The following is a 57,671-nucleotide window of genomic DNA, read 5'->3' as shown; positions in this document are numbered from 1 at the left end:
TCGGCTATCTGGAGGCCGACCGCCGGTTCCATCTGACCCTGCTCGGACTGGCCGGGAACGAGCGCCTGGTGGAGACCGTCGGCGACCTGCGCAAGCGGTCCCGGCTGTACGGGCTGACCAGCCTGGACCGGGCCGGACTGCTGGTCTCCTCGGCGGAGGAGCACCTGGAACTGCTCGACCTGATGCTGGAGCGGGACACCCCGGGCGCGGAGGCGTGCATGCGCCGGCACCTGGGGCACGTCCGCTCGCTCTGGGCGCAGTGACCCCCCTTCCCGCGAGGGGAGGGCGAAGGGCCCGGGGACACCGCCGACGGCGTCCCCGGGCCCTTCTGCGCGCACCGGCGGCTCAGACCCCCAGGGCGCCCCGCAGGAAGGAGAGTTCCTGGACGGCGAGCTTCTCCAGGGTGCCGCCCGGGGTCATATGGGTCACCCCGGGCAGGGTCAGCAGCTGGTGCGGGCGGCCCGCGTCGGTCAGCGCCCGGGACAGCCGGAGGCTGTGCGAGGGGTGCACGTTGTCGTCGGCCAGCCCGTGGATCAGCATCAGCGGCCTGGACAGGCCGGGGGCGTCACCGATCAGCGACTCCTGCTCGTACACCTCGGGGTTCTCCTGCGGGAGGCCGAGGTACCGCTCGGTGTAGGCGGTGTCGTAGTGCCGGAAGTCGGTGGGCGGCGCACCCGCGACCGCGGCGTGGAACACGTCCGGGCGGCGCAGCACGGCCGCCGCGGCGAGATAGCCGCCGTAGGACCAGCCCTTGACGCCCACCCGCCCCAGGTCGAGGTCCGGGTGGCGGTCGGCGAGCGCCCGCAGTCCGGCCACCTGGTCCTCCAGGGTGACCCGGGAGAAGTCCCGGTACATGGCCTGGGTGAAGGCGGGGGAGACGTACGGGGTGCCGCGGTTGTCGATGGTGACCACCGCGAAGCCCTGGTCGGCCCACCACTGGCGGTGCTGCCAGCGGCGCGGCTCCAGGCACACGTCCTGGAAGCCGGGCCCGCCGTACACCTGGAGCAGCACCGGCAGCCGGCGGCCGGGCACATGGCCGCGGGGCAGCACCAGCGAGGTGGGCAGGGCGTGTTCGGTCACCCGGGCCAGCACCGGCTCCACCCGGTGGGGCAGCGGCTCGGACAGGTCCGCGAGGACGAACTCGGCGCCCGCGGCGGTCCGCAGGACCCGTCGGATCCCGTCCGGGCCCGCCGAGGTCAGCAGCAGGTGTCCGGCGGCCGCCTGCACCGAGTGCACCCCCGGCCCGTCGGCGAGCGGCGACAGCTTCCCGCTGTCCGGGTCCAGCAGCAGCACCTGCTGCTCGGCCGGGTCCCGCAGACCCGCCTCGACCAGCAGCTGTCCCTGGTGCTCCCCGGCGATCCGGCGGATCTGCACCTCCTCGCCGGTGAGCGGGACCCCGTCCAGGGCGACGGTCTGGGCGGTGCCGCCGGGGGTCTCGGCGGCGGTCAGCAGCCGGCCGTCCGCGAGCCGGGCCGGGGTGCCGGGGAGCACGTCCACCCACAGCGGATGGCTGGTCCGGGAGAGTTCGCGGGTGGCGCCGGTGGCCGGGTCGGCGGACAGCAGCAGCACGTTCCGCTGGAGCCGGTCCTGGACGGTCAGCAGGATCTCGCCGGGGCCCTCCCAGCCGGCGTCCGAGACGTAGGGGTGGGCGGCGGAGTCCCAGTCCAGCCGGACCCGGCGGTCCCCGGGGCCCAGCACCCAGAGCTGGACGTCGGCGTTGGGGCCGCCGGCCTCCGGGTAGGCGAAGTCCTCGGCCGGCCGGCCGGGGTGTTCGGGGTCGGCGAACCAGCGGCGCGGGAGCGCGGCTTCGTCGACCCGGGCGGCCAGCAGGGACTCCCCGTCCGGGGACCACCAGTGGCCGCGGGAGCGGCCCAGTTCCTCGGCCGCGGCGAACTCGGCGAGTCCCCAGCGGGCCCCGTCCTCCGGGCTGACCCGGCCGCCGGGCTCGACGTACAGGGCGTCTTCGCTGACATAGGCGGTGCGGCTGCCGTCCGCGTTGGCGCGCGGGTCCACGACCGGCCCTTCGGCCGGGATCTCCCGGGGGGCCGCGCCGCCGTCGCCGGGGACCTCGTACAGCCGGCCGTGCAGCGCGAAGACGGCGCGCAGACCGTCCCCGGACAGGGCGTACGAGCCGATCCCGGCGGCCACCAGCCGGGTCCGCTCGCGCAGCCGGCGCTCGGCCACCGGCAGTTCGCCGGGTTCGGGGGCGAGCGCCCGGGCGTCGGCGAGCAGGGTCTCGGTGCCGGTGGCGGTGTCGAGGACCCGGAGGCTGTCGAAGGGGTCGGCGGGGCCTGCGGAGCGGAGGAAGTACAGCAGCCGGCCGCCGTCGCCGAAGGCGAAGGCGCGCGGGGCGCCGTGCGAGAACCGGGCGGTGCGGGCCGAGAGATCGAGAAACGCGTCCATGACCGAAAGTGTGCCATGTGAAATACCACAGCTGAAGGGCCGGGGCACTGGGCCGTTCGGGTGGTGACCCGGCCGGACCGGGCTTAGCGTCGGAGGGTGGACCGGAACGCACTGCCCGCCACAGAACGGACCGACGGCAAGGCCCCAGAACGCGGCAACGGACTCGCGTTGTTCGTCATCGCCTCCTGCCAGCTGATGGTCGTCCTGGACATCACCATCGTCAACATCGCCCTACCGCACATCCAGAGCGACCTCGGCTTCTCCACCGAGAGCCTGTCCTGGGTGGTCAACGCCTACACCCTCACCTTCGGCGGCCTGCTGCTCCTCGGCGGCCGGGCCGGCGACATCCTGGGCCGCCGCCGGGTCTTCGTCTTCGGCGTCCTGCTCTTCGGACTGGCCTCACTGCTCGGCGGGTTCGCCCAGGACTCCGGCCAGCTGCTGGCCGCCCGCGCCCTCCAGGGGGTCGGCGGGGCCATCGCCTCGCCCACCGCGCTGGCCCTGATCACCACCACCTTCAAGGAGGGCCCCGACCGCAACCGGGCCTTCGGGGTGTTCGCCGCGGTCTCCGCGGGCGGCGGCGCGATCGGACTGCTGGCCGGCGGCATGCTCGTCGAATGGCTGGACTGGCGCTGGGTGCTGTTCGTCAACGTGCCCATCGCCCTGTGCATCGCGTTCCTGGCCCGCCGGGTGATCCGCGAGTCCGAACGGCATCCCGGACACTTCGACCTGGCGGGCGCGCTGACCTCCACCACCGGCCTGGTCGCCCTGGTCTACGGGTTCATCCGGGCCGCCCAGGACGGCTGGACCGACCCGCTGACCCTGTGCTCCTTCGCCGCCGCGGTCCTGCTGCTCACCGCGTTCGTGCTGATCGAGCAGCGGTCCCGGCAGCCCATCACCCCGCTCCACATGTTCGCCGACCGCAACCGGGCCGGCACCTACGGGATCATGCTCTTCCTGGCCTGCGCCATCTTCGGCATGTTCTTCTTCCTCACCCTGTTCGTCCAGAACGTCCTCGGGTTCACCCCGATCGTGGCCGGCCTGGCCTTCCTCCCGGTCAGCGCGGTCATCGCGGTCGGCGCCGGGGTCACCTCACAGCTGCTGCCCCGGTTCGGGCCCAAGCCGTTCATGGTGGGCGGCGCGCTCTCCGCCGCGGCCGGGCTGGCCTGGCTGACCCGGGTCGACGTCCACTCCACCTATCTGGGCAGCGTGCTGGGCCCGATGCTGCTGTTCAGCCTGGGCATGGGCATGCAGTTCGTGTCGCTGACCCTGATGGCGCTCTCCAACGTGTCCGACCGGGAGTCGGGCGCCGCCTCCGGACTGCTGAACACCATGCAGCAGGTGGGCGGTTCGCTCGGCCTGTCCATCCTGGTCACCGCCTACGGCACGGCCAGCCGCGACGAGGCGGCCCGGCAGCTCCCCGAGTTCCTGGCCACCGCGACCCCGTCGCAGAAGGCCGAACTGGCCCGCACCCACCAGCTGCCCGGACTCTGGGGCGACCAGGTGCTGACCTCCGGCGTGACCACGGCGTTCGTGGTGGCCGCGGTGTTCACCCTGGCCGCGTCCCTGATCGCGCTGTTCGTGATCAAGGTCAGGCCCTCCGACCTGGCCCGGCTCCAGGGCGGCCACGGGCCCCCACCCCCGTAGGCCCCGCGCCGCGCGGCACCCGGTCAGCGGGCGGGCCGGATCCGGCAGCGGGCCGGGCCGTCGGCCCGCAGCGTGATGCCGGCGCTGACCGGCACCTCCCGGTCCACCGGCTCGAAGGAGTACTCCCGCAGCACGACCACCAGGGCGATCACCGACTCCAGCATGGAGAAGTGCTGGCCGATGCAGGCGCGCGGTCCGCCGCCGAACGGGAACCAGGCGTAGCGGGGGCGGCCCGCCTCGGCCTCCGGGGTGAACCGGTCCGGGTCGAACCGCTCGGGGTCGGGCCAGTAGTCGGGGTGCCGGTGGGTGACCCAGGGGGCCAGGATCACATCGGCCCCGGCCGGGACGGTGTGCCCGTCCACCTCGGCGGCGGCCACCGCCCGGCGGCCCATCACCGGGGCCGCCGGATAGAGCCGCATGGCCTCCTTCAGCACCCGGGTGAGGTACGGCAGCCGGTCCAGGTCCGCGGCCTCGGGGGCGCGCTCGCCCACCACCTCGGCGATCTCCCGGCGGGCCCGGTCCTGGTGCTCGGGGTGGAGGGCGAGCAGGTGCAGGGCGAACGCCAGCGAGCTGGCGGTGGTCTCGTGTCCGGCGAGCAGGAAGACCAGCACCTGGTCGCGCAGTTCACCGGCGTCGAAGGAGGTGTCGCCGCCGCTCTCGGCGGCCGCCAGCTGGGCCAGCAGGTCGTGGCCGGCCTCGGCGCCGGCCGCCCGCCGCCGGGCGATGATCTCGTCGCAGGCCCCGTACAGCTCGGCCATCGCGGCGGCCGCCCGCCGGTTGCCGGGGGTGGGCCAGCCGCGCGGCAGCTTCGCGGGGGAGTAGCCGCGCCGCAGCACGTACTCGGTGATGACCGGAAAGCAGCGGCCCACGACCTCGGCGGCGCTGTCGCCGTCCGTGCCGAACAGGATCCGGGTGACGGTGCGCAGGGCCAGCGCGGTCATCTCCTCGGCCACGTCCACGACCCCGCCGGGGGCCGACGCCCAGCCGGCCAGGGAGTGCCGGGCCTCGTCCGCGACGGCGGCGGCGTAGGTGTCCACCCGGCGGCGGGTGAACAGCGGCTGCACCAGTCGGCGCTGCCGCAGGTAGTCCTCGTCCTGGCTGGTCAGCAGGCCGTTGCCGACGGTGTCCCGGATCTCCTGGTAGAAGGGGTTCTCCTTGCGGAAGTTGGCCGCCTGCGAGGCCAGCACCTGCTGGACTCCCTCCGCGGAGAACACGCAGTGCAGTTCGGCGCGCAGACCGGGCGGCCCGGCGCTGATCCGGACCAGGTCCCCGTGCCGGTGCCGGGCCCGGAGGTAGGTGCCCAGGGAGTCGCCCTTGAGGTCGAACAGGGACCCCAGCAGCGGCACTCCGGCCAGTTCGGGGATCCGGGCACCCCCGGTACCGACGCCTTCGGTCATCGTCACAGCCGCTCCTCGCCCCGCCCGGCCGGGTGCCGGACCCGCCCGGCCGTCCGCACGCTCCGGCGACCGCCCCGATTCTGCCGTCCCGGCGGGGCCGGGGGCGAGGCCCGGGCGCCGGGGAGATCGAATACCGGCCACCGGGCAGGCCGTACGGGGTGGGGGCCGGGGCGCCCGGCCGAGCAGCGGCCGGGCGGTCCGGTCAGCCGGCGGGGAGGGCGAGGGCCCGGTCCAGCAGGGCCGTGCGTTCGGCGAGCGCCCCGACGGCCAACGGCTCGGCCAGCGGAGCGAGTCCGGGGGCGGCGGCGGTGAGCGCGGCCCGGGCGGCGGCGCTGAAGTGCACGGTGCCGTCGGCGTCGATCCGCTCGATCCCGTCGCCGCGGGCGGCCCGCTCGTTGAGCGCCACCGCCTCGGCCCGGCCGAGTCCCGGCGGCAGGTCCAGGGCCACCGCGCCGGGGGAGACCCGCACCGGATACCCGCCGGGCAGCCCGTTCGGCGCGGGCACCGACCAGCGCAGCGGGGTGCCGCCGGGCAGCAGGGCCTCCAGGACCGGCAGGGCGGAGGCCACCGTCACCCGGTTGTGGGCTGCCCCGGCGGGCAGCGCGGGCGCCCGGTAGGCGAGGGCGTCGGCGGGCGCGCCGTCCTCGCCGAGGAACACCCGGCAGCGGTCGGCGGGATCATCCGGCCGGCGGGCCAGCATCACGTCGAGGATCTGGGCGTGCTGGGCGACCACCCGCACCAGCGGCGGTGCGGCGCCGGGGCGGTCCGCGCGCAGGGCCTCCCGGGCCCGCAGCAGCACCATGCCCGCGTTGCCGAGCCCCAGGACCGGGGCCAGCCCGAGGCGTTCCAGCACCGGGCCGGTGATATCGGGGAAGGACAGGTTGGCGACCGGCCCGCGCCACCCGCTGTCCCGGACCGCCCGCATCACCGCGAGCACCACCGGGAGTTGGTGGGGGAGCCGGAGCCCCAGCCCGGCGGCCAGCACCCCGCGGGCCGCCGGGTCCGTACGGCCGGCCAGCGCCCAGGGGCCCTGGAGCGCGGCGCACTGCACGACCAGGTCGGGGCGGACCCGGTCCAGCAGCTCGGCGACCCGGTCGGCGCGCAGCGCGTCCAGCCGGACCGGCTCCACCGACACCGGGCCGGCGGCGCCCGCCGTCCCGGCGCCGGCGGCGGTCTTCGCGGCGGCCGCGGCGGCGGCCTCGACCGGGGCGGTGGACCGCCCGGCGAGCACCAGCCGCCGCACCCGGCCGCCGGCCGCGAGGCCGGCGGCGAGCCGGGCTCCCGTGTCACCCGTCCCGATGATCAGCACAGTCTCCATCGGGCGACCGTACCGGCCGCGGGTCAGTGGCAGGTGGTGTTTCCGCGCCCGTTGGCCTTCCAGGAACAGGAGTCCTTCTTGGCCTTGTTGGGCGCGGTCAGGGTGACCGAGCCGCTCTTGTTGTTGAACCAGAAGTTGGCCTTGGCCCGGTAGACCGTGGAGGCGGTGTTCTTGCCGGAACCGTTGCGCAGCCGGACCGTCTTGTAGGCGCCCAGGGTGAACGACGGGAAGGTGTAGAGGTACCCGGAGGCGGTGCGGACGGTGTAGCCCTTGAGCTGGATCGCCGAGCGGGTGTTGTTGTGCAGGTCGACGTACTCGGCGTTCAGCTTCGCGTTCGTCTTCGGCAGGTCGGCGCCCGGACCGTCGAACTGCAGGGCGCCGAAGTGCAGCCCGCCCTGGTGGGCGGCGGCGTTGGCGGGGGCCGCGGTGAGCACGGCGCCGGCCATGGCCGCGACGGCGACGAACGAGGCGTACTTCTTGTTCATATGCTGGGTTCCCTCCCGGAACTGCCCGTGCGCGCGGGCCGGTTCGCCGGCGCGCTGGACCCCGGCGCGGAAAGACCCACGGGCCGGGGGCGAGCGCCATCCTGGCATATGGCGAGGCATCTCGGATGCTTGTCCTACATTCCGGAGATTCCCGTTTCCTGCGGCGGCCGATTCGCGCCGAACAGGATGCTTCTGGCCTCTTTGCGTGCCCCGAGAGTGCGGAACGAATACTTCCGGGCCGGACCTCCCGCCCCCTCCCCTAGCGTGATCGCATGAGCGAAGAGAGCCCGCCTTCGGTGTTGCCCTTCCGTGCCCTGGTGTCGCCCGAGGACTGGAAGAGGCTGATCGGCTATCCGTCCGTCACTTGTCGGGCGGGCCATCGTTTGCTTCGCCAGGGGGAGCCGAGGGATCGTCATGTGCTTGCGCTGGTCAGCGGGGTGGTCAAGGTGATCTACCGGCGTCGCGACGGCCGGCAGCGACTGCTCGCCTTCCGGGGCGCCGGGGAGATCGTGGGGGAGATGGCGCTGCAGTACGGCGGGACGCGATCCGCTGATGTCGAGACCATGACCATGTGTGAATACTCGGTCATACCGGAGGCTGAATTCCGATCTCTCCTCCGGGAGCCCGGGGTGGCGAGCTCGCTCTCCGCGATGACCGCCCACCGACTGTGGGAACAGACCCAGGCCCTTGACGGAGCCGTGCACGAACGCCTCGCCCTGGCCCTGCTCCGTCTGGTCGAGGTCTCGGGAGACAAGAAGGTCTTCTCCTTGACCCAGGAGGAGATGGGCCAGCACATCGACGCGGGCCGGAAGGCCGTGAGCGCCGCAGTCGACCGGCTCGGGCCGGGTCGGGTGGTGTGGAGCAGAGGCAGCGTCAAGGTGATCAGCGTGGAAGGCCTGCGGGAGAAGGTCCCGGGGAAGCCGGACAAGGAGTCGTCGGACACGGGGTGCCGCGTGTGACGGTGCCGACGCCACAGACCGTGTGACCCAGGTCACGGCCGTTGTGGGCCTGGGGAACGGAAGGCCCGCCCGCCCTTTGTGAGGCTCGGACCGCGAGAAACCGCAGACACGAGCATTCCCGCCCGGCCCCAGTGGCCGGGCGGCATTCGCAGAGGAGCGTCATGCGCGAGTCCGAGAACCAACTGCCTCAGCCGGTCTTCGGCACCTACTCCCTGAGTCGACCCCTCCCTCCCTATCGAGGCATCCTGGCCGTGGACGCCAAGGACTTCACCGGCCGGCCTGCGATCGAACACGAAGCCGTCAGTCGCGCCGTACCCGAACTCCTCAGGACCGCACTGGCCAGGGCGGAGCTGCGGGACCTTTGGGAGGACCGGCGGTTCCCCGCCTCGACCGGGGACGGGTACGTCTTCGGGTTCGACCCCGCACGCATCCCCTTCGTGATCCACCCCTTGCTGCTCACCCTCCAGGAGGTGCTCACCGACTTCAACGTCCTGTCACACGGAGCGGTGCCCATCCGGCTCAGGGTCAGCCTTCACGTCGGCCCGCTGCCGGACACCGGAGACGAGTTCGGCGGCAACGGAACAGCCCGCAACGACACCCACCGCCTGCTCGACTCCAACCCGGTGAAGGCCGTTCTCGCCTCGCACAGGGAGAACGTCACCCACGTGGCGGCGATTCTCTCCGAGCGGTGTTACCAGGACGCGGTGGCCGGCGGGTACACCGGACGCCACCCCGACCACTTCACCGAGGTGGCGGCGACCGTGGACGGCAAGTCCTTCGCTCAGCGGGCCTGGATCTACGTGCCCCAGCCGTCCGGGCCCCTGTACGAGGAGACCCCGGACGCCTACATCGCGGGTGGCCCCTCGGAGCCGGAGGCCCAGGCTCCCCTCGAAGACCACCGCCCGACGGGCCTGCGTACGGAGATGAATGCACCCAACAGCAACATCAACACAGGTACCGTCCACGGCGGGCAGAGCATGGGCAACTACCACGTCGCCGGTGATCAGGTCGGGGGCAACAAGGCCGGTCGTGTCCGGGGTTTCCAGGGGGACCAGGTCCGCGGCGACAAGCACCAGGGGCGTCAGTGACCTCCGGCGAGGAGCCGCGAAGGGAGATACCGGCGGCTCCTGCAGCGACCGCTGAGGTCCCGCCCGCGAGCGAGCCCGGTGCGGGAGACGAGCAGCCTTCGCCGGACAACGACCTTGGCTTCTCTGAGTTGATCGACGCGATCGGCGGAGCGACACCGTTGGCCGCCCCGTTCATCTACGCGCCCAACAGCAACCTCAATACCGCGTCTGTCCGCGGCGGGCAGCGTGTCCACAATGGCCCCGCGTCCGAGAAGCGCAAGGCTCGGGAAGGACGCGTCCGCGAGGGGCCGGTACCGGAGGCGGAGGTACAGGCGGCCGCGTTCGGGTTCGCGGCACCCTCTTGGGTCGATGACGCGTTGGTGAAACTGCGGACAGGGCCCCTCTTTCTGACCGGGCGGCCGGGTTCGGGCCGCCGGACCGCCGCACTCAACCTCTTACGGCTGAGCTGCGGCGAAGACGCCCCGCTGCGGGCCCTGGACAGCGTCACGGAGCTGGACCGATGGAGGCCGGCCGATGCCTCGGTGCGGGGTTACCTGGTGGACGGGCTGTTTCCGTCCCGTCCACTCGGCCCCGGAGTCCTCGGCCATGTACGTGCGCTGTTGGAGAAGGCCGGAGCACGCATGGTCATCGTGCTGCCCGATGACGAGGCGCTGATCCGCCGCCTCGAACAGGATCTCCATGTCAGCCCCGTCGAGTGCCTCCCCCCGGCGCCCGGCCTCGTGTTCCACAGCCGCTTCGAGGCGGCCGTGCCCGCGCCTGAGGAGCGGGCCCGGCTGCTCGCCGCCTTGCGGGGAGTCCATCAGCTGGAAGACCTGCTCGTGCCGGAACTCGTACCGGCGGAGGTGGTGGAACTCGTCACGGCCATCGTGGCGGCGGACGGGGATCCTGACGGACTGCTGGACCTGGGGTCCAGGCTGAGCTATCGCGCCGAGAAGGAAGTGCCCCAGCTCCTGGAGTCACTGCGGGAGGCCCCGGACGCCTTGGCCTTCCTCCTGGCCGCCTGCGTCTACGAGGGCCTGGACCACAGGCTTGTGCGGGAGGAGGCGGACCGGCTGCTGACCCTGTCCGGGGACCGGCTGATCGCCGTACTCCCCGGAACGGACCCGCAGGGGGCGCCGCAGCCAACCCGGCCCAACCCCGCCTTCGTCTTCCGTCGGTCGCTCTCGGACCTGCTGCACGCTGTCCGGGCGGTCCGTAAGGAGCGCGAGATCCGTACGGAGGGGGCCTATACGCATAGTGCGGAACCGGTGGTATTCGTCCGGCACCGTCAGTCGGAGGCCGTGCTCCGGTATGTGTGGCAGGAATACGGTCAACTGTCCGACCTGCTGGTCGAATGGCTGAAGGAGGTGCGGCGCTCGGGCGAACTCACCCGGTCGGTGGGTCAGGCCATGGGCAGGGCGGCGAGCTGGGGTGGCGGCCGTCGGGCCCTGCGGCACATTCAGGCCCTCGCCGAATCCGAACGGACGACCAGTCGTCTGATCGCGGCGAATGCCCTGGGGATCGCCGCCGAGGATCCGGTGCTGGCCGCCGAGGTGCGCTACCGCCTCCGGCGCTGGAGCCGGGGTGCTGACCTCTCGTTGAGGACCACCGTCGCCTATGCCTGCGGCGCCGAGTTCGGGCTTTCCCGCCCGGACCTCGCCCTGCACCTCGTCGCTGATCTGCTGTCCGGACTGCGGAGTGGGGCGGAGGAGGATCCGGACGGCGGCAGGAGCCGCCTCGACCTCGCCGTGAAGGTAGCCGTTGCGAGCCTTTTCCATGCGGGCAATGAGTCCGAGGTGTTCGCGAGGATTGTCGAATGGCTCGGAGACCATGACGGGGATGTCGACCGGCTGCTCCCCCTGTTCGGGCAACTGCTGCACTCGCCCCGTTGGTTCGTACGGAATATTGCTGAGGAATCCCCGGAGGGGCAGGCTGTTGTGGAGGTCATCCAACTCGCCTTGAACTCGGAGGATTCATTCGACGTCACCTGTGCGGCACTACTGAGCTGGGCGGAAATCGGAAGATGGGACGAGTTCACCTTCGGGGCCGTGGAGAAACTCTTCCGTAGATTGGCGGATGATATGAGAATCGGCGAGTTCCGGCTGTTTGTCGAAATGGAGGACAGGGGTTCCGGCGACTGGCCCGGAATGAGGTCGGCCCGGTCCTCGCTCGGCGAGTGGCGTGCCGACAGGCGAGGGGAAGCGGCGTGAGCGAGGAGGCCGCCGAGCGGCTGTACGTCAGGGTCGGCGGGGCGCCATGGCGGGAGATCCTCAGGCACCGGAGGTCCGCTGTCCGGGACTCGTCCTTGGTGCTCAGGGACGACGGAGGCGGATACTTCCTCCTGGGGCGCCGGGGGGACCCCGAGGACACGGGTGCCCACCTGCCCGTTCCCGACGCAGCCGCCGCTCCCGGGCTGCGGGGCGTATACACCGAGTTGTACCGGGTGGACGCGGCCGAGCACATGGAGACCCGTCCGGTAGGGCTGCCCACGGTGTACGGGACCGAATCGGTGGACCTCTGGGTGGCATGGTGGGTGCACGACCCGGTGCGAGTGGTTCGCACGAGGACCGTCCACGGCTGGCATGCCGTACGCACCCGTCTGACCTCCGACCTCCGTCACCTGGCCGAAGCCCAGACCGTCTCGGGCAGCGGTCTGGGGGCACCCGAGGTCATGCAGCACCTCGGTATGCCGCAGCGGCTGGAGGAAGCCGGCCTCAGCTACCGGGTCATCGACGTCCGGCCGCGCGAGTCCGGCGAGGAACTCCTGCTGGGACGCGAGAGGGCGGACGGCGTCCGCTACTCGTGGACGACCAGCAGGCGTGGTGAATACGAGTTCTGCCTCCAGGCGCTCCATGGCGGACCTGCCTCTCTGGCCGCGCTGTGGCTCCTCAGGCACCCGGACCAGGTCAGCCAGGTCCTCGACTGGGCGGTCGGGCACCAGAACCTGCTCAGTCCACCGCGAACCGACTGGCAGGAGGAACTGGCAACGCTCCTCGGCACCTTGTCGGAGCAGGAGCGGAAAGAGATCTCCTATCTTCTCCGCGACCGCATCTCCGCGCTTGGCCGGCCGGTCCCCGGAGGCGCCGGCTGACCCTGCGGGACGCTGATGGCACGGAAAACGAACGGGTGAGTGCGCTGCCGATGGGTGGCGCACTCACCCGTGTTTCGTGCGCCTGGCAATTTCTTCGAACTGTGAGGGGGGTCACCCGGTTTATGGGCCTGCGGAACAGAAGTCGATCCGGATGTGCGGGAATCTCGATGTGTCCAGGAGGTGAGCGCCTGGCAGAGAATCCCAGCGCTCCGATCAGTGAGGGTCGACATGAGGGCAGAAGAAGACCGGAGTCCGGACAATCTGGTTCCGATCCGTCCGGGCTTACGCGCGGAAAGTATCGGGGCTTCCGCGGAGGAGGCGCCGGAAACGACGGTCCTGAATGCCGAACGCGGAATCATCAACACCGGCACCGTGCACGGAGGACAGCACGTCACCACCGTCGGCTTCCTAAGGCGCCCGGAGCACGGAGACGACGGTGACCGCTGAGATCCGCGAGGCCGGCGGGTGGGATGTCCCCGACGGTCTGGTAGCGGCCCTGGCCGGGCGCGAGATGGTCGTGGTGGCGCCGCACGGGACTGTCAACACGGGCCTGGTGACCGGCGGACAGCGGCAGACCACGTACGGCCAGGTCAAGGAGAACGCCTCCGGAGGGACCCAGCGGCAGGGGCCGGTCCGGGCCGGCCACCTGCGGGCGGTCCGGGAGTGCTTCGCCCCGCCCATAGGTTTCGAGGAAGCCCGTTCCGCGATCAGCTCCGGCATCGTGCTCCTCGCCGGCGAGCCCGGCACAGGACGGGAGTCGCATGCTCTGAACCTGCTGGCGTACGGCATCGAGACGCCCTTGCTCGTCCAGGTGGACGGCTCCACTGACCTCTCCCGGTGGTCCCCGAAGGTCCCGGGCGCCCACGGGTACCTCGTGACCGACCCCAGCGATCCGTACGCCCTCCGATCATGGGACCTGTCCCGGCTCGAAGAGCTCCTCAGGGAGGCGGAGGCACGCCTGGTCATCGTCCTGCCGGACGCACCCGGACTCGTCACCGCCCTCCATGAACAACTCCGCGTACCGGTGCTGCGCCACAGCCCTCCCCACCCGCAGGCGGTGTTCGCGGCCCATGTCAGAGGCCGCTGCCCGGACGAGCGGGAATCCGCGAGCTGGCTGCGGATCCTGGGATCGGGGCGCCTGGACGACCTGCTGCCCGCAGGCCTTCCGCCTCGCCGCACCGTCATGGTGGCGCAAGCCCTTCTGGAGTCAGGGCCCGCCGAGACCTCGGGTACGGGACTGCCGGACCGGCTGGCCCGGTCCGAGGCCGCGGACCTCCTCGCCCGGACCGACACGGATGCCGCACTCCTCCCGGACCTCCTCGCCATCAGTGTCTACGGAGGTCTGGAGCGCCGTGTCGTGGCGGAACGCGCGGACGATCTGCTGCGACTGATGGAGCGGGAGCGGAAGACGTCCCCCGATCGGCATGCCGACCGGTCGGCGGACGGGCCGGGTGAGAGGTGCGGGGCGCGGACGCTGAGGGTTCTCGGGGCGCACCAGGCCCGGTCGGCCGGGCACGAGGCCGTGGACACGGTGCGGTTCTTCTGGCCCGCGGTGGCGGAAGGCGTGTGGGAGGTGCTGGGCCGTGACCGCTCCGACCTCCTGCCCCTGCTCCATTCCTGGCTGGCCCGTCCCGGGCGGGACCCGGCCGAGATCGGGAGGGCGGGGCGCGCGGTCGCGTCCATAGCCGTCGCCACCGGGGGGCGCTCCTTGGAACTCCTCCAAGGCCTGGCGCTGGATCCCTCGTCCGCGGCCCCCGAGGTAGCCGGTTGGGGCCTGGCCGCCGCCGCCTGTCATCCCTCTTCGGCCCGAACGGCCGGGAACCTTCTGGAGCGATGGAGCACTGCACCCGAGGCGGCTCTGTGCGCGGCGGTGGCGCATGCGTGCCGGATCGATCCCGGCCGGCTCCCCGGCGAGCAGGTCATGCACCTGCTCGGACGGCTCGCAGAGGCCCTGACCGTCGAGGACGCCCTGCCCCTTGCGGACATCGTCGTGACGGCACTGCTGCGGAGGTTCGAGGCCGGGGACACGGAGGCGCGAATGTTCCTCCTGGCCCGGATGGAGGAATGGACAAGGCCCGATGGCCTTCCCGGTCTCCTCGTGGCATACGCCTTTCCGGCGCTGATCGGCGCCGACCCCCGCTGGTGGAGCGACCGTCTGACCGACGACGCGGAGACAGCGGTCATCGCGGCCCGGCTGGCCGGCCAGGCCCTGAACGAACCCGACACCTTCGCCGCCATGGCCGACTCCCTGCTCGCGTGGTTCGCCGAGGCGAATCGCGCAGAGCACCCGGATCGGGCTCTGCGGACACTTCTCGACCACCTCGTGACGGCTCGCGAGCCGGGATTCCTGCGCTGGCTCCTCGCTCTGGAACGTGCCCCGCACACCACCCCTGGCAAGGAGGCCGCCGCACGGGCGCTCGCAGCCTGGCGGAGCAATGAGATCCACGCGGTGACATCCGACGGACAGGAGTACCCGTGAACCGTCCCTATCAGCCCGGCATCTTCACCGTGGTCGAACGGCACTGCCTCGACAGTGACCCCGCCCCTCCGCTGCGCCTGTGCGACGGCGGGACGGACGAGGGTGAGCCGCTCAGCCTGACGCGAGCCCGCCAAATCCTGTACGACCGGACTGTGGAGCCGGCGGTGCGGAACTCCCTCTGGCACCAGATCGTCCAACGTGTCCGGGGCCCGCAGGGCGTCGAGAGACCGGCCGGGCCCAGTCGTTCCGACTGGCTGATGGCCGCCGTCTGGCTCGCGCTGCCCGGTATGCGCCGTACGGCGTTCAACATTCCCACGCGATTCCGCGCGGAACGCGGGGACGTGGAGGCCGAGCTCGTCACCGGGTACCTGGAAGCCCTGGACGCCGTATCGGACCGGAGCCCCGACCCCGGCGGAGAGGTCCTGCGCACGGCCTGTACCCGGGCCTGGAACCTCTGGCGCGGGGCCCGCCTCGAAACCGCCGTGGAGGACATGGAACGGACCGGAAACGCGTACGACGGAACCGGCCCCCTCTGGCAGGCCGACTACGATCCACCGCCCAACAGGCTGGGCCTCGCGGCGACCGTACGCATCACGGTTCCGGCCGACCGGGTGGAAGGAATGCGGATCGGCGCCCTCGCCGCCACCTGGGGGCTGGCCGGGACCGTGACGAGCACCGCCCATTCGGGCCGCGGGCGGCAGGTGGCCAGCCTCTCCCTGCGGCGCGCGGGGAGGGAAGGGTGACCCACCGGCCCATGACCCCGCTGACCTTCCGGGAGATCTTCAACCTGCCGGTCAGCGTCGACCTGCGAACGGCGGCGCGGGGATTCCAGATGGGCATGAGCAAGGCCTACCGACTGGTCGCCGAGGACTCCTTTCCCTGTCCGACGGTCCGGGTCGGCCGATGCCACCGGGTGCTCACCGTGGACCTGATGCATGCCCTGGGCATCGAAGAACGCCCTGTCTTCGAGGACGAGATCGCCGACGGCGTGGCGCTGACCCTCTTCGACTGAACTGTTCCCGGCCCGCCGGACCCCACTGCTCGGTGGCCGGCGGGCCCGTCCGAAACCATCCCTATCGAAGGAGCCGCAATGACCACCTGTCTCGCCATCAGCCTCCCGGACGACAGCCGACGGTCACCCGTCCTGTACGAGGACATCGTGGAACCCGCCTGTGCCCATCTGGGTTTCACGCTCCTCCGTGCCGACCGGCTCACGGGTGCGGGGCTGCCCATGGAGCACCTGCTGCGCACGCTGGCCGAAGTGGACGTCGTCGTGGCGGATCTCGGCGGGTTCGATGCCGAGGTCTCCTTCGGACTCGGCATGCGCCACGCGCTCGGCCGGCACACCGTCCATGTGGGCTGTGGCGTCACTCCCTTCGCGGGAGGCCTGACGATCCCCGCGGTGCCGTCGAAGTCCGACCCCACCGGAATCTCGGTCGTCCGGCAGGAGCTCACCCGCGTACTGGAGGCCGTCGCCGAAGCCGGTACTGCGCCGCCTCTGGTCGAGACCCGGGCACCGCGGGCGTTATGCGCCGGTGAGGATGGAATCAGTACCGCCGAGCAGGGCGAGGACACCCCGGGACTGCTCGAACTGGTACTGCAGGCCGAGGCCCAGATGGACGCCATCAACGATGACATGGCCGATGTGGAATCGGCGCTGGCCGACTTGGGGGAGATGATGCTCCTGCTGGCTGAGGACACCGCGGGTTCCGTCGGTCATCCCGGGGCGTCGGCGACGCAGAAGCTCGCGGCTCTCCACCGTCTGGGCAAGGCGATCGATGGCCCGACCCGTGATCTGGAAGCGGCCGCCGGCCGGTTCGCGGAGAGGATGGACACGGCCGCGGACGCGTTCCGGGCCTTCCTGGAGTGGGCGGGAGGTCTCCCACGCTCGGAGTGGCCGGAGGGGGTGGAGAACCTGCTGGAGCAGGTGGCGACCGCCTCCTGGGACGCACGGGCCGTAGAGGCCTCCTTTCAGGAGGGCGTGCTCCTGATCGACATGTTCGGGGCCGCCAGCCGTCCGCTGCGGAAGCCCACCCGGCGCGTCACCACGTCCATGCGGACCATCCTGCGGAGCTTCACCGCGCTGGAGGGACTCCAGGGCATCGCGGTGGAGCTGCGCGAGTCGCACACCTCCTGACCACGGGTATCGACGCCCCCGCACAGCCGGCGCGGGGGCGTCGCCGCATGTGCTCCGCTGTCACTCACCTGTCGCAGGCGATGCCGTCGCCGTCGCGGTCGAGTGCACTGCGATAGCCGGGCTGTCCCTCGCTGATCGGGGCGGCGCCAGCGGCCTTGGCGGCGGCGCAGTTCTTGTAGTAGGCGCTGCCACCTCCGCCGGTCCCTCCACCGATCGAGGACGAGCCGCCGGAGGACGAGGAGGAGTTGCCAGAGTCGTCATCTTCGCGGGTCGGCTGCGGGGCCGGGCCCGGGTGCAGCTCTGTGTACGGGTCCGCCGGGCACGGAGTGCCGGGTGCCGCAAGCGACAGGTGCGCGGTGATGGTCTTCGGGTGCTGGAGTTCCCTGCCCTCTGCCGGTTCCTGGAAGCACACGGTCCAACTGTCCGGGTCTCCGGCAAGGGTGACGTCGGTGTACGCGCTCTGCGGCTCGATCTGCTGGAGTGCCAGCGGACTCAAGGTCGCCCGCGCCTGGGCGAAGTCGTGCCCGGTCACCTTCGGCATCTTCGGGTGGGGGATCGGGTCGCCGTCCTTGGCGGGGCAGGGCCATTCGTTCCGGGTCACAGCGAAGTCGAGGGTCGGCTTCTTGCCGGCCGACGTGTCCGTGAGGGCCTGGAAACACACCCTCCAGTTGCCGTCCGCCCACTGGCCCGCATCGCCGGGGCCGGCGTCGTGCGAGATCGAGTTGAAGCCCGCGGCCGTGGCCGCTGCCTGGGCCCTTTTGAGGTTCTGGCCCACCAGGTTCGGCGGACCGGATGGTGCTGGGGTGGACGAAGCGGACGGTGTCGCCGATGCCGCGACGGGCGCCTTCGGCTTGGCGTCGGCTTCCGTCTTCTTCGGCGGGGCGTCGGCCAGGAAAGGAGAGATCATCCATGCGCCGGCCGCGATGCTGACGACGACCTTCGGTGCTGTCTTCCAGCGGCTGGTCCAGACGAGCGCGATACCGATGGGCGGCAGGACGACGAGGAGCGGGATGATCAGGCCCGGATGCTCCCACCAGCGTCGCACGGGCGGTTGCGGGGAGTTGTACGTATGCGGGGGCGGATACACGGGCTTCCCAGGGGAGGAGTCGAGACTGTGACGGCAGTCTGGTGCACGCTTCGGATGGAAGCGGCCCGAACTGGCGAAAAAGACGAATCCCCACTGGAGCGGGCAGGCTGGTCGAGGCCCGCATCCGGGGTCGCCGAGAGCGACCCCGGATGAACATATGCGTCCTAGATGTCCCGGAAGATCTCGATCTGGGCGCCCACCGAGTTGAGGCGTTCGGCGAGTTCCTCGTAGCCGCGGTTGATCACGTAGACGTTGCGGAGGACCGAGGTGCCCTCGGCCGCCATCATCGCCAGGAGGACGACCACCGCCGGGCGCAGCGCCGGGGGGCACATCATCTCTGCGGCGCGCCAGCGGGTGGGGCCCTCCACCAGGACGCGGTGCGGGTCCAGGAGCTGGAGGCGGCCGCCGAGGCGGTTGAGGTCGGTGAGGTAGATCGCGCGGTTGTCGTAGACCCAGTCGTGGATCAGGGTCTGGCCCTGCGCGGTCGCCGCGATGGCGGCGAAGAAGGGGACGTTGTCGATGTTCAGCCCGGGGAACGGCATCGGGTGGATCTTGTCGATCGGGGCTTCGAGCTTGGAGGGGCGGACCGTCAGGTCGACCAGCCGGGTGCGGCCGTTGTCGGCGGTGTACTCCGCCGTGCGGTCGTGGTCCAGGCCCATCTCCTCCAGGACGGCGAGCTCGATCTCCATGAACTCGATCGGGACCCGGCGGATGGTCAGCTCCGACTCGGTGACCACGGCGGCGGCCAGCAGGCTCATCGCCTCGACCGGGTCCTCGGAGGGGGAGTAGTCCACGTCCACGTCGATGGTGGGGACCCCGTGGACGGTGAGGGTGGTGCTGCCGATGCCCTCGACCTTGACGCCCAGGGCCTCCAGGAAGAAGCACAGGTCCTGGACCATGTAGTTGGACGAGGCGTTGCGGATGACCGTGACCCCGTCGTGGCGGGCGGCGGCCAGCAGGGCGTTCTCGGTGACGGTGTCCCCGCGCTCGGTCAGCACGATGGGGCGGTCGGGTGAGATCCCGGCGGCGACCTGGGCGTGGTAGATGCCCTCGGTGGCGGTGATGTCCAGCCCGAACCGGCGCAGCGCGATCATGTGCGGTTCGATGGTGCGGGTGCCGAGGTCGCAGCCGCCCGCGTAGGGCAGCCGGAAGCGGTCCATCCGGTGCAGCAGCGGGCCGAGGAACATGATGATGCTCCGGGTCCGGCGGGCGGCGTCGGCGTCCATGGCGTCCATGTCGAGCCGGGCCGGCGGGACGATCTCCAGGTCGACCCCGTCGTTGATCCAGCGGGTGCGGACACCGATGGAGTTCAGGACTTCGAGGAGGCGGTAGACCTCCTCGATGCGGGCGACCCGGCGCAGGACAGTGCGGCCCTTGTTCAGCAGGGTTGCGCAAAGCAGGGCAACACAGGCGTTCTTGCTCGTTTTGACGTCGATGGAACCGGACAGCCGGCGGCCGCCGACCACCCTCAGATGCATGGGGCCGGCGTAACCCAGGGAGACGATCTCGCTGTCGAGCGCTTCACCGATTCGGGCGATCATCTCAAGGCTGATGTTCTGGTTGCCGCGCTCGATCCGGTTCACGGCGCTCTGGCTGGTGCCGAGCGCATCCGCGAGCTGAGTCTGTGTCCAGCCCCGGTGCTGTCGGGCGTCACGGATGAGCTTGCCGATGCGTACGAGGTAGTCGTCTGCCATGGGTGCACGGTATCTCAGATATGAGATGGGGCTCGCGCGGGGTGTGGCAGACGGGTGTTACCCACCGTCAACTCGACGGTCCGCCTCCGCCCCGCCCCGCTCCGCGCGGCCCCCTCCCCTCGCCGTCAGTGGCCGCAGGCGTGGTGCCGGTTCACCGCCAGGCCGTGGACCGAGGCCGCCGAGGCCGGTCGCGGTCCGGCCGCCGCGCGGGAGAGCCGGGCGGCCGCGGCCCGGCCGGTCGCCGAGTGCGCGTCGTGCACGGCCCGCCCGGCCACCAGGGTCAGCTCCACCCCGGTGCCGCTGATGTCCGCCACCGGGCAGCGCGTCACATCCCGGTCCAGCAGCACCAGGTCGGCGGCCTTGCCGCGTTCCACGGTCCCGGTCAGCCGGTCCTGCCGCAGCTGCCAGGCCGTGCCCAGGGTGTGCATCCGCAGCACCGAGCTCCGGCCGAGCCCCTCCAGGTGGGGGTGGAGCGCGCCCGCGCCGTGCGCGCCCTGCCGGTCGATCGCGGTCCGCAGCTGGTTCCACACCTGGAGGGCGTCCACCGGCCAGTCGGAGCCGCCGGCCAGCCGGGCGCCGGCCCGCTCCAGGCTCCGCGCCGGGTACATCCAGCGGTGCCGCCGGGGCCCGATGTAGGGGAGCAGCGCCTCCATCGTCCAGGTGTCCTCGGCCGCCCACTGCAGCTGCATGCAGGCCGCGACCCCCAACTGGGCGAACCGCCGCAGGTCGGCGGGGTCCACGAGTTGCAGGTGGGCGATCGCGTTGCGCGGATCGCGCTGCCCGGTGGCCCGGCGGGCGTACGCGTAGCCGTCCAGGGCGGTGCGGACGGCCCGGTCGCCCAGCCCGTGCGCGTGCATCTGCCAGCCGGCCCGGTTGAAGGCGGCCGTCAGCCGGCCGTACTCGGCGGCCGAGGTGTAGAGCTCCCCGCGGTTCGCGGTCGGCTTCCCGGTGTCGCCGTCCAGGTAGGGCTCCAGCAGCGCGGCGGTCTGCGCCGGGTACTCGATGACCCCGTCCAGGAACACCTTGACCATCCCGAACCGGAGCCCCCGCACCCCCTCGAACTCCCGGCGCAGCCCCCGGGCGTACGCCAGCGAGCCCGCCGGGTCCCTGGTCTGCTCCACCTCCAGCCGGAGCGCGGGCACGATCCGCTGCGGCAGCTTCCCGGCCGCCGACAGCGCCCGGTACAGCTCCAGCTCGTGCCGGCCGACCAGCGCGTCCATCATCGTGGTGACCCCGGAGGCGGCGGCCTGCTCCAGCACCTTGGCGCAGGCGGCGACCAGCGCCTCCCGGGTGGGCGCCGGCACGTGGCGCTTCACCAGGTCCTGGGCGTCGTCCTTGAGCACCCCGGTCGGCCGTCCGTCCGCACCCTTGACGATCTTCCCGCCGGGCGGGTCGGGGGTGGCGGCCGTGATGCCCGCGATGTCCAGGGCCCGCCGGTTGGCCCACAGGTTGTGGCCGTCGCCGCCGACCAGGATCACCGGGCGGCGGGTGGGCAGGGCGTCCAGCATCGAGTGGTGCGGGACCGTGCCGGTGGGCAGCAGGCCGACCGGGTTCCAGTCCTCCACCACCAGCCAGCCGTCCGGTTCGGCGCCCGGGCCGCCGGTGTCCGCGAGGAACCCGCGCAGGATCGCGTCCAGTTCCGGCAGGGTGGTCTCGGCGCCCTCCAGGGAGGGGCGCAGCGAGCGGTCGCCGGCGCCCAGCGGGTGCACGTGCCCGTCGTGGATGCCGCTCATCACGGTGTTGCCGCGGGCGTTGACCACCTCGGTGTCCCGGCCGATCAGCCGGCGCAGCGCCGAGCCGCCGCCGGTGGCGAGGATCTTCCCGTCCCGGCCGACGGCCACCGCCTCGACGGGCGCCCGGCCGGCGGTCCCGGTGAAGACGCGGGCGTTGTGGATCACCAGCGAGGCCGAACCCCGCCCGGCGGGGCGGGCCGTACCGGCCGCGCCGGGCGCCGCCTGGGCCGTGCCGGCCGCCGCGGAGCCCAGCAGACCGGCCGCGCCCACGGCCGTGGCGGCGGTGAGAAGGCCCCGCCGGGACAGCGAAGAAGATGTCATGACCACACTCCAAACGTCGGCTGTGGCCAGGACGATCGGTGGTTAACCCGTTAACCGGAACCCGCCCCGGACGACGGAATCCGCAGCCGTTCCGCCGGGTCCGTACGATGACCGCGTGCCCGGACCCGGACCCACCCTCGCCGATGTCGCGCGCGCCGCCGAGGTGTCGACCGCGACGGTCTCGCACGCGCTCAACGGCACCGGCCGGATCGCCGAGGCCACCCGCCGCCGGGTCCGCGAGACCGCCACCGCCCTCGGCTACGGGGTGCCGCGCGGCCCGCGCACCCGCACCCTGGGGCTGGCCGTCACCACCTTCGCCGGCGACGCCTGGAACTACGCGGCCGTGTCCTACTTCTCCCGCTGGCTGACCGCCGCCACCTCCGCCGCGCACGCCCGGGGGTACGCCCTGACCACACTGCCCGCCGACCGCGGCGCCCAGGAGCTCTGGCACGACCTGGCGGTGGACGGCATGCTGCTGCTGGACAGCCCGCGGGGGGACCCGGTGCTGCGGGCGCTGCGCGCCCGGGGCATCCCGGTGGTCTTCGACGGCCGTCCGGACCGGCCGCGTCCGGGGGACGTCTGGGTGGACAACGACCACGGGGCCGCCACCCGCGAGGTGCTGGACCATCTGGCCGCCGCCGGCGCCGACCGGATCGCGCTGCACGGCGGGTTCGGCGCCGAGCACTACACCCGGGCGGTGACGGCGGCGTACGAGCGGTGGTGCGCGGAGCGCGGCCGGAGCCCGCTGCCGGTGCCGTTCCTGCCGGAGGACGGTCCGGGACACGCCTTCGACCGGCTGCTGGGCGGCGGCGGGGCGGACGCCGTCTACTCCCTCTACGACCCGGGCGGCCGGCAGGCCCTCGCGGCCGCCGCCCGGCACGGACTGGCCGTGCCCGGGGACCTGCTGCTGGTGTGCGCGAGCGAGGACCCCTGGTACGCGACGGCCGAGGTGCCGGTGAGCACGGTGACCCTGGAGCCGGAGCGGATCGCGCGGGTGGCGGTGGCGGCGCTGGCCGACCGGATCGAGGGGCTGGGCCCGATGCCGGCGGGGCAGCTGACGGTCCCGTCCGGGCTGCTGGTCCGGGCCTCCTCGCGGGGCGCCGGCCGGGCCGGGCGGTAACCGCTCCGGGCGGGCCGGGCGGTGGGCGGTCCGGGCGGTGGACCGGCCCTCCGGTGGGCAGGAGGGTTCCGTGCGGGTGGCCCAGGACACTCGGGGCCGTGCATGACCATCGCGCGGCCATGCACTAGAGTTATCTCGACATCGAGATATCTGCCGAAGGCGTACCGCAGCCGCCCCCGCTGGTAAGGGTTACCTAACTTAGCCCTACCTTAGCGGATTGGCCAGAGGGCGTGGCGGCAGGATGCGGTAGAACGCGCGAATTCATGCATGAAGGAGACTGTCGTGTCGGCGAACAGCTTCGACGCCCGTAGCACGCTGCAGGTGGGCGACGAGTCCTACGAGATCTTCCGGCTGGACAAGGTGGAGGGCTCCGCACGGCTGCCCTACAGCCTCAAGGTCCTGCTGGAGAACCTGCTCCGTACCGAGGACGGCGCGAACATCACCGCCGACCACATCCGCTCGCTGGGGAACTGGGACTCCCAGGCCCAGCCCAGCGAGGAGATCCAGTTCACGCCCGCCCGCGTGATCATGCAGGACTTCACCGGTGTGCCCTGCGTGGTCGACCTCGCCACCATGCGCGAGGCCGTGAAGGCCCTCGGCGGCGACCCGGCGAAGGTCAACCCGCTGTCGCCGGCCGAGATGGTCATCGACCACTCGGTCATCGCCGACAAGTTCGGCACGAAGGACGCCTTCGCGCAGAACGTCGAGCTGGAGTACGGCCGCAACAAGGAGCGCTACCAGTTCCTGCGCTGGGGCCAGACCGCCTTCGACGACTTCAAGGTCGTCCCCCCGGGCACCGGCATCGTGCACCAGGTCAACATCGAGCACCTGGCCCGCACGGTCATGGTCCGCAACGGCCAGGCGTACCCCGACACCCTCGTCGGCACCGACTCGCACACCACCATGGTCAACGGCCTCGGTGTGCTGGGCTGGGGCGTCGGCGGCATCGAGGCCGAGGCCGCGATGCTCGGCCAGCCGGTCTCCATGCTGATCCCGCGGGTGGTCGGCTTCAAGCTGACCGGTGAGCTGCCGGCCGGCACCACCGCCACCGACCTGGTGCTGACCATCACCGAGATGCTCCGCAAGCACGGTGTGGTCGGCAAGTTCGTGGAGTTCTACGGTGAGGGCGTCGCCGCCACCTCCCTCGCGAACCGCGCCACCATCGGCAACATGTCGCCCGAGTTCGGCTCCACCGCCGCGGTCTTCCCGATCGACGGCGAGACCCTGAAGTACCTGCGCCTGACCGGCCGCGACGCCCAGCAGGTCGCGCTGGTCGAGGCGTACGCCAAGGAGCAGGGCCTCTGGCTGGACCCGGCCGCCGAGCCGGACTTCTCCGAGAAGCTGGAGCTGGACCTCTCCACGGTCGTCCCCTCCATCGCCGGCCCCAAGCGCCCGCAGGACCGCATCGTCCTGGCCCGGGCCGCCCAGCAGTTCGCCTCGGACGTCCGCAACTACGTCAGCGACGACGAGGAGGCCGGCAAGGAGTCCTTCCCGGCGTCCGACTCCCCGGCCTCCTCCAACGGCGCCCCCAGCAAGCCCACCCGGGTGACCCTGGCCGACGGCACCTCCTTCGAGATCGACCACGGCGCCGTCACCGTCGCCGCGATCACCTCCTGCACCAACACCTCGAACCCCTACGTCATGGTCGCCGCGGCGCTCGTGGCGAAGAAGGCGGCCGAGAAGGGCCTGACCCGCAAGCCGTGGGTCAAGACCACCCTGGCCCCGGGCTCGAAGGTCGTCACCGACTACTTCGACAAGGCCGGCCTGACCCCGTACCTGGACAAGCTGGGCTTCAACCTGGTCGGCTACGGCTGCACCACCTGCATCGGCAACTCCGGTCCGCTGGACGAGGAGATCTCGAAGGCGATCAACGAGGCCGATCTCGCGGTGACCTCGGTGCTCTCCGGCAACCGCAACTTCGAGGGCCGGATCAACCCCGACGTCAAGATGAACTACCTGGCCTCCCCGCCGCTGGTCGTCGCGTACGCCATCGCGGGCTCCATGAAGGTGGACATCACCAAGGACGCCCTGGGCACCGACACGGACGGCAAGCCGGTCTTCCTGGCCGACATCTGGCCCTCCGAGGCCGAGGTCAACGACGTGGTGGCCAACGCCATCGGCGAGGACATGTTCAGCAAGTCCTACCAGGACGTCTTCGCGGGCGACGCCCAGTGGCAGGCGCTGGAGATCCCCACCGGCAACACCTTCGAGTGGGACCCGCAGTCCACCTACGTGCGCAAGCCCCCCTACTTCGAGGGCATGACGATGGAGACCACCCCGGTCTCCGACATCGCCGGCGCCCGGGTGCTGGCGAAGCTGGGCGACTCGGTCACCACCGACCACATCTCCCCGGCCGGTGCGATCAAGGCCGACACCCCGGCCGGCAAGTACCTCACCGAGCACGGCGTCGAGCGCCGCGACTTCAACTCCTACGGCTCCCGCCGCGGCAACCACGAGGTGATGATCCGCGGCACCTTCGCCAACATCCGCCTGCGCAACCAGATCGCGGAGGGCACCGAGGGCGGCTTCACCCGCGACTTCACCGTCGAGGGCGCGCCGGTCGCGTTCATCTACGACGCCTCGCAGAACTACCAGGCCGCCGGCATCCCGCTGGTCATCCTGGCGGGCAAGGAGTACGGCTCGGGCTCGTCCCGCGACTGGGCCGCCAAGGGCACCGCGCTGCTCGGCGTCAAGGCCGTCATCGCCGAGTCCTACGAGCGCATCCACCGCTCGAACCTGATCGGCATGGGCGTCCTCCCGCTCCAGTACCCGGAAGGCGCCACGGCGGCCTCCCTGGGGCTGACGGGCCAGGAGACCTTCGCCTTCACCGGGGTGGAGGAGCTGAACGCCGGCACCACCCCGCGCACCGTCAAGGTGACCACCGACACCGGTGTGGAGTTCGACGCGGTCGTCCGCATCGACACCCCCGGCGAGGCGGACTACTACCGCAACGGCGGCATCATGCAGTACGTGCTCCGGAACCTGATCCGCGGCTGACGAACCGCCGCTGATCGGCCGGTCATCGGCACCAAAGGGCCGTATCCCCGTTAAGGGGGTACGGCCCTTCCGCTTCGTGCGGTGGCGGTGCCAGATGACGGACAGGTCTCAACTCGGAAAAGCCGGGGCACTTCCTTGCGCACGATCTTGCTCAGCCGAGCGGAAGTGGACTATACCTGTGCCCGTCCGGACCACCGCGGTACGAGCGGCCCCGGACCGGAGGACGGCGGGGACCTGCGGCGATGCCCGCAAACATGTCCGCGTGCAGGGCAACTGCCCGCGCATTCCCGCGTCTTTCACACTTCTGACGAAGGCGAGGACATGAGCATGGGATCCACTGGTGAAGGTCTCGGCCGCCGCGATCTGATCAAGCGCTCCGCAGCGCTCGGACTGATCACGGTGCCGACGATGAGCTTCCTGTCCGCCTGTGCCTCCGGAGGCGAGGAAACCTCCACGAAGGGCCCGGACAAGGCGCCGGTGACCAAGGAGAACCCGTTCGGCGTCGCCAAGGGCGGCAAGCTGGACGTGGTGGTGTTCAAGGGCGGGTTCGGCGACGACTACGCCAAGGCCTGGGAAGCGGCCTTCGACAAGAAGTGGGGCACCACCAGCTCCCACCTGGGCACCCAGGAGATCACCGCTAAGCTCCAGCCCCGCTTCAACGGCGGCAACCCGCCGGACGTGGTCGACGACGCCGGCGCCCAGCAGATCAAGCTGGACGTGCTCTTCAAGGGCGGCCAGCTCGCCGACCTGACCGTGGTCCTGGACGCGCCCTCGCTGGACGACCCGACCAAGAAGGTCCGGGACACCCTGATCGCCGGCACCATCGAACAGGGCACCCAGGGCGGCAAGTTCGTGGCCCTGAACTACGTGTACACGGTCTTCGGCCTCTGGTACTCCGGCAAGCTCTTCAAGGAGAAGGGCTGGGCCGAGCCCAAGACCTGGGACGAGTTCCTGGACATCTGCACCAAGGCCAAGGCGGCCGGCATGGGCGGCCTCGCCCACCAGGGCAAGTTCCCGTACTACATCAACGTGGTCATCATGGACCTGATCGCCAAGAAGGGCGGCCTGGAGGCCGTCAAGGCGATCGACAACCTGGAGCCGAACGCCTTCGAGGGCAACGCCGACGCCCTCGCCGCGGTCGAGGCGGTCTACGAGGTCGTCGAGAAGGGCCTGCTGCTGCCGGGCACCAACGGCCTCACCCACACGGAGTCCCAGACGGCCTGGAACCAGTACAAGGCCGCCTTCATCCCCTCCGGCTCCTGGCTGGAGAACGAGCAGCTCAAGCAGACCCCGGAGGACTTCGACATGAAGTTCCTGCCGGTCCCGGTGCTGGCCGGCAGCAAGCTCCCCTTCGAGGCCATCCGGGCCGGCGCGGGCGAGCCCTTCATCGTCCCGGAGAAGGCCGCCAACAAGGCCGGCGGCCTGGAGTTCATCCGTTCGATGCTGTCCCGCGAATGGTCCACGATCTTCGCCCAGCAGGCCAACTCCCTCACCGTGGTCAAGGACGGGGTGGATCCGGCCGTCAAGCTCCGCCCGGGCACCCAGTCCGCGGTCGTCGCGCTCAAGGCGGCCGGCGAGAACACGTTCAGCTACCTGTACCCCGACTGGTACAGCGCGATGGACAACGAGATCCAGGCCGCGTCCAATGAGCTGATGGCGAAGCGAATCCAGCCCAAGGAATGGATCAAGCGGGCCCAGGCTGCGGTAAACAAGGCGGCCAAGGACCCGAACGCCAAGAACAACCGACGCAGCTGATCACGCCGGTACCGCAGGGACGGACACCATGAGCCAAGTAGCCCAGGGCAAGGGGCGGGCCGGCTTCATCACCGGCTTCCTCATCGCACCCATCGCGCTGTATCTGACCTTCGTCATCTGGCCGTACATCCAGACGTTCGGCTACTCCTTCACCAACTGGAGCGGGCAGTCCCCGGTCTTCGACTTCGTGGGCCTGGACAACTACCAGGAACTGCTGAAGGACGAGGTCTTCCGGGGGGCGCTCTGGAACAACCTGCTGCTCCTGGTGTTCGTCCCGACCGTCACCATCCTGCTGGCCCTCTTCTTCGCCTTCATGGTGAACGCGGGCGGGCGCAGCGGGGCGGGCGGCGTCCGGGGGGTCCGCGGATCGGCCTTCTACAAGATCATCTACTTCTTCCCGCAGGTCCTCTCCCTCGCCATCCTCGCCGTGCTCTTCGGCGCGGTGTACCGCAGTGACGAGGGCGGCCTGCTGAACGGCTTCCTCACCAAGATCGGGCTGGTCGACCCGGCCGCCCCCGTCGAATGGCTCAACGAGCCGAACCTGGTGCTCTGGTGCCTGCTGGCCGTGGTGGTCTGGCACGGCGTCGGCTTCTACCTGGTGCTGTTCTCGGCGGCCATGCAGTCGGTCCCCAAGGACATCTACGAGGCGGCCCTGCTGGACGGGGCCGGCCGCGGCCAGACCTTCTTCCGGGTCACCCTGCCGCTGCTCTGGGACTCGGTCCAGACCTCGGCCGTCTACCTGGGCATCGCGGCCATGGACATGTTCGTCCTGGTGTCCACGATGACCTCCGGCCAGTTCGGCGGCGGGCCCGACCACAACAGCGAGGTCATGGCGACCGTGCTGATGCGCAACTTCCTGTACTTCGGCAAGAGCGGTTACGCCTGCGCCATGGGGGTGGTCATGCTCGTCCTGACCATGATCCTCTCCATCATCACGCTGCGCGCCACCCGCCGCGAGCGCATCGAGTTCTGAGCGGGAGAGACACGATGACCACAGTCACCAAGGCGCCCGGCCCCGACGAGGCCTCCGCCGAGAAGAGCGGCTCCGCCGGCCGTCCCGGCAAGGAGCCCGGCCACCGCTCCGAGGGCGGCGTACTCAACGTCTTCTCCCACGGCTTCCTCGCCGTCTGGGCGATACTGATCGTCCTGCCGCTGTTCTGGCTGGCCCTCGGCTCCTTCAAGACCGACTCCCAGATCGGCGGATCGGCCCTCAGCTGGCCCTCCAACTGGCACTTCGACGCCTTCTCCCGGGCCTGGGACAAGGGCATCGGGGACTACTTCGCCAACACCGTGATCGTGATGGCCTTCTCGGTCCCGCTGACCATGCTGCTCGGCTCGATGGCCGCGTACGTGCTGGCCCGCTACCCGTTCCGGGGCAACCGGGTCATCTACTACTTCTTCGTCAGCGGCGCCATGTTCCCGGTGTTCCTGGCGCTGGTCCCGCTGTTCTTCATGGTGAAGCGGCTGGACATGCTGAACAGCTACCACGGCCTGATCCTGGTGTACGTCGCCTACTCCATGCCGTTCACCGTCTTCTTCATGCACTCCTTCTTCCGCACCCTGCCCACCGCGGTGCACGAGGCGGCGGTGATCGACGGGGCCTCCGACACCCGGATCTTCTTCCAGGTGATGCTGCCGATGGCGAAGCCCGGCCTGATCAGCGTGGGGATATTCAATGTCCTCGGGCAGTGGAACCAGTACATCCTGCCCTCGGTGCTGATGCAGCCGCAGACCGGATCGGACCCCGAGCGCTACATGCTCACCCAGGGCCTGATCCAGCTCCAGTACCAGATGGGGTACGAGACGGACCTGCCGGTGCTGTTCGCCGGCGTGACCATCGCGATGATCCCGATGCTGGTGGTCTACCTGTCCTTCCAGCGCCAGATCCAGGCCGGACTGACCTCCGCCACCCTGAAGTAGCCGGGCGGCGGGGCAGGACTCAGGCGGCGGGGTCCGGCACCACCGCCCAGCCGACCGCCGAGACGGCGGGGTCGAGGGAGAGGCTGCCGACGGCCTCCTCCAGCGCCTTGGCCCCCTCGCCCTCGGCGGTCAGCAGTGCCGACACCGTCACCCTTCCCGGGGCCGGCCCGTCCTGGCTGCGGATCTCCCGCAGCCGGTGACCGGGCCGGCCCAGCGCGTCCACCAGCCGGTGCCGCACATGGGCCTCCTCCGCCTCCAGGCACACCGCCTCGAAGTGGTAGTCCACGGGCACCTCGGCACCGCCCCGCGGCTCCCGGTCCAGCCGCCGGCCCAGCGGCCGCAGCAGCAGGTTGGCGCCCACCACCCCGGCCGTGCCGAACGCCGCCAGCACGAACAGGCCCACCCCGGCCAGACAGCCCACGGCCGCCGAGCACCACAGGGTCGCGGCCGTGTTCAGGCCCCGTACGCTCAGCCCGTCCCGCATGATCACCCCGGCGCCCAGGAACCCGATGCCGGAGACGATCTGGGCGGCGACCCGGGACCCGTCGTAGGGCACGGCGGCCGCCTCGCCCAGGAACCCGTACTGGGAGAGCAGCACGAACAGCGCCGCGCCCCCGGCCACCAGCGCGTTGGTCCGCAGCCCCGCCAGCCGGGCCCGCCACTGGCGCTCCAGCCCGATCACCGAGCCGAAGGCCAGCGCCGCGGCCAGGTGCCCGGCCATCGCCCACTCGTCCACCCTCACAGCCAGGTCCCGAACCGCCGGACGTACCAGGTCTTCACCAGCTGGGTCAGCGCGCAGTAGGACAGCAGCACCCCGACCAGCCAGGGGAAGTAGCCGGCGGGCAGCGCCGTGAGGCCCAGCGGGGCGGCCAGCGGGGAGAACGGCAGCCACAGGCCGGTCAGCACCGCGAGCACCGTCATCACCATCACCGGCCAGGAGGCCCGGGACTGCAGGAACGGGATCCGCCGGGTGCGGATCATGTGGACCACCAGGGTCTGCGAGAGCAGGCCCTCGACGAACCAGCCGGACTGGAACAGCGCCTGGTGCGCCTCGCTGTTCGCCCCGAACACGTTCCACATGATCAGGAACATGGCGATGTCGAACACCGAGCTGATCGGTCCGATGGTCACCATGAACCGGCCGATGCCCCGGGCGTCCCAGTTCCGCGGCTTGCGCAGGTAGTCCTCGTCCATCCGGTCCCAGGGGGTGGCCAGCTGGGCGATGTCGTAGACCAGGTTCTGCGTCAGCAGCATGATGGCCAGCATCGGCTGGAAGGGGATGAAGGCGCTCGCCACCAGCACCGAGAAGACGTTGCCGAAGTTCGAGGAGGCCGTCATCTTGATGTACTTGATGGTGTTGCCGAAGGTGGTCCGGCCCTGCACCACGCCCTGCTCCAGGACCGTGAGGTCCTTCTCCAGCAGGATGATGTCGGCGGACTCCTTCGCGATGTCCACGGCGGTGTCCACCGAGATGCCCACGTCGGCCCCGCGCAGCGCCGCCGCGTCGTTGATGCCGTCGCCGAGGAAGCCGACGGTGTGCCCGTCGGCCCGCAGGGCCTCCACGATCCGGGCCTTCTGCACCGGGTTGACCTTGGCGAACACCGAGGTGCGGGCGGCCAGTTCGCGCAGCTCCCGCTCGTCGAGCGGTTCGGTCTCGGCGCCGGTGGCCACCCGGCCGACCTCGATGCCGACCTCGGCGCAGACCCGGGCGGCCACCAGCTCGTTGTCCCCGGTGACCACCTTGACCGCGATGCCCTTGTCGGCCAGGCCGCGCAGTGCGTCGGCGGCCGAGACCTTCGGCGGGTCGAGGAAGGCCAGGAAGCCGACCAGGGTCAGGTCCCGCTCGTCCTCGACTCCGTAGGCCTCGCGGGGGCCGTCGACGGTCCGGGTGGCGACCGCCAGCACCCGCAGGCCCTCGCGGTTGTTCTCCTCGGCGGTCAGCGCGGCCGCGATCCGGGCGGACTCGGTGAGCTCCACGGTCCGGCCCCCGTCGACCACCCGGGTGCACAGGTCCAGGACCTCCTCGACGGCCCCCTTGGTGATCAGCACGTGCTCCCCGGTGCCGTCCCCGGCGAGCAGGTCGTTGCGGTTGAGGACCACGGACATCCGCCGGCGGGCGAAGTCGAAGGGGATCTCGTCGACCATCGAGAACCGAGCGTCGACGACAACCTCCTCGGCCTCGTCCACGCGGTCGATGACGGCCTGGTCCATCAGGTTCCGCAGCCCGGTCTGGAAGTGCGCGTTGAGGTAGCCGTACTCCAGCGCCTCGCCGTCCGGCCGGCCGCGGGCGTCCAGATAGCGGTCCAGCACGATCCGGTCCTCGGTGAGGGTGCCGGTCTTGTCGGTGCAGAGCACGTCCATGGCGCCCAGGTTCTGGATCGCGTTCAGCCGCTTGACGACCACCTTGTGCCGCGCCATGGCGACGGCGCCGCGGGCCAGGTTGGCGGAGACCACCATCGGCAGCATCTCCGGGGTCAGGCCGACCGCGACCGCGATGCCGAAGAGGAAGGCCTCGTCCCAGTCGCCCTTGGTGATCCCGTTGACCAGGAACACCACCGGGACCATCACCAGCATGAACCGGATCAGCAGGAAGCTGACCTTGCGCACCCCGGTGTCGAAGTTGGTCAGGGGGCGCTCGCCGACCAGGGAGCCGGCCATCGAGCCGAAGTAGGTGTCGGCGCCGGTGGCGACCACCACTCCGGTGGCGGTCCCGGAGGTCACCGAGGTGCCGGTCAGGGCCAGGTTGCCGGCCTCGACCGGGTCGGTGCTCGCGGGCGGGCCCGGGTCCTCGGACGGGACGCCGTGCCCGGGGTGGACGCCGTGCCCGGACAGGGCGGCGAGCCCGGGACCGGTGCCGTGCCCGGGCCGGATGTCGTCCTTGGCCACCGGGAGGGACTCGCCGGACAGCGAGGCCTGCCCGACCATCAGGTCCTTGGCGGCGATCAGCCGCAGGTCGGCCGGGATCAGGTCGCCGGCCGCCAGCTTCACCAGGTCACCGGGGACCACCTGCTCCATCGGGATCTCGAAGGTGGTGGCCGCGGCGGAGGCGGTGGCCCGCCGCTGGACCGCGCAGGTGGTGCTGACGAGGTCCTTCAGGGCGTCGGCGGCCCGGCCCGACCGGTACTCCTGCCAGAACCGGAGCAGTCCGCTGATCCCCACCATCGCGGAGAGGATGACCACCCCGGGGTCCCGGGGGTCCTGCCAGTACATGACGGCGGCCAGGAAGACCAGCACCCCGATGAAGGGGTTGGCGTAGGCCTTGGCGAGCTGGACGGTCCAGTGCGGGGCGCGCTCCCGGGCGACCGTGTTGGGGCCGTGCCGTTCCAGCCGGAGCGCGGCCTCGGCGTGGGTGAGGCCGTGCGGGGTGGAGTCCACGGACCGCAGGACCCCGGCGGCGGGCCGGGCGCTGACGGCGACGAGCCGTTCGCCGGCCCGCCGGGTGCGGGCCCGGAGCTCGGCGGCCTTGAGTTCGCGGCGGGTCCGGCCCGGCGGTGCGAGCGTGGCGGGAGTGCGCGGGGTGAGCATGGTCATGACGAAACCTCCCGTCGCGGGGACCGGCGGACGGCACGGGGCGGTCCGGGGGCCGGGCGACGTGATCATGGGTGGGACGCAGCCGTGCCGGGCCCGGGACGGGCGCCGGGGTGCCTGGGGGCACGGCGGGGCGCGTCAGGGCATGCGGAACGGCATGCGGGAAGTGAAGGGGAGGGGCCGGCCCGGATCAGGCGGCGGGCACGCGGCGGAGACTTCGATCGGGACTCATCCCGAACACCTCCTCGCCTCGTGCGGTCATCTGGGGCGCCCGGTCCGGCCGGAAGGCCGCAGAACACCGGCGCCTCACCGACCGTAACACGGCGGGAGCGTGCCCTTCTCTCGTACTTTTGGCCCTGCCTGCCCCACGGTGGCCGTTTCGTGCTGTCGCGACCTCTTGACCTTTGGACGGCCGAAGGCTCGACTTAGGGTTCACAAGTTGGAGAGATGGCAGGAGTGGATCAGACGTGGAGACTCCGGGTTCGCAGTCGTCCTTGCACCGCGCGAATCTCGAACGGGTCGTGCGGGCCGTCCGGCTCGCCGGTTCGCTGACCCAGGCGGAGATCGCCCGTACCACCGGACTGTCGGCGGCGACGGTCTCCAACATCGTCCGGGAGCTGAAGGACGCCGGGACCGTGGAGGTCACCCCGACCTCGGCCGGCGGCCGGCGGGCGCGCAGCGTCTCGCTCAGCGGGGACGCGGGGATCGTGATCGGCGTGGACTTCGGCCACACCCATCTAAGGGTGGCGGTGGGCAACCTGGCCCACCAGGTGCTGGCCGAGGAGTCCGAGCCGCTGGACGTGGACGCCTCCTGGGTGGACGGGTTCGACCGGGCCGAGCACCTGGTCGGGCGGCTGATCGAGAGCGTGGGCACGGTCCGCGAGAAGGTGATCGGGGTGGGGCTGGGCGTGCCCGGCCCGATCGACGTGGAGTCCGGCACCCTCGGTTCCACCGCGATCCTGCCGGGCTGGGCCGGGATCAACCCCCGGGACGAGCTCTCGCGCCGGCTGGGGGTGCCGGTGTACGTGGACAACGACGCCAACCTCGGGGCCCTGGGCGAGCTGGTCTGGGGGAGCGGCCGGGGGGTGAAGGACCTGGCCTACATCAAGGTGGCCAGCGGTGTCGGCGCCGGACTGGTGATCAACGGCCAGATCTACCGCGGGCCGGGCGGCACGGCCGGGGAGATCGGGCACATCACCCTGGACGAGTCGGGTCCGGTCTGCCGCTGCGGGAACCGCGGCTGTCTGGAGACCTTCGCGGCGGCCCGCTACGTGCTGCCGCTGCTGCAGGGCAGCCACGGGCCCGAACTCACCATGGAGCGGGTGGTGGAGCTGGCCCGGGCGGGTGACCCGGGCTGCCGCCGGGTGATCACCGATGTGGGCCGGCACGTGGGCAGCGGGGTGGCCAGCCTGTGCAACCTGCTGAACCCCAGCCGGGTGGTGCTCGGCGGCTCGCTGGCGGACGCCGGTGAACTCGTGCTGGCTCCCATCCGTGAATCCGTGGGGAGGTACGCGATCCCCAGCGCGGCCCGGCAGTTGTCGGTGCTGACCGGTTCGCTCGGCGGGCGGGCGGAGGTGCTGGGGGCGCTGGCCCTGGTGCTGAGTGAAATGGGCGATTCGACGCTTTTGCTGGGTCAGGGCGGCGCCCTGTCGGCCCCTCAGGTCTTGTCTTCAGTTAGATAACGGATGGCACCGTTGTCATCTCGTTAAGGATTCACTCCTTGACGGCAAACTCGCGGCCGGGGTTGACTCACATCCACCTCGGCCGCAGTGTTGCGGCCTCGTCAGGGAGGTTCAAGTAATGAACACGCGTATGCGCAGAGCCGCCGTTGCCGCCGCCGCCACCGCGATGGCCGTCTCGCTCGCCGCCTGTGGGAGCGCCAAGGAGTCCGGCGAGAAGACGAAGGACTCCGCCGCCCCGGTGGTGGGGAACGCGGTCAAGGTCGGTCTGCTCCTGCCGGAGAACCAGACCGCGCGCTACGAGAAGTTCGACAAGCCGCTGATCGAGAAGACCGTCAAGGAGCTCACCGGCGGCAAGGGCGAGGTGGTCTACGCCAACGCCAAGCAGGACGCGACCACGCAGAACTCGCAGGTCGACACGATGATCACCAACAAGGTGAACGTGCTGATCCTCGACGCGGTGGACTCCAAGGCCATCGCCGGCGCGGTCAAGCGGGCCAAGGACGCCGGCATCCCGGTCGTCGCCTACGACCGCCTGGCCGAGGGCCCGATCGACGCCTACACCTCCTTCGACAACGAAGAGGTCGGCAAGGTCCAGGGCAAGGCCCTGCTGGAGGCCCTGGGCGACAAGGCCAAGTCCGGCCAGATCGTCATGATGAACGGCTCGGTCACCGACCCGAACGCCGCGCTGTTCAAGAAGGGCGCGCACTCCCAGCTCGACGGCAACGTGACCGTCGGCAAGGAGTACGACACCAAGGAGTGGAAGCCCGAGAACGCCAACACCAACATGGCGGCGGCCATCTCGGCCCTCGGCAAGGACAAGATCGTCGGCGTCTACTCCGCCAACGACGGCATGGCCGGCGGCATCATCACCGCCCTCAAGGCGGCCGGCGTCTCCCCGCTGCCCCCGGTGACCGGCCAGGACGCCGAACTCGCCGGTGTCCAGCGGATCGTCGCGGGCGAGCAGTTCATGAGCGTCTACAAGCCGTACGCCCCGGAGGCCGAGGCCGCCGCGAAGCTCGCCGTCGCCCTCGCCAAGAACGAGGAGATCGAGACGATCGCCAAGGGCAAGGTCGACAGCCCCACCACCAAGGGCGTCCCGTCCGTGCTGATCCCCGTGGTCTCGCTGACCAAGGCCAACATCGCCGACACCGTGGTGCGCGACAACGTCTACACGGTGGCCGAGATCTGCACCGACAAGTACAAGGCCGCCTGCGACGCCGCAGGGCTCAAGTAGCCGCACCCCCGGCCGGTACGCACCGGCCGGACCGCCCTCCCCGCCGCGGGAGGGCCCGTATACCTGCCCGGCGCCCCGCCACTCACCACCCCGCCACGGCGGGGCGCCGGGCAGAAACGTAAATGCAAGGCATCCCCGCCGGTCAGGCGGCGAAGGAGATGATTCACGTGTCCGCTGCGCCCGTGCTGGCGTTGCGAGGGGTCTCGAAGCGGTTCGGCGCCGTCCAGGCCCTCACCGACGTAGACCTCGAAGTCCACTCCGGCGAGGTGGTCGCCCTGGTCGGCGACAACGGCGCCGGCAAGTCGACGCTCGTCAAGACGATCGCCGGAGTCCACCCCATCGACGAAGGCACCATCGAATGGGAAGGCCGCCCGGTCTCCATCAGCAAGCCCCACGACGCCCAGAGCCTGGGCATCGCGACGGTCTACCAGGACCTCGCCCTCTGCGACAACATCGACGTGGTCGGCAACCTCTTCCTGGGCCGTGAGCTCAAGCGCCGCGGAGTCCTCGACGAGGTCGAGATGGAGCGCCGCGCCCGCGAGCTCCTGACCACCCTCTCGATCCGCATCCCGAGCGTCCGGATCCCCATCGCCTCGCTCTCCGGCGGTCAGCGCCAGACCGTGGCCATCGCCCGCTCCATGCTGGGCGAGCCCCAGCTCGTCATCCTCGACGAGCCCACCGCGGCCCTCGGCGTCGAGCAGACCGCCCAGGTCCTCGACCTGGTCGAGCGGCTGCGGGAGCGCGGCCACGCGGTGATCCTCATCAGCCACAACATGGCCGATGTGAAGGCCGTCGCCGACAAGGTGGCGGTCCTGCGGCTGGGCCGCAACAACGGTGTCTTCAGCGTCGCCGACACCTCGCAGGAAGAGATCATCTCCGCCATCACGGGCGCCACGGACAACGCCGTGACCCGCCGGGCGGCCCGCACCGGGGAGATTCGCAAGAATGGGCACTGACAACACGGCCAAGCACAAGGCCGCCCCGGTGGTGAACCCCGGCGCGGCCGGCGACGCCATCCCGGCCGTCGACCCCCGCCTGCTGGTCCGCGAGGAGGGCCTGGCCGGCTACCTCGGCGAGTTCAAGCGGAAGATGCGGGCCGGCGACCTGGGCTCGCTCCCGGTGGTCATCGGCCTGGTGGTCATCTGCGCCATCTTCCAGAGCCTGAACTCGAACTTCCTCTCCGCCGAGAACATCAACAACATCGCGGTCACGATGGTCGCCACCGGCATGATGGCCGTCGGCATCATCTTCGTCCTGCTGCTCGGCGAGATCGACCTCTCGGTCGGCTCGGTCAGCGGGGTCTCCGGGGCGATCGTCGCGGTCCTCTCGGTCACCCACGGGGTCAACGAGTGGCTCGCCCTGCTCGCCGCCGTCGCCGGCGGTGCCCTGATCGGCGCGATCCACGGCTTCTTCTTCGCCAAGATCGGCGCCCCGGCCTTCGCGGTCACCCTTTCGGGCCTGCTGTTCTGGTCCGGTTTCATGCTCCAGCTGCTCGGCAGCAACGGCACGATCAACCTCGACTCCGACGGCCTGGTCGGCAAGCTCACCACGTACTACTTCTCGGACGTGGCCGTGGGCTACGGCCTGGCCCTGCTCGCCGTCGGCGGCTACTTCCTGGGCTCCTTCCTGGACGCCCGCCGGCGCGCCGCCGCCGGGGTCCCGGCCCGCCCGCTCGCCGAGATCCTGCTGCGCACCGGGCTGCTCGCGGCCGTGGCCTTCACCGCCGCCGCCGTGTTCAACCAGTACAAGGGCCTGCCGCTGGCGGTGCTGCTCTTCCTGCTGGTCCTGGTCGGCACCGACTTCGGGCTCCGCCGCACCGGCTTCGGCCGCAAGGTGTTCGCCCTCGGCGGCAGCGTGGAGGCCTCCCGCCGGGCCGGCATCAACGTGGACCTGATCCGCATCACGGTCTTCGCCATCGCCGGGACCTTCGCGGCCATCGGCGGCCTGTTCTGGGCCTCCAAGATCGCCGCGGCCAACCAGAGCGCCGGCGCCGGCGACCTGCTGATGAACGTGATCGCGGCGGCCGTCATCGGCGGCACCAGCCTCTTCGGCGGCCGCGGCCGCACCTGGAACGCCCTCCTCGGCGTCATGGTCATCACCGCGATCCAGTACGGCCTGGCCCTGGAGGGCATCGCCACCCCCATCCAGTACATGATCACCGGTGCGGTGCTGCTGGCCACCGTGGTGATCGACTCGGTCACCCGGAAGACCCAGAAGACCGCGGGCCGCGCCTGACGGCCCACCCCCGGCGGGACCCCGTGCCCGGCGCCACCCCGGTGGCGCCGGGCACACCTGTGCGCCCGTACACCCGAACGTGGGGTGTGAGCTCGTGTGGATGTGCACACATATGACAAGAGTGTTGCCTGCTCGGCACCGCCCGATGACGCACCGCGCGAGCGGAACATTAGACTCGACAGACCAGCAAGCAACTGCAAGGAGGCACGGGTGCTGCTGACCCGCATCAAGGGACCGCGAGATCTGGACCGGCTCAGCCCGGAGCAGCTGAACCAGCTGGCCGCAGAGATCAGGTCCTTCCTCGTCGACGCGGTCTCCAAGACCGGCGGGCACCTGGGCCCCAACCTGGGCGTCGTCGAACTGACGATCGCCCTGCACCGGGTCTTCGAATCACCGAAGGACAAGGTGCTCTTCGACACCGGGCACCAGGCCTACGTGCACAAGCTGCTCACCGGCCGCCAGGACTTCACCGGCCTGCGCACCAAGGGCGGCCTCTCCGGCTACCCCTCCCGCGCCGAGTCCGAGCACGACGTGATCGAGAACTCGCACGCCTCCACCGTGCTCGGCTGGGCCGACGGCATCGCCAAGGCCAACCAGGTCCTCGGCCGCGCCGACCACCACGTGGCCGCGGTGATCGGCGACGGCGCCCTGACCGGCGGCATGGCCTGGGAGGCGCTGAACAACATCGCCGCCGCCAAGGACCGCCCCCTGGTCATCGTGGTCAACGACAACGAGCGCTCCTACGGCCCCACCATCGGCGGCCTCGCCGACCACCTGGCCACCCTGCGCACCACCGACGGCTACGAGCGCTTCCTGGCCCGCGGCAAGGACCTCCTGGAGCGCACCCCCGTCGTGGGCAAGCCGCTCTACGAGACCCTGCACGGCGCCAAGAAGGGCCTGAAGGACTTCATCGCCCCGCAGGGCATGTTCGAGGACCTGGGCCTGAAGTACATCGGCCCGATCGACGGACACGACCTGGAGGCCCTGGAGTCCGCCCTGCAGCGGGCCAAGCGCTTCAGCGGACCGGTCATCGTGCACTGCCTCACCCAGAAGGGCCGCGGCTACACCCCGGCCCTGGAGCACGAGGCGGACCGCTTCCACGCCGTCGGGGTGATCCACCCGGACACCGGCCTGCCGGTCAAGACCGCCGCCGCCAGCTGGACCTCCGTCTTCGCCGACGAGATGGTCAAGCTCGGCCACGACCGCCCGGACGTGGTCGGCATCACCGCCGCCATGCTCCACCCGGTCGGCCTCAACAAGTTCGCCGAGGTCTTCCCGGACCGGATCTACGACGTGGGCATCGCCGAACAGCACGGCGCCACCTCCGCGGCCGGCCTGGCCACCGGCGGGGTCCACCCGGTCTTCGCCGTCTACGCCACCTTCCTCAACCGCGCCTTCGACCAGGTCCTGATGGACGTCGCCCTGCACAAGTGCGGGGTCACCTTCGTCCTGGACCGGGCCGGGGTCACCGGCGACGACGGCGCCTCCCACAACGGCATGTGGGACATGTCCATCCTCCAGGTCGTCCCCGGCCTGCGGCTGGCCGCACCGCGCGACGCCGAACAGCTGCGCGCCCAGCTGCGCGAGGCCGTGGAGGTCGAGGACGCGCCCACCGTGGTCCGGTTCTCCAAGGGCGTGGTCGGCCCGGCCGTCCCGGCGGTCGGCCGGATCGGCGGCATGGACCTGCTCCGGGCCCCCGGCCCCGAGGTCCAGCGGCCCGACGTGCTGATCGTCTCGGTCGGCGCGATGGCCCCGATGTGCCTGGAGGTCGCCGACCTCCTCGACAAGCAGGGCATCTCCTCGACCGTGGTCGACCCGCGCTGGGTCAAGCCGGTGGACGAGAGCCTGCCGCCGCTGGCCGAGCGCCACCGGGTGGTCGTCACCGTCGAGGACAACGGCCGGACCGGCGGGGTCGGCTCCGCCGTCGCCCAGGCCCTGCGGGACGCCGGCGTGGACATGCCGCTGCGGGACTTCGGCATCCCGCAGCGCTTCCTCGACCACGCCCTCCGCAAGGAGATCCTGGCCGAGATCGGTCTGACCGCCCCGGACATCGCCCGGCAGGTCACCGGCCTGGTCGCCAAGCTGGACGGCCGCTACGACACCGAGCGCGCCGCCACCGTCGACTAGCCGGCCCGGCCCGGCCGGTTCCGGCACGGCACGGCGCGCGGAAGCAGGGTGGCCCGGCTCCTCCTCGGAGGGGCCGGGCCACCCTGCGTTTCCGTACGTCCGGGCGCTCAGTGGACCACGGTGAAGCTCCGCCACGGCGGGGCGTCCGGAGCCGTCACGTCCGACATGGTGGTGGCCACGTAGGTGCCGTCCTTCGGGGTCACCTTCCGGCAGTCCTCCGTCTGGTACAGCACGATGTCCACCAGGGTGTTGTTCTCCGCGTGGGCGGCCCCGTGCGGCAGGTTGATCCGGTGGCAGCCCTTCACCGAGGTGTTGGTGTAGGTCACCTCCACCGGCGAGTCGTGGGCGCGGAAGCTGAGGGTGCCCACGGTGCTGCGGCCCAGTCCCGAGCAGGCGGTGGCCGTCAGGAGCAGCAGGGCCGACCCGGTGACGATGCCGAGCTTCCGGATCCGGATATGGGACATGGCGAGGTCCTCGTCTGTGCGGTGGTGATGGCGGTGGCGGTGGCGGGTGTGCGGCGGCGGCAGCCTTGCCCGCAGCCTCGCCCGCCGGCGGCCCCCCGGCATCCCCAGCGCGGCCGTGCGGATGACGTCCGGGGGCCGCCGGAGCCTCCTGTTGCACGTCCCCGGGCCAGAGGATCATCCTTGAGGTGATTCGCACGGCCCGTCCGTGCCTCGCCACCTTCCGGAGGTGCGCTGGTGAGCAGGAACATGAACAGCCCCTTCCGCACGAAATCGGTGGAGCAGTCCATCCGTGACACGGAGGAGCCGGAGCACCAGCTCAAGAAGTCGCTGTCGGCCTGGGACCTCACGGTCTTCGGCGTCGGCGTGATCATCGGTACCGGCATCTTCGTGCTCACCGGAAAGGTGGCCAAGGAGACCGCCGGCCCGGCGACCGCGCTGGCCTTCGTCGCCGCCGGCGTGGTGTGCGCGCTGGCCGCCCTCTGCTACGCCGAGTTCGCCTCCACCGTCCCGGTGGCCGGATCGGCGTACACCTTCAGCTACGCCTCCATCGGCGAGCTCCCCGCCTGGATCATCGGCTGGGACCTGGTGCTGGAGTTCGCGCTGGGCACGGCGGTGGTCGCGGTCGGCTGGTCCGGCTACGTCCGCTCGCTGATGGAGAACGCCGGCATCGACCTGCCCGCCGCGCTCCAGGGACCGGACGTGCCCGGCGGCACCTTCGACCTGCTGGCCTTCCTCCTGGTGCTGGTCCTCACGGCGATCCTGGTGGTCGGCGTGAAGCTGTCCGCGCGGATCACCGCGGTGGTGGTGGCCATCAAGGTCACCGTCGTCCTGATCGTGATCGTCGCCGGACTCTTCTTCATCAAGGGCAGCAACTACGAGCCCTTCATCCCGCCCGCGGTGAAGCAGGAGGGCGGCGGCGGCTGGGACGCCCCGCTGGTCCAGCTGCTGTTCGGGTACGAGCCGACCAACTTCGGCATCATGGGCATCTTCACCGCCGCCTCCGTGGTCTTCTTCGCCTTCATCGGCTTCGACGTGGTCGCCACCGCCGCCGAGGAGACCAAGCTGCCGCAGCGCGACATGCCCCGGGGCATCCTGGGCTCCCTGCTGATCTGCACGGTGCTGTACGTGGCGGTGTCCCTGGTGGTCACCGGCATGCAGCACTACTCGGACCTGTCGGTCAGCGCCCCACTGGCGGACGCCTTCGAGGACGCGGGCCATCCGGTCTACGGAGGCATCATCAGCTTCGGCGCGGCCGTCGGCCTCACGACGGTCTGCATGATCCTGCTGCTGGGCCAGACCCGGGTGTTCTTCGCGATGAGCCGCGACGGCCTGCTGCCGCGCTTCTTCTCGGTGACCCACCCGAAGTACAAGACCCCCTACCGGCCCACCATCCTGCTCGGCGTGGTCATCGCGATCGTCGCCGGGTTCACCAGCATCAACGAGCTGGCCACCCTGGTGAACATCGGCACCCTGTTCGCCTTCGTGGTGGTCGCCATGGGCGTCATCATCCTCCGCCGCACCCGCCCCGACCTGCACCGGGCCTTCCGCACCCCCTGGGTGCCGGTGGTGCCGATCCTCTCGATCGCCGCCTCGCTCTGGCTGATGCTCAACCTGCCCTCCGAGACCTGGTTCCGCTTCGCGGTCTGGATGCTCATCGGCATCGGCGTCTACTACCTCTACGGCCGCCGCCACAGCCGCCTCGGCCTGGGCCTGGAAGGCCCCCGCGGCGAACCGTCCGCCCCCACCCCCCGAGACCACTGACGGGCCCGGACCGGCCCGATCGGCCCCGTACGCAACACGGCCGCGCTCCCGGGATCGGGGCGCGGCCGTGGTGCGCGTGGTGGCCGGAGGGGCCGGGAGGGGTCAGCTGCCGCCCTTGGCGGGGGACTTCTTCGCCGAGGCGGGGATCTTCCGGTCGTTGCGCAGGGCTTCCCACAGCTGGGTGGACTGGGGCTCCGCCGCGATCACCCGGTTCGGGTCGATCTTGTCGTAGGCCACCGGCAGCATGATGGTCTCCATCGTGGAGGGGTCCACGCCGTTCATGCTCTTGGCGAAGTCCTGGAGCTTCATCAGGGAGCCGAGGCCGGAGTCGGTGGTGAGCGACTTGGTGCCGGCGTCGGCGAGCTTGTACAGGCGGGCCGGGTTGCCGAGGGCGTCCTGCTTCTTGATCTCCGTGAGCATGGAGGTCATGAAGATCTGCTGGAGGCCGATGCGGCCGAGGTCGCTGCCGTCGCCGTAGCCGTAGCGGGTCCGGACGAACTTGAGGGACTCGGTGCCGTCCAGCCGGTGGGTGCCGGCGTCGAGCTTGAGCCCGCTCTTCTTGCCGTTGATCGGCTGGTCGATGGTGACGGTGACCCCGCCCAGGGCGTCGACCAGGCCCTTGAAGCCGGCGAAGTCCACCTCGACGAAGTGGTCCACCCGGACCCCGGACATCTGCTCCACCGTCTTGACCACGCAGGCCGGCCCGGCCAGCGTGTAGACGCTGTTCATCATGGCCCGCTTCTGCCCGGGGATGGTGCCGCCGTCCTCGCCCTTGCAGTCGGGCCGGGTGATCAGGGTGTCGCGGGGGATGCTGATCGCGGTGGCCTTCTTGGCGCCCTCGGGTATGTGCATCAGCATCGTGGTGTCGGAGCGGGCGCCGGCGACCTTGCTGCCGCCGTCCAGCTCGGAGTTCTCGCCGGCCCGTGAGTCGGAGCCGATGACCAGGATGTTCTGCGCGCCCGCCACCAGCTTCTGCGGCCGGTTGTCACCGATGGCCTGGTCCAGGTCCACGCTCTGGATGTTGCCGTTGAGGTGGCTGTACATCCACCAGGCGCCGCCGCCCAGGGCGACCAGGAGCACGGCGAACGTGATCAGCAGCACCCGGCGGATGCGCTGGCCACGGGTGCGGACGCGGCGGCGGCTGCTGCTGCTCCGGCGCCGCGCGGCGCGGCCGCCGGGCGGTGTCGTCGTACCTGAACTGTCTGCAGTCATTACCGGGGACCGGCCCTTCCGCACTGATGAGAGAAGTCACGCGGCCTATAACATAAACGCACTCTTGAGCGAGTTGTTGGCCGGGGTATGCTCACTCCGTTCGAATGATGGATGTGGGAAGGCTGCTTTCGGTTCATGGCTACGCGATCCGCGCGCAGGTCTCCCAAGCAGACGGCCCGCGCCCACAGTTACGAGGACGAGGAGTTCGGCGCCCCGGCGGCCCTGGGCCCCGTCTCGGGAGGCTGGCTGCTCACCGGCAAGGACGGCCGGCTCACGGCCTACGCCAAGGGGCACGGCGGTCTGCTGCGCTGGACCGAGGCGGTCCCCGGCGGTCCCGAGTGGATCGGCCCCGACTTCTTCCCCACCCCCGACCTCGCGGACCTCGCGGTGGGTCAGGGACGGGACGGCTACGCCCATTTCGTCGGCCGCCGCACGGTCAAGGCGGACGGCAAGGAGACCGTCACCTACCACCACGCGGTGCAGTACCAGACGGCCCGCCCCCTGGGTTCCTGGGCCTCGCTCGGAACGGTCTACCGCAATCCGGACATGTCCCACCGGGGCGGCCCGCCGAACCTGGGCGTGGACGCCCAGGGCAGCCTGCACGTCTTCGTCCGCAACGCGGGCCGGGGGGTGCACGTCCGCCGGCAGGGCAAGAACGGCAAATGGGGCGGCTGGGACGACATCAACGGCAGCAAGACCCTGGGCGGGTTCGCGGCGGCCGGCGGTTCCGAGGGCCGGCTGACCCTGATGGCCCCGGGCGAGAACGCCGTGACCATCTGGGCGCAGCCCAAGCCCGGCGAGGGCATCAAGAAGACCGAGGAGGTGCCCTACCTCGCCCAGGACGGCTCCGGCTGCGTGGTCGAGACCGCCCCGGACCGGTTCACCTACTTCTGGCACGCCCTCGACGGCACCGGGGTCTTCGCCTACCGCCCCGGCGTCGGGGTGATGGGGCTGGGCGGCTCTCCCGCGCACGGCGCGGTGGCCGGCACCCGGGCCTTCGTGGACGGCTACGACTGCACGATCCTGGCCTACCGGGGTCTGAACGGCCGCACCGCGCTGGCCGCCTACCCCACCGAGAACGAGGCGGCCGGCCTCTGGTGGACCGAGACCGGCGAGGAGTGCATAGGCACCCCGGCCCTCTCGGTGGACGCGCAGGGCCGCATCGTCATCGCCTCGATCAGCGCGGCGGGGGAGCTGCTGGTGACCCGGCAGAAGGACAACATGGGCCTGGCGCTGGGCCGCTGGATGCGTTTCTGACCTCGTACGGCCGGGCCCGAGGGCCGCGGTCCGGCCCCCGCGAAGCCTAGAAGGGCTCGTGGGTGCCGTACGGGCTGTGCTGGCCGGGGATCCCGGGCAGGCCCCGCTGTCCGTACGGCGGGGACGGCGGCTGCACCCCGGACCGCGACTGGGGCGGGATGCGGGACAGACCGTGCCGGTCCACCGCCAGGGTGGAGATCTTCCGGAGGAAGTCCACCGAGCGGGCGGCCGTGCCCTCGGTGATCCACGCGTCGTCGATCTCGCAGAGCTCGACCCGGACCGGGGAGTTCCGCAGCACGATCGGCAGCGTGTAGGCGATGGTGGAGGCGAAGGTCAGGACGGTGTGCCCGATGGGCTCCACCCGGGCCATGACCTCCATGGGGAGTTCGGGGTGGAGGATCTCCATCCCGGTGGCGGAGGATATCTCCCGGAGCTTCTCCGGGCTCTCCCGGCGGTGGGCCAGATAGCGCCAGGCGCCGCGGGAGCGGGCGATGTAGGTGATCGCCTCCAGATAGCGCCGCTGGTCGATGATGCCGGTCTCCACCAGCGAGGTGCCGGCCAGATCGGCTCCGCCGCGCACCTGCACCGGGCCGAAGGTGTCCCGGATCCACCGGTACTCGTTGGGGATGACCACCGCGCCGGGCGGCGGGGTCACCGGCATGCAGGTGAAGAAGGCGAACCGCTCCAGGGTGTCCCGGGCCAGCCAGCGGCCCACCGAACTGCCCTTGCCCTCGTTCTTCCTGCTGTTCTCGCCCTGGTGCCAGCGGCTCAGGTTCTGGCCCTGGGTGAGCAGGGCCACCAGTTCGGTGGTGGCGGTGCCGTCGTCGACCACCACGACCTCGCGGGCCTTGGAGAACGGCAGCAGGGCCTGCACCGTACGGGAGAACAGGTCGCCGATGACCAGGCGTTCGGCGTCGGACACCGAACGGCCGAGCCGGAGCAGGGTGCGGGCCCGGCTCAGCGAGCCGGACCGCACCTCGTAGCGCCGCCAGACCAGCCGGGCCTGGGACGCGAACTTGCACAGCCGCCGGACCTGTTCACGCGAGTGACGGTCGGTGGGCTGCAGGATGGCGATGCTGAGAGTGGACGCCTCGCCCGGGTGGACATGCGCCCACTCCAGAACGTTCAGCAGTTGAGCAGGGCTCTCCACCAGGGCGAGGGTCTCAGTCATCGACGTTTCGTCACTTACCCGCGACGACGCCCTGCACGCGGCGGAGCTTCTTCATCGGGCCGAGCTCGGACTCGTAGACCTTCTTGACGCCGTCGCCCTTGGCCTCCTCGATCACGCGGATGTCGCGGACGAGGCGCTGCAGGCCGCCCGGCTCCACGGACGCGGCCTGGTCCGAGCCCCACATGGCGCGGTCCAGGGTGATGTGGCGCTCGACCACGGTGGCGCCCATGGCGACCGCGGCGACCGTGGTCTGCAGGCCGATCTCGTGGCCCGAGTAACCGATCGGGATGTTCGGGTACGCGGCCTCCAGCGCGTGGATCACGCGGAGGTTGAGCTCCTCGGTCACCGCCGGGTAGGTGGAGGTGGCGTGCAGCAGGATGGTGTTCTCGCTGCCCAGGACCTCGACCGCGTGGCGGATCTGCTCCGGGGTGGACATGCCGGTGGAGAGGATGATCGGCTTGCCGGTCGCGCGCAGCGCGATCAGCAGCTCGTCGTCCGTCAGGGAGGCCGAGGCCACCTTGTGGCACGGGACGTCGAACTTCTCCAGGAAGGTGACGGCCTCGGTGTCCCACGGGGAGGCGAACCAGGCGATGCCGCGCTTCTTGGCGTGCTCGTCGATGGCGCGGTACTCGTCCTCGCCGAACTCCACCTTGTGGCGGTAGTCGATGTAGGTCATGCGACCCCAGGGGGTGTCGCGCTCGATGTCCCACTGGTCGCGCGGAGTGCAGATCTCCGGGGTGCGCTTCTGGAACTTCACTGCGTCGCAGCCTGCCTCGGCGGCGGCATCTATCAGGGCGATGGCGTTGGCCAGGTCGCCGTTGTGGTTGATGCCGATCTCACCGATGACGTAGGTGGGCAGCCCCGGGCCCACCTGCTTGTTGCCGACCTGGCGGATGCGGTTGCTGGTCACCACTGTTCAGAGTTCCTTTCCAAGGATCCATTCGGCGATTTCTCGCACGGCGCCGTGCCCTCCATGGGCAGACGTGACAGAACGAGCCCGTTCACGGACCCCGCGGTGGGCGTCGCCCACCGCCACGGGCCATCCGACGAGCTCGAAGCAGGGGAGGTCGTTCACGTCGTTTCCGACGTAGAGGATGCGGTCGGGATCGATCCCGGCACCGCTGAACCACTTGGCGAGCTCGACGTCCTTGGTCTCCACACCGTGGACGACCTCGACCTTGAGCTTGCGCGCCCGGGCGGCCACCACCGGGTTGGTCTCGCTGGACAGGATGAACACCGGGATGCCGGCCTTGCGGAGCCGGGCGATGCCCATGCCGTCGCCGCGGTGGGCGGCCACCATCTCGCGGCCGGTCTCGTCGATCCAGACGCGGTCGTCGGTCTGGGTGCCGTCGAAGTCGAGGACCACGGCGTCGATGTCCGCGCGGCCGGGCAGCGCTGCCCGGTCCAGCAGCGGGGCGAGCGCGCGGGCCCGGTCGAGGTCGCCGGGCTCGTCGATCTCGATGGCCCGCTCGGGGGCGGTCGGGACCAGCTGGGTGCGGCCGAAGAAGCGGTGCCCGTGCTCGCGGAAGCCGTCGGCGCGCATCGCGTAGACGGTGCCGGTCTCCAGGTACTCGGGGTGCCGGTCCTGGCGGCGCTGGCGGACGGCCTTGTCGTGGTTGACGCCGCCGGCACCGTGCCCGGCGGGCGCGCCGTCCGGGTCGGTGCGCCAGACGAAACCGTGGAAGGGCACGGCGGTGAAGGCGGAGTCGGCCCCGTCGCGGGTGATGGCGAGGACCGTCTCGTCCACCTCCTCGGTGGTGATGAAGGGGCTGGTGCACTGGACGAAGACGAGGACGCCGACCGGCTCCCCGTGCTTCTCCTCCAGCGCGTCCAGCGCGTGCAGCAGCGCGGACTCGCTGGAGGACTGGTCGGCGGCCAGTTCGGCCGGACGGTCCACCACCTCGGCGCCGGCGGCGCGGGCCGCCTCGGCGATGACCGGGTCGTCCGTGCTGACCACGGTCCGGGTGACGTGCTCGGCGGCCAGGCAGGCGCGCACGGCACGGGCGATCAGCGGGATCCCGCCGATCGGCGTGACGTTCTTGCCCGGTATGCCCTTGGATCCGCCGCGCGCGGGGATGACAGCGGTGACGGCGGACGAGGCCTGCCGGACGGCCGAGTTCACAAAGGTCTCCCAGGAAGGTGGAACGGAGGTGGAGCGGACGGACTCGGGCACGACTACACGCCGCCCCACTGCTGGATCTTCGGGGCCACCCGCTGGACGCCGAACTGATAGGCGCCCTTCATGACCCGCCGTGAAGTACGGCGCATCGCACTGCTGGAGCGGGGTCCCGGGAGATGGCCCGGAGAACCGTCGAGATTCAGCCCGCGGCGGCCGAGCAGCGTGCCCACGTATTCGGGCGCGCTGTCGGCGGTGTAGTAGGGGGTGATGGGCGGCAGTGCCTGACCGCGCAACTCCGCGACCCGGGCCCGGAGTTCCCCGAACGGGTCCTTGGCCCGGATGCCCTGGTCATGGGTCCAGGATTCATGGGCCATAGGGGCGGCACCGTCGTCCAGTGCGGTCCAGTCGGTGACGCAGCCGGAACCGACGAAATAGTGGTTCCCGTGGATCTCGCGGACACCGAGATCGGCCAGGATCGCCGTCGGCATTCCGCGGTGCATGGATTCCAGGGCGGCCGTGGAACTCACCGTCACCAGAAGGTCGGTGCGGTCCAGGGTGTCCGACATGTTTCCGTACACGAAATGCAGGTTGGGCGGCAGAGTCTCTTCCATCTCTTCCGCGAGGACCTGGTAGTGGTGCGTTTCCACATGGGTGGTCGCTTCGCCCGGTTTGCTGCGGAGTTTGATGAGGACGTCGCGCCCCGGACGCATTCGGGCGTGTTCGATCGCGCGGCGCAGCATATAGGTGCGGCCTTTTCGATCTTCCGGTACCGAGGGCTGCACCGCGAAACACAGGGTGTAGGGGTGCCGGGCATTGGTCCGGTTCAGGTCGTACGGCCGGTGGTCCAGGAACGGCAGCGCGGTCTGCACGATGCTCGAACCGGGAATGCCCAGCGGAATGTACGTCTCACGGAATCGCCGTGCGTCATAAGGGCTGTTGGCCAGCACGATATCGGCGCCGCCGCGCAGCAGCAGTCCGTCGGTGACCTTCTCGTAGACGACCCCGACATAACCGGTCATCAGGACGGGGCGGTTCCATTGCCCCTGGAACCGGTACGAAAGCGCGTGCAAAGCGGCATGGGTCGCTCCGCCCACGGTGCCCAGGATGATCACGTCGGCGGAGTCCAGCTCCGGCGCCGAGGCGAACTCGGGGAGCGTGGACTCGGAGATGGAGGCGGGCGTGATCCCCACCTCGGCGAGCTGGCGGGCCGTGGGGGTGCTGCGCCCCCGGAGCATGTGCGCGTGCACCTCGCCGTGCGGGTCCATGCCGACGGCCAGGCCCGCGCCCCATTTCCAACGGGTGTCGGAGTCGGCGAGTACGTGGATGCGCACTGTGACTCCTGGTCGGTCGGGGAAAGCGGACGGAGGGCTTCGGCATCAGTGTGTGCGAAACCTGTCGATCCGCCCCCAACTGCCTCCGGCCGATGCGCTTCGCGCTGTGGTCTGGACCGGATTGCCCCGCAGTCCGGTTCACTCTACATCCTCACCTGATCCCTACAAGTCACGGAAAGGCTTCGATCTTGGTGAGGAGTTGTACGTCACACGTCGGCGTTTCGGAGGGGGTTCCGGACGGTTCTGTCATCATGTTCGAGTGGCTTACGTGTACGTAGGCTTGACGTGTGTCCGGTGACCGCGCCGGCGCAGTCCCAACGGGGGTGCGGTTGTGAATGGAAGAGGGTGAGTGTTTCCGATGGTGACACTGTCGGTCATCGTTGCGATGTGCAATGTCCGTGACTACTGCCGGACGGCGCTGAAGTCCCTCGCGTTGAATGCGCGTGAGGATTTCGAGTTCATCATCATCGATGACTGCTCCACTGACGGAACATCAGAGATCCTGAGGGAGATGGTCCCGTCCATTCCGGGGGCGATTCTGATCCAGAATCCTGAGAACAAGGGCATTTCGGCCACTCGGAACATCGGTCTCACGGCGGCGCGGGGGCGCTACTTCACCTTCCTCGACGGTGACGACTGGTACGGCCCGGGGTACCTCTCCGAGCTCGTGGGGTGGATGAGCGGATCGGGCGCCGATTTCCTCCGGACCGGGCACGTCCGGGTCTACGGGAGAAAGCGCAAGATCGTCCTGGCGCCGGTCTCCCCGCGTGCCGTGCGGCTGGATCCCTGCGACTACATCGGGCCGGTGGAGGCCTCGTCCTTCATGGACTACCCGCAGTCCTGGGCCGGCATATACAACCGGGAACGACTGGCCGAGGTGGGGGCCCTGTTCTTCGACGAGCGGCTGCGCACCGCCGAGGACCGTCCGTGGTTCTGGAAGCTGCACCTCCGGACCGCCTCCTTCGGTGCGGTGGATCTGCACGGGGTGTTCTACCGGCGTGATGTCTCCACCTCCCTCACCAAGGTCGGCGACGAACGCCAGCTCGACTTCCTTCCGGCCTTCCGGATGATTTTCGACGAACTGTCCCGGCATCCGCGTGGATACGAACTCTCGTTCAAGGCGATGCGCACCCTGTGCGCCCTCATCTGCATTCACGTGGACCGGTCGGACACTTACGAGGAGTACAGCCGTGGCCTCCTCTTCCAGCGCAGTTCCCAAATCCTGCGCGACCTCCCCCAGGACATCCTGGAGGGGACGTTCGCCGGTATGGACGGCGCTCGTGTGACCAAGCTGAGAAACCTGATGACCCAGCATGTGGGTGTTGCCGCGTAATGACTCAGATATTTGCCGCTTCAACCTTGTACGGGGCGATGACGGTGGCCGCGGCCATCGACGCCGGACAGTTCGGCCCGCCGGGTGCGCGTGAGCGCATCCTGCTGGTGTGCAACAACGTGGAGATTCCGGAAGTAGCGACTCCGCTCCACCATATGCACGGCGCCCGCTCCGTGGTCTCGCGGTTCACCCGGGTCGTCTACTGGAACGACTTCATCAAGCCGTTCCACCCGGCCATGTGGGCCCCCCGGGACGAGGACTGCCAGCTCTGGCGGACCCTGTTCGCCGGCAAGCTCGGGCTGGTCCCCGGCCCGCTGGAGCTCGTCGTGGAGTCCATCCAGGTCAAGCCGGCCCAGACGCTCTGCAAGATCTTCCCGGACGCCACCGTCACGGTCTACGCGGACGGGGTGATGAGTTACGGACCCACCCGGAACGACCTGAACCGGGACATCCACGCCCGAATCTCCCGGGTGTTGTACCTCGACCTCATCCCGATGCTGCTGCCGATGCTCCTCACCGAGTACGGCATCGGCTCCCAGGCGGTGGACACCAACGCGGTCCGCCGGCTGATGAGCGAGGTCACCCAGGAGTGCCGCCCGCTGCTGGAGTCGGCGATCCCGCAGTCCATCGCCCAGCGCGGCCCGCAGACCGCCGTGCTGCTCGGCCAGTACCTCTCCGCCCTCAACATCCTCACCGAGGAGGAGGAGGAGCAGCTGCACCTGCGGATGTTCGAGGCCGCCGTCCGCCTCGGCTACAGCTCCATCATCTTCAAGCCGCACCCCAGCGCCCCGTCCAACCTGGCGGACATGCTCTCGCTCGCCGCCCAGCAGGCCGGGGTGGGCTTCCTGGTGCTGGACGCCCCGGTGCTCGCCGAGACGGTCTTCGAGTACCTCCGCCCGCACTGCGTCATCGGCTGCTTCTCCACCGGCCTGTTCACCGCCCGGGCCCTCTACGGGATCTCGGTCGGCCAGGTCGGCGCCCTGGAGGTCATCGAGCGGATGCGGCCGTACGAGAACAGCAACCGCATCCCGGTGACCATCACCCACGCGCTGCTGCCGGACCTGGAGTCCCCCGAGGCGGGCTCCGCCGACCGGATCCTCGACGCGGACTTCGTGATGGGCGAACTGGCCTCCTACGTGGCGGCCGTCAGCTTCTGCATGCAGTCCAAGCGGTACAAGTTCCTGCGGCCGACCGCCGAGGCCTATCTGACCGCGGCCACCGAGCAGTGGCCCTACCGGCCCGAGCTGAACATGCACTTCGGCGACCGCACCCGGGAGCGCCTGGAACTGCCCGGCCCGAAGATCAAGAAGAAGCGCGGGCCCGAGCGCGGCCAGGGCGGCAGCCGCCCCAAGGTCAACGACTTCTCGCACGCCGGGTTCGCCTCGCTGCTGGAGGCCGGGGACGACGAGGGGGCGCTGGAGGTCGGCAACCGGCTGCTGTCCGAGCGCGAGAACCTGGACGTGCTGATCGGGCTGGCCCAGGTGCTGATCCGGCTCGGCGACCAGGACACCGCCGAGGAGCACCTGCGCAAGGCCATGGCGATGGCGGCCGGCAACGACCGGGCGCTGGTCTGGCTCCGGATCGGCGAGACCGCCGCCCGGATGGGCAAGCGGGGCGCGGACCTGCGGACCGCGGCCGGCCGGGAGGCCCTGCGCATCAACCCGAACTCGCCCGCCGCCGAGCGGCTGGTCAAGGGCGGCGGCGCCAAGCGGTTCCGCCGCCGCTGACCGCCCGGCCGGCCCACCGGCCGGCCCGGCCCGCCCGGCGGCCCCGGACCCGCGAAAGCCCCTCCGCACCCGGTGCGGAGGGGCTTTCGTATCGTGCGGTCCCGCGGTGCTACGCGGGGACGCTCGCCACGCCCGGGGCGAGGAACCGCTTGCCGTTGACCCGCTCGGAGACGCCCTCGCGGTCCAGGTACGGGGTGACCCCGCCCAGGTGGAAGGGCCAGCCGGCGCCGGTGATCAGGCAGAGGTCGATGTCCTGCGCCTCGGCGACCACGCCCTCCTCCAGCATCAGGCCGATCTCCTGGGCCACCGCGTCCAGGACGCGGTCGCGGACCTGCTGCTCGGTCAGGACGCTGTCGCCCTGCACCAGGAGCGCGGCGACCTCGGGGTCGAGCTCCGGCTTGAAGCCGTTCTCGGCGGTGTAGACGTAGAAGCCGCGCTTGCCGGCCTCGACCACCCGCTTGAGGTTGGGGGAGACGGTGAAGCGCTCCGGGAAGGCGCGGTTCAGGGTCTCGGAGACGTGCAGGCCGATGGCCGGACCGACCAGCTCCAGCAGCACCAGCGGGGACATCGGCAGGCCGAGCGGCTCGATGGCCTTCTCCGCCGTGGCCACCGGGGTGCCCTCGTCGATGACGTTCTGGATCTCGCCCATGAAGCGGGTCAGGATGCGGTTCACCACGAACGCCGGGGCGTCCTTGGTGAGGACCGCGGTCTTCTTCAGCTTCTTGGCGACGCCGAAGGCCGTGGCCAGCGAGGCGTCGTCGGTCTGCTCGCCGCGGACGATCTCCAGCAGCGGGAGGACCGCGACCGGGTTGAAGAAGTGGAAGCCGACCACGCGCTCCGGGTGCCGGAGCTTGGAGGCCATCTCCGACACCGACAGCGAGGAGGTGTTGGTGGCGAGGATCGCGTGCGCCGGGGCGACCGCCTCGACCTCCGCGAACACCTTCTGCTTGACCGACATCTCCTCGAACACGGCCTCGATGATGAAGTCCGCGTCCGCGAAGCCCTCGGCCTTGTCCAGCACACCGCTGACCAGGGCCTTCAGGCGGTTGGCCTTGTCCTGGTTGACGCGGCCCTTGCCGAGCAGCTTGTCGATCTCGGAGTGGACGTAGCCCACGCCCTTGTCCACCCGCTCCTGGTCGATGTCGGTGAGGACCACCGGCACCTCCAGACGGCGCAGGAAGAGCAGCGCCAGCTGCGAGGCCATCAGGCCCGCGCCGACCACGCCCACCTTGCTGACCGGGCGGGCCAGGGACTTGTCCGGGGCGCCGGCCGGGCGCTTGCCGCGCTTCTGGACCAGGTTGAAGGCGTAGATGCCCGAGCGCAGTTCGCCGCCCATGATGAGGTCCGCCAGCGCGGAGTCCTCGGCGTCGAAGCCGGCCTGGAGGTCGCCGTCCTTGGCCGCGGCGATGATGTCCAGCGCGCGGTAGGCGGCCGGGGCGGCCCCGTGCACCTTGGAGTCGGCGAGGGCACGGCCCTTGGCGACGGCCGCGTCCCAGCCCTCGCCGCGGTCGATGTCGGCGCGGACGACCTCGGTCTCGCCGTTCAGGACCCGGGCGGTCCAGATCAGCGACTGCTCCAGGAAGTCGGCGCCCTCGAACAGGGCGTCGGCGATGCCGAGTTCGAAGACCTGCTTGCCCTTGAGCTGGCGGTTCTGGTTGAGCGAGTTCTCGATGATCACCGAGACCGCGCGCTCGGCGCCGATCAGGTTCGGCAGCAGGGCGCAGCCGCCCCAGCCGGGCACCAGGCCGAGGAAGACCTCGGGCAGCGAGAAGGCCGGGATGGCCTTGGAGACGGTGCGGTAGGTGCAGTGCAGGCCGACCTCGACACCGCCGCCCATCGCCGCGCCGTTGTAGTAGGCGAAGGAGGGGACGGCCAGCGCCGCGAGGCGCTTGAAGACGTCGTGGCCGCCCTTGCCGATGGCGAGCGCCTCGTCGTGGTTGCGGAGCAGCTCCACGCCCTTGAGGTCGGCGCCGACCGCGAAGATGAACGGCTTGCCGGTGATGCCCGCGCCGACGATGGAGCCCGCGAGGGCCTCCTGCTCGACCTGGTCGAGCGCCGCGTTCAGGTTGGCGAGCGACTGCGGGCCGAAGGTGGTCGGCTTGGTGTGGTCGAAGCCGTTGTCCAGCGTGATGAGCGCGAACCGCCCGGCGCCGAACGGCAGGTCCAGGTGGCGGACGTGCGCGGAGGTGACGACCTCGTCGGGGAACAGCTCGGCCGCCCCCTTCAGGAGCTCAGTGGTGGTGCTCACTTGGCGTCTCCCTCGGCGGTGAAGTGCGGGTTCTCCCAGATGACCGTGGCGCCCATGCCGAAGCCGACGCACATGGTGGTCAGGCCGTAGCGGACGTGCGGCTGCTCCTCGAACTGCCGGGCCAGCTGCGTCATCAGACGGACGCCGGAGGAGGCGAGCGGGTGGCCGAACGCGATGGCGCCGCCGTACTGGTTGACGCGGGCGTCGTCGTCGGCGATGCCGTAGTGCTCCAGGAAGGCGAGCACCTGGACGGCGAAGGCCTCGTTGATCTCGAACAGGCCGATGTCCTCGATGGACAGCCCGGCCTGGGCCAGGGCCTTCTCGGTGGCCGGGATCGGGCCGTAGCCCATGACCTCGGGCTCGACACCCGCGAAGGAGTACGAGACCAGGCGCATCTTCACCGGCAGGTTGTGCTCGCGGGCGAAGTCCTCGGAGGCGATGAGCGAGGCGGTGGCACCGTCGTTGAGACCGGCGGCGTTGCCCGCGGTGACCCGGCCGTGCACCCGGAAGGGGGTCTTCAGGCCGGCCAGGTTCTCCAGGGTGGTGCCCGGGCGCATCGGCTCGTCGGCGGTGACCAGGCCCCAGCCCGTCTCGCCGGCCGCCTCGTTGGTGTTGCGCACCGAGATCGGCACCAGGTCCTGCTGGATCTTGCCGTCGGCGTACGCCTTGGCGGCCTTCTCCTGCGAGCGCACGGCGTACTCGTCGGCGCGCAGCTTGGTGATCGTCGGGTAGCGGTCGTGCAGGTTCTCCGCGGTCATGCCCATGAACAGGGCGGACTCGTCGACCAGCTTCTCCGAGACGAACCGCGGGTTCGGGTCCACGCCCTCGCCCATCGGGTGGCGGCCCATGTGCTCGACACCGCCGGCGATGGCGACGTCGTACGCACCGAAGGCCACGCCGCCCGCGACGGCGGTGACGGCGGTCAGCGCGCCGGCGCACATGCGGTCGATGGAGTAGCCCGGGACGGACTGCGGCAGACCCGCGAGGATGCCGGCCGTGCGGCCCAGCGTCAGGCCCTGGTCGCCGATCTGCGTGGTGGCGGCGATGGCCACCTCGTCGATCTTCTTCGGGTCGAGGTCCGGGTTGCGGCGCAGCAGCTCCCGGATCGCCTTCACGACGAGGTCGTCGGCGCGGGTCTCGTGGTAGATGCCCTTCGGGCCCGCCTTGCCGAACGGGGTGCGGACGCCGTCGACGAAGACGACGTCCCTGACGGTACGAGGCACGATGGCTCTCCTCCAGGGTGCGGGTGTGCACTGCTGCGCGGCGGGCTGCTCCGGGATTCCTGAGCGCCCGCTCACCCCGCCATGCTACTTGTGGGTAACCGAAGTGGACACCCCTTCCCCCCGGAGCGGCGAAGGTCACACTTCGGGCGGCCCGGCGCATGGCGAAGCCCCCGTCGCGGGGACGGGGGCTTCCAGGGTGGCGGGGGCCGCCGGAGCGGCGCCGGAGCCGGGGTGCGGGCCGGGCGGTCAGGCGACCGGCCGGGCGGGCCGGGCCGCCCGTACGACCGTCAGGCGGTCGAGGCGAGCGCGGTGACCAGCGGCGGGGTGACCTGCTCGATCTGCCAGGGCCGGGCCCCGTGGGCGGCCAGGGCCGCCTCCACCGAATCCGCGGTGACCCTGGCCGGGGGCTCCCAGCAGAGCCGGCGCACGGTGTCCGGGGTGATCAGGTTCTCCTGCGGCAGGTTCAGCCGCTCGGCCAGCTCGGAGACGGCGGTCCGGGCCGCCGACAGCCGGGCCGCGGCGGCCGGGTCCTTGTCCGCCCAGGAGCGCGGCGGCGGCGGTCCGGAGGGCGAGGCCCCCGGCTGCGGCAGCTCGGCCTCGGGCAGGGCCTTGGCCCGGTCCACGGCGGCCATCCACTGCTCCAGCTGGCGCCGGCCCATCCGCTGGCCGTAGCCGGGCAGCGCGGCGAGCGCCTGCACCCCGGCCGGGAGCGCGAGGGCGGCCTCGACGATCGCGGCGTCGCCCAGCACCTTGCCCGGGGAGACGTCACGCCGCTGGGCGATCCGGTCCCGGGCCTCCCACAGCTCGCGGACCACGGCCATCTGCCGGCGCCGGCGCACCTTGTGCATGCCGGAGGTGCGCCGCCAGGGGTCCTTGCGGGGCGGGGCGGGCGGGGCCGAGGCGATGGCCTCGAACTCCTGCCGGGCCCACTCCAGCTTGCCCTGCCGGTCCAGCTCCTTCTCCAGGGCGTCCCGCAGGTCGACCAGGAGCTCCACGTCCAGCGCGGCGTAGCGCAGCCAGGGCTCGGGCAGCGGCCGGGTGGACCAGTCCACCGCCGAGTGGCCCTTCTCCAGGGCGTAGCCGAGCACGCTCTCGACCATCGCGCCGAGGCCGACCCGGGGGAATCCGGCGAGCCGGCCGGCCAGCTCGGTGTCGAACAGGGAGGTGGGCAGCATGCCTATTTCGCGCAGGCAGGGCAGGTCCTGGGTGGCGGCGTGCAGGATCCACTCGGTCCCGGAGAGCGCCTCGCCCAGGCCGGAGAGGTCGGGGCAGCCGACCGGGTCGACCAGGGCGGACCCGGCGCCGGCCCGGCGCAGCTGCACCAGGTAGGCGCGCTGCCCGTAGCGGTATCCGGAGGCGCGCTCGGCGTCCACGGCGACCGGTCCGGTGCCGCCGGCGAAGGCCGCGATCAC

42 protein-coding genes (2 of these 42 cut by a window edge) are annotated in these 57,671 nt (G+C 70.9%); 24 read left to right on the top strand and 18 right to left on the bottom strand.

Going from position 1 to position 57,671, the window contains the following annotated elements; genetic code table 11:
- On the top strand, positions 1 to 263 hold the end of the coding sequence (locus ACZ50K_RS20655; protein ID WP_468904916.1) for a GntR family transcriptional regulator. It extends 397 nt beyond the left edge of the window; the window shows 263 of its 660 coding nt (coding positions 398–660); its start codon lies beyond the left edge, outside the window; it ends in the stop codon at positions 261 to 263.
- Positions 264 to 345: 82 nt separating this feature from the next.
- On the opposite strand, the gene ACZ50K_RS20650 is transcribed toward ACZ50K_RS20655, so the two are convergent.
- The gene (locus ACZ50K_RS20650) at positions 346 to 2,403 is read right to left on the bottom strand and encodes a S9 family peptidase (protein ID WP_468904914.1); all 2,058 of its coding nucleotides are present in this window, start codon (positions 2,401 to 2,403) and stop codon (positions 346 to 348) included.
- A 96-nt stretch (positions 2,404 to 2,499) separates the two neighbouring features.
- Between ACZ50K_RS20650 and ACZ50K_RS20645 the strand changes: the two genes are divergently transcribed.
- Positions 2,500 to 4,047 (top strand): MFS transporter, encoded by a 1,548-nt coding sequence (locus ACZ50K_RS20645; RefSeq protein WP_468904913.1) that lies wholly within the window; start codon positions 2,500 to 2,502, stop codon positions 4,045 to 4,047.
- Between the two features lie 23 nt (positions 4,048 to 4,070).
- Here ACZ50K_RS20645 and ACZ50K_RS20640 read toward each other — a convergent pair whose 3' ends face one another.
- The 3 genes from ACZ50K_RS20640 to ACZ50K_RS20630 all read right to left on the bottom strand — a co-directional run bounded on the left by ACZ50K_RS20640 (position 4,071) and on the right by ACZ50K_RS20630 (position 7,247).
- The gene (locus tag ACZ50K_RS20640) at positions 4,071 to 5,444 is read right to left on the bottom strand and encodes a cytochrome P450 (RefSeq protein ID WP_468905368.1); all 1,374 of its coding nucleotides are present in this window, start codon (positions 5,442 to 5,444) and stop codon (positions 4,071 to 4,073) included.
- Positions 5,445 to 5,646: 202 nt separating this feature from the next.
- Positions 5,647 to 6,762 carry a hypothetical protein gene (locus ACZ50K_RS20635; RefSeq protein ID WP_468904910.1) on the bottom strand — a complete coding sequence of 372 codons (1,116 nt, stop codon included), beginning with the start codon at positions 6,760 to 6,762 and terminating at the stop codon, positions 5,647 to 5,649.
- A gap of 23 nt (positions 6,763 to 6,785) precedes the next feature.
- Positions 6,786 to 7,247: a lamin tail domain-containing protein gene (locus ACZ50K_RS20630; RefSeq protein WP_468904907.1), complete on the bottom strand. Its 462-nt coding sequence runs from the start codon at positions 7,245 to 7,247 to the stop codon at positions 6,786 to 6,788.
- A gap of 272 nt (positions 7,248 to 7,519) precedes the next feature.
- Between ACZ50K_RS20630 and ACZ50K_RS20625 the strand changes: the two genes are divergently transcribed.
- From ACZ50K_RS20625 to ACZ50K_RS20590, 8 genes are all read left to right on the top strand, one after another.
- Positions 7,520 to 8,206, top strand: coding sequence for a Crp/Fnr family transcriptional regulator (locus ACZ50K_RS20625; protein ID WP_468904904.1), 687 nt, complete (start codon positions 7,520 to 7,522; stop codon positions 8,204 to 8,206).
- Positions 8,207 to 8,367: 161 nt separating this feature from the next.
- Positions 8,368 to 9,294, top strand: coding sequence for a hypothetical protein (locus tag ACZ50K_RS20620; RefSeq protein WP_468904902.1), 927 nt, complete (start codon positions 8,368 to 8,370; stop codon positions 9,292 to 9,294).
- Positions 9,291 to 11,483 carry a hypothetical protein gene (locus ACZ50K_RS20615; protein ID WP_468904900.1) on the top strand — a complete coding sequence of 731 codons (2,193 nt, stop codon included), beginning with the start codon at positions 9,291 to 9,293 and terminating at the stop codon, positions 11,481 to 11,483. The genes ACZ50K_RS20620 and ACZ50K_RS20615 overlap by 4 nt, the downstream gene beginning before the upstream one ends.
- The gene (locus ACZ50K_RS20610) at positions 11,480 to 12,364 is read left to right on the top strand and encodes a hypothetical protein (RefSeq protein ID WP_468904898.1); all 885 of its coding nucleotides are present in this window, start codon (positions 11,480 to 11,482) and stop codon (positions 12,362 to 12,364) included. Before ACZ50K_RS20615 ends, ACZ50K_RS20610 begins: the two co-directional genes overlap by 4 nt.
- 436 nt (positions 12,365 to 12,800) lie before the next feature.
- Complete coding sequence (locus tag ACZ50K_RS20605) at positions 12,801 to 14,843, top strand: hypothetical protein (protein WP_468904896.1); 2,043 nt, start codon at positions 12,801 to 12,803, stop codon at positions 14,841 to 14,843.
- Positions 14,840 to 15,586 carry a hypothetical protein gene (locus ACZ50K_RS20600; protein ID WP_468905391.1) on the top strand — a complete coding sequence of 249 codons (747 nt, stop codon included), beginning with the start codon at positions 14,840 to 14,842 and terminating at the stop codon, positions 15,584 to 15,586. The genes ACZ50K_RS20605 and ACZ50K_RS20600 overlap by 4 nt, the downstream gene beginning before the upstream one ends.
- Before the next feature lie 11 nt (positions 15,587 to 15,597).
- A complete protein-coding gene (locus tag ACZ50K_RS20595) occupies positions 15,598 to 15,855 on the top strand; it encodes a DNA-binding protein (protein ID WP_468905365.1) in 258 nt (85 codons plus the stop codon).
- A gap of 219 nt (positions 15,856 to 16,074) precedes the next feature.
- Positions 16,075 to 16,980: a hypothetical protein gene (locus tag ACZ50K_RS20590; protein ID WP_468904895.1), complete on the top strand. Its 906-nt coding sequence runs from the start codon at positions 16,075 to 16,077 to the stop codon at positions 16,978 to 16,980.
- 64 nt (positions 16,981 to 17,044) lie between these two features.
- Here the strand turns inward: ACZ50K_RS20590 and ACZ50K_RS20585 are convergent, their stop codons facing one another.
- The 3 genes from ACZ50K_RS20585 to ACZ50K_RS20575 all read right to left on the bottom strand — a co-directional run bounded on the left by ACZ50K_RS20585 (position 17,045) and on the right by ACZ50K_RS20575 (position 21,815).
- Positions 17,045 to 18,025 (bottom strand): excalibur calcium-binding domain-containing protein, encoded by a 981-nt coding sequence (locus ACZ50K_RS20585; RefSeq protein ID WP_468904893.1) that lies wholly within the window; start codon positions 18,023 to 18,025, stop codon positions 17,045 to 17,047.
- 206 nt (positions 18,026 to 18,231) lie between these two features.
- The gene (locus ACZ50K_RS20580) at positions 18,232 to 19,761 is read right to left on the bottom strand and encodes a helix-turn-helix domain-containing protein (protein ID WP_468904891.1); all 1,530 of its coding nucleotides are present in this window, start codon (positions 19,759 to 19,761) and stop codon (positions 18,232 to 18,234) included.
- A gap of 125 nt (positions 19,762 to 19,886) precedes the next feature.
- The gene (locus tag ACZ50K_RS20575; RefSeq protein ID WP_468904889.1) at positions 19,887 to 21,815 is read right to left on the bottom strand and encodes an amidohydrolase; all 1,929 of its coding nucleotides are present in this window, start codon (positions 21,813 to 21,815) and stop codon (positions 19,887 to 19,889) included.
- Between the two features lie 115 nt (positions 21,816 to 21,930).
- Here ACZ50K_RS20575 and ACZ50K_RS20570 point away from each other — a divergent pair, with 115 nt between their 5' ends.
- From ACZ50K_RS20570 to ACZ50K_RS20550, 5 genes are all read left to right on the top strand, one after another.
- The gene (locus tag ACZ50K_RS20570; RefSeq protein ID WP_468904887.1) at positions 21,931 to 22,935 is read left to right on the top strand and encodes a LacI family DNA-binding transcriptional regulator; all 1,005 of its coding nucleotides are present in this window, start codon (positions 21,931 to 21,933) and stop codon (positions 22,933 to 22,935) included.
- Between the two features lie 282 nt (positions 22,936 to 23,217).
- Positions 23,218 to 25,932: an aconitate hydratase AcnA gene (acnA, locus tag ACZ50K_RS20565; protein WP_468904885.1), complete on the top strand. Its 2,715-nt coding sequence runs from the start codon at positions 23,218 to 23,220 to the stop codon at positions 25,930 to 25,932.
- Positions 25,933 to 26,259: 327 nt separating this feature from the next.
- Positions 26,260 to 27,687, top strand: coding sequence for an N-acetylglucosamine/diacetylchitobiose ABC transporter substrate-binding protein (gene ngcE / locus ACZ50K_RS20560; RefSeq protein WP_468904882.1), 1,428 nt, complete (start codon positions 26,260 to 26,262; stop codon positions 27,685 to 27,687).
- A gap of 28 nt (positions 27,688 to 27,715) precedes the next feature.
- Positions 27,716 to 28,660, top strand: coding sequence for a carbohydrate ABC transporter permease (locus ACZ50K_RS20555; protein ID WP_468904880.1), 945 nt, complete (start codon positions 27,716 to 27,718; stop codon positions 28,658 to 28,660).
- 14 nt (positions 28,661 to 28,674) lie between these two features.
- Complete coding sequence (locus tag ACZ50K_RS20550) at positions 28,675 to 29,607, top strand: carbohydrate ABC transporter permease (RefSeq protein WP_468904878.1); 933 nt, start codon at positions 28,675 to 28,677, stop codon at positions 29,605 to 29,607.
- A gap of 19 nt (positions 29,608 to 29,626) precedes the next feature.
- Here ACZ50K_RS20550 and ACZ50K_RS20545 read toward each other — a convergent pair whose 3' ends face one another.
- Complete coding sequence (locus tag ACZ50K_RS20545) at positions 29,627 to 30,349, bottom strand: MgtC/SapB family protein (protein ID WP_468904876.1); 723 nt, start codon at positions 30,347 to 30,349, stop codon at positions 29,627 to 29,629.
- Positions 30,346 to 33,138 carry a magnesium-translocating P-type ATPase gene (gene mgtA / locus ACZ50K_RS20540; protein ID WP_468904874.1) on the bottom strand — a complete coding sequence of 931 codons (2,793 nt, stop codon included), beginning with the start codon at positions 33,136 to 33,138 and terminating at the stop codon, positions 30,346 to 30,348. Before mgtA ends, ACZ50K_RS20545 begins: the two co-directional genes overlap by 4 nt.
- Before the next feature lie 464 nt (positions 33,139 to 33,602).
- Between mgtA and ACZ50K_RS20535 the strand changes: the two genes are divergently transcribed.
- The 5 genes from ACZ50K_RS20535 (at position 33,603) to dxs (ending at position 40,413) form a co-directional block, all read left to right on the top strand.
- Positions 33,603 to 34,817 carry an ROK family transcriptional regulator gene (locus ACZ50K_RS20535; RefSeq protein ID WP_468904872.1) on the top strand — a complete coding sequence of 405 codons (1,215 nt, stop codon included), beginning with the start codon at positions 33,603 to 33,605 and terminating at the stop codon, positions 34,815 to 34,817.
- Between the two features lie 118 nt (positions 34,818 to 34,935).
- Positions 34,936 to 36,051: a substrate-binding domain-containing protein gene (locus ACZ50K_RS20530; protein WP_468904870.1), complete on the top strand. Its 1,116-nt coding sequence runs from the start codon at positions 34,936 to 34,938 to the stop codon at positions 36,049 to 36,051.
- Positions 36,052 to 36,209: 158 nt separating this feature from the next.
- A complete protein-coding gene (locus ACZ50K_RS20525) occupies positions 36,210 to 37,007 on the top strand; it encodes an ATP-binding cassette domain-containing protein (protein WP_468904867.1) in 798 nt (265 codons plus the stop codon).
- Positions 36,997 to 38,286: a sugar ABC transporter permease gene (locus tag ACZ50K_RS20520; protein WP_468904865.1), complete on the top strand. Its 1,290-nt coding sequence runs from the start codon at positions 36,997 to 36,999 to the stop codon at positions 38,284 to 38,286. The genes ACZ50K_RS20525 and ACZ50K_RS20520 overlap by 11 nt, the downstream gene beginning before the upstream one ends.
- 210 nt (positions 38,287 to 38,496) lie before the next feature.
- Complete coding sequence (dxs, locus tag ACZ50K_RS20515) at positions 38,497 to 40,413, top strand: 1-deoxy-D-xylulose-5-phosphate synthase (protein ID WP_468904863.1); 1,917 nt, start codon at positions 38,497 to 38,499, stop codon at positions 40,411 to 40,413.
- Between the two features lie 107 nt (positions 40,414 to 40,520).
- Here dxs and ACZ50K_RS20510 read toward each other — a convergent pair whose 3' ends face one another.
- Entirely contained in the window at positions 40,521 to 40,877 is a 357-nt protein-coding gene (locus ACZ50K_RS20510; protein ID WP_468904860.1) for a hypothetical protein, read from the bottom strand.
- 246 nt (positions 40,878 to 41,123) lie between these two features.
- On the opposite strand from ACZ50K_RS20510, the gene ACZ50K_RS20505 reads away from it, so the two are divergent.
- On the top strand, positions 41,124 to 42,638 hold the full coding sequence (locus tag ACZ50K_RS20505; RefSeq protein WP_468905362.1) for an amino acid permease: 1,515 nt from the start codon (positions 41,124 to 41,126) through the stop codon (positions 42,636 to 42,638).
- 102 nt (positions 42,639 to 42,740) lie between these two features.
- Here ACZ50K_RS20505 and ACZ50K_RS20500 read toward each other — a convergent pair whose 3' ends face one another.
- The gene (locus ACZ50K_RS20500) at positions 42,741 to 43,850 is read right to left on the bottom strand and encodes an LCP family protein (RefSeq protein WP_468904858.1); all 1,110 of its coding nucleotides are present in this window, start codon (positions 43,848 to 43,850) and stop codon (positions 42,741 to 42,743) included.
- Positions 43,851 to 43,985: 135 nt separating this feature from the next.
- Between ACZ50K_RS20500 and ACZ50K_RS20495 the strand changes: the two genes are divergently transcribed.
- Positions 43,986 to 45,107, top strand: coding sequence for a PLL family lectin (locus tag ACZ50K_RS20495; RefSeq protein ID WP_468904856.1), 1,122 nt, complete (start codon positions 43,986 to 43,988; stop codon positions 45,105 to 45,107).
- Positions 45,108 to 45,153: 46 nt separating this feature from the next.
- Here the strand turns inward: ACZ50K_RS20495 and ACZ50K_RS20490 are convergent, their stop codons facing one another.
- From ACZ50K_RS20490 to ACZ50K_RS20475, 4 genes are read right to left on the bottom strand one after another with little or no spacing between them, the layout of a single operon-like run.
- Entirely contained in the window at positions 45,154 to 46,278 is a 1,125-nt protein-coding gene (locus ACZ50K_RS20490; RefSeq protein ID WP_468904853.1) for a hypothetical protein, read from the bottom strand.
- A 10-nt stretch (positions 46,279 to 46,288) separates the two neighbouring features.
- A complete protein-coding gene (locus ACZ50K_RS20485) occupies positions 46,289 to 47,191 on the bottom strand; it encodes an N-acetylneuraminate synthase family protein (RefSeq protein ID WP_468904851.1) in 903 nt (300 codons plus the stop codon).
- Between the two features lie 3 nt (positions 47,192 to 47,194).
- Positions 47,195 to 48,400, bottom strand: coding sequence for a cytidylyltransferase domain-containing protein (locus ACZ50K_RS20480; protein ID WP_468904849.1), 1,206 nt, complete (start codon positions 48,398 to 48,400; stop codon positions 47,195 to 47,197).
- Positions 48,401 to 48,453: 53 nt separating this feature from the next.
- Positions 48,454 to 49,662: a DUF6716 putative glycosyltransferase gene (locus ACZ50K_RS20475; protein ID WP_468904847.1), complete on the bottom strand. Its 1,209-nt coding sequence runs from the start codon at positions 49,660 to 49,662 to the stop codon at positions 48,454 to 48,456.
- Positions 49,663 to 50,086: 424 nt separating this feature from the next.
- Between ACZ50K_RS20475 and ACZ50K_RS20470 the strand changes: the two genes are divergently transcribed.
- The gene (locus tag ACZ50K_RS20470; protein WP_468904844.1) at positions 50,087 to 51,061 is read left to right on the top strand and encodes a glycosyltransferase family 2 protein; all 975 of its coding nucleotides are present in this window, start codon (positions 50,087 to 50,089) and stop codon (positions 51,059 to 51,061) included.
- Positions 51,061 to 52,788: a polysialyltransferase family glycosyltransferase gene (locus ACZ50K_RS20465; protein ID WP_468904842.1), complete on the top strand. Its 1,728-nt coding sequence runs from the start codon at positions 51,061 to 51,063 to the stop codon at positions 52,786 to 52,788. Before ACZ50K_RS20470 ends, ACZ50K_RS20465 begins: the two co-directional genes overlap by 1 nt.
- A 109-nt stretch (positions 52,789 to 52,897) precedes the next feature.
- Here the strand turns inward: ACZ50K_RS20465 and ACZ50K_RS20460 are convergent, their stop codons facing one another.
- The 3 genes from ACZ50K_RS20460 to ACZ50K_RS20450 all read right to left on the bottom strand — a co-directional run.
- Positions 52,898 to 55,036, bottom strand: coding sequence for a 3-hydroxyacyl-CoA dehydrogenase NAD-binding domain-containing protein (locus ACZ50K_RS20460; RefSeq protein WP_468904839.1), 2,139 nt, complete (start codon positions 55,034 to 55,036; stop codon positions 52,898 to 52,900).
- Complete coding sequence (locus ACZ50K_RS20455; protein WP_468904837.1) at positions 55,033 to 56,259, bottom strand: thiolase family protein; 1,227 nt, start codon at positions 56,257 to 56,259, stop codon at positions 55,033 to 55,035. The genes ACZ50K_RS20460 and ACZ50K_RS20455 overlap by 4 nt, the downstream gene beginning before the upstream one ends.
- 287 nt (positions 56,260 to 56,546) lie before the next feature.
- A protein-coding gene (locus tag ACZ50K_RS20450) for an HRDC domain-containing protein (protein ID WP_468904834.1) crosses the window boundary here: on the bottom strand, positions 56,547 to 57,671 show its 3' portion. Its footprint extends 159 nt past the window's final position; only the last 1,125 of its 1,284 coding nucleotides appear in the window; its start codon lies beyond the right edge, outside the window; its stop codon occupies positions 56,547 to 56,549.

The organism is Streptomyces sp. NPDC033845, from assembly GCF_055576225.1.
This window is presented reverse-complemented; position numbering and strand designations above follow the sequence as displayed.

What these genes read in the sequence shown, in the direction of transcription:
- mgtA (WP_468904874.1), bottom strand. Translation starts at nt 33,138, where the DNA reads ATGACCATGCTCACCCCGCGCACTCCCGCCACGCTCGCACCGCCGGGC.
- ACZ50K_RS20505 (WP_468905362.1), top strand. Translation starts at nt 41,124, where the DNA reads ATGAACAGCCCCTTCCGCACGAAATCGGTGGAGCAGTCCATCCGTGAC.
- ACZ50K_RS20555 (WP_468904880.1), top strand. Translation starts at nt 27,716, where the DNA reads ATGAGCCAAGTAGCCCAGGGCAAGGGGCGGGCCGGCTTCATCACCGGC.
- ACZ50K_RS20530 (WP_468904870.1), top strand. Translation starts at nt 34,936, where the DNA reads ATGAACACGCGTATGCGCAGAGCCGCCGTTGCCGCCGCCGCCACCGCG.
- ACZ50K_RS20625 (WP_468904904.1), top strand. Translation starts at nt 7,520, where the DNA reads ATGAGCGAAGAGAGCCCGCCTTCGGTGTTGCCCTTCCGTGCCCTGGTG.
- ACZ50K_RS20520 (WP_468904865.1), top strand. Translation starts at nt 36,997, where the DNA reads ATGGGCACTGACAACACGGCCAAGCACAAGGCCGCCCCGGTGGTGAAC.
- ACZ50K_RS20580 (WP_468904891.1), bottom strand. Translation starts at nt 19,761, where the DNA reads ATGGCAGACGACTACCTCGTACGCATCGGCAAGCTCATCCGTGACGCC.
- ngcE (WP_468904882.1), top strand. Translation starts at nt 26,260, where the DNA reads ATGGGATCCACTGGTGAAGGTCTCGGCCGCCGCGATCTGATCAAGCGC.
- ACZ50K_RS20635 (WP_468904910.1), bottom strand. Translation starts at nt 6,762, where the DNA reads ATGGAGACTGTGCTGATCATCGGGACGGGTGACACGGGAGCCCGGCTC.
- ACZ50K_RS20590 (WP_468904895.1), top strand. Translation starts at nt 16,075, where the DNA reads ATGGAGCACCTGCTGCGCACGCTGGCCGAAGTGGACGTCGTCGTGGCG.
- ACZ50K_RS20640 (WP_468905368.1), bottom strand. Translation starts at nt 5,444, where the DNA reads ATGACCGAAGGCGTCGGTACCGGGGGTGCCCGGATCCCCGAACTGGCC.
- ACZ50K_RS20550 (WP_468904878.1), top strand. Translation starts at nt 28,675, where the DNA reads ATGACCACAGTCACCAAGGCGCCCGGCCCCGACGAGGCCTCCGCCGAG.
- ACZ50K_RS20470 (WP_468904844.1), top strand. Translation starts at nt 50,087, where the DNA reads ATGGTGACACTGTCGGTCATCGTTGCGATGTGCAATGTCCGTGACTAC.
- ACZ50K_RS20575 (WP_468904889.1), bottom strand. Translation starts at nt 21,815, where the DNA reads ATGACATCTTCTTCGCTGTCCCGGCGGGGCCTTCTCACCGCCGCCACG.
- ACZ50K_RS20495 (WP_468904856.1), top strand. Translation starts at nt 43,986, where the DNA reads ATGGCTACGCGATCCGCGCGCAGGTCTCCCAAGCAGACGGCCCGCGCC.
- ACZ50K_RS20465 (WP_468904842.1), top strand. Translation starts at nt 51,061, where the DNA reads ATGACTCAGATATTTGCCGCTTCAACCTTGTACGGGGCGATGACGGTG.
- ACZ50K_RS20475 (WP_468904847.1), bottom strand. Translation starts at nt 49,662, where the DNA reads ATGGACCCGCACGGCGAGGTGCACGCGCACATGCTCCGGGGGCGCAGC.
- ACZ50K_RS20595 (WP_468905365.1), top strand. Translation starts at nt 15,598, where the DNA reads ATGACCCCGCTGACCTTCCGGGAGATCTTCAACCTGCCGGTCAGCGTC.
- ACZ50K_RS20620 (WP_468904902.1), top strand. Translation starts at nt 8,368, where the DNA reads ATGCGCGAGTCCGAGAACCAACTGCCTCAGCCGGTCTTCGGCACCTAC.
- ACZ50K_RS20630 (WP_468904907.1), bottom strand. Translation starts at nt 7,247, where the DNA reads ATGAACAAGAAGTACGCCTCGTTCGTCGCCGTCGCGGCCATGGCCGGC.
- ACZ50K_RS20500 (WP_468904858.1), bottom strand. Translation starts at nt 43,850, where the DNA reads ATGACTGCAGACAGTTCAGGTACGACGACACCGCCCGGCGGCCGCGCC.
- ACZ50K_RS20525 (WP_468904867.1), top strand. Translation starts at nt 36,210, where the DNA reads ATGATTCACGTGTCCGCTGCGCCCGTGCTGGCGTTGCGAGGGGTCTCG.
- ACZ50K_RS20490 (WP_468904853.1), bottom strand. Translation starts at nt 46,278, where the DNA reads ATGACTGAGACCCTCGCCCTGGTGGAGAGCCCTGCTCAACTGCTGAAC.
- ACZ50K_RS20510 (WP_468904860.1), bottom strand. Translation starts at nt 40,877, where the DNA reads ATGTCCCATATCCGGATCCGGAAGCTCGGCATCGTCACCGGGTCGGCC.
- ACZ50K_RS20650 (WP_468904914.1), bottom strand. Translation starts at nt 2,403, where the DNA reads ATGGACGCGTTTCTCGATCTCTCGGCCCGCACCGCCCGGTTCTCGCAC.